Source organism: Bacillus sp. EKM202B, assembly GCF_011066025.1.
GTDB lineage: Bacteria > Bacillota > Bacilli > Bacillales > Bacillaceae_G > Bacillus_A > Bacillus_A toyonensis.
Genome location: NZ_JAAMNK010000017.1, coordinates 1 through 57,671 on the forward strand (window position 1 = coordinate 1; position 57,671 = coordinate 57,671).

At 32.9% G+C, this 57,671-nt stretch carries 47 protein-coding genes, 7 pseudogenes and 1 riboswitch (1 of these 55 running past the window's edge); of the genes and pseudogenes, 11 read left to right on the forward strand and 43 right to left on the reverse strand.

The genetic code is table 11. From position 1 onward, the window contains the following. The 10 genes and pseudogenes from G9F74_RS19180 to G9F74_RS19225 form a co-directional block, all read right to left on the reverse strand. Positions 1-152: pseudogene (locus G9F74_RS19180) on the reverse strand (zinc dependent phospholipase C family protein); the annotation flags it as partial. A 232-nt stretch (positions 153-384) separates the two neighbouring features. Beyond that, a complete protein-coding gene (locus tag G9F74_RS19185; protein ID WP_000333841.1) occupies positions 385-759 on the reverse strand; it encodes a recombinase family protein in 375 nt (124 codons plus the stop codon). 261 nt (positions 760-1,020) lie between these two features. Then, positions 1,021-1,680: a protein kinase family protein gene (locus tag G9F74_RS19190; protein ID WP_000026521.1), complete on the reverse strand. Its 660-nt coding sequence runs from the start codon at positions 1,678-1,680 to the stop codon at positions 1,021-1,023. Positions 1,681-1,919: 239 nt separating this feature from the next. Beyond that, entirely contained in the window at positions 1,920-2,066 is a 147-nt protein-coding gene (locus G9F74_RS30130; RefSeq protein ID WP_229181202.1) for a hypothetical protein, read from the reverse strand. Between the two features lie 39 nt (positions 2,067-2,105). Continuing rightward, complete coding sequence (locus G9F74_RS30135) at positions 2,106-2,357, reverse strand: WYL domain-containing protein (protein WP_224992858.1); 252 nt, start codon at positions 2,355-2,357, stop codon at positions 2,106-2,108. Positions 2,358-2,899: 542 nt separating this feature from the next. After that, positions 2,900-3,922, reverse strand: a complete 1,023-nt coding sequence (locus tag G9F74_RS19200) for a sensor histidine kinase (protein WP_016108182.1) — start codon at positions 3,920-3,922, stop codon at positions 2,900-2,902. Then, positions 3,919-4,590 (reverse strand): response regulator transcription factor, encoded by a 672-nt coding sequence (locus G9F74_RS19205; RefSeq protein WP_000720530.1) that lies wholly within the window; start codon positions 4,588-4,590, stop codon positions 3,919-3,921. The genes G9F74_RS19200 and G9F74_RS19205 overlap by 4 nt, the downstream gene beginning before the upstream one ends. 81 nt (positions 4,591-4,671) lie before the next feature. Then, positions 4,672-6,654: an FtsX-like permease family protein gene (locus G9F74_RS19210; protein ID WP_016108181.1), complete on the reverse strand. Its 1,983-nt coding sequence runs from the start codon at positions 6,652-6,654 to the stop codon at positions 4,672-4,674. Continuing rightward, on the reverse strand, positions 6,644-7,411 hold the full coding sequence (locus G9F74_RS19215) for an ABC transporter ATP-binding protein (RefSeq protein ID WP_016108180.1): 768 nt from the start codon (positions 7,409-7,411) through the stop codon (positions 6,644-6,646). The genes G9F74_RS19210 and G9F74_RS19215 overlap by 11 nt, the downstream gene beginning before the upstream one ends. Before the next feature lie 392 nt (positions 7,412-7,803). Next, positions 7,804-8,026 (reverse strand): annotated as a pseudogene (locus tag G9F74_RS19225) (YxeA family protein); the annotation flags it as partial. A 519-nt stretch (positions 8,027-8,545) separates the two neighbouring features. On the opposite strand from G9F74_RS19225, the pseudogene G9F74_RS30575 reads away from it, so the two are divergent. Beyond that, positions 8,546-8,656 (forward strand): annotated as a pseudogene (locus G9F74_RS30575) (IS6 family transposase); the annotation flags it as partial. Positions 8,657-8,727: 71 nt separating this feature from the next. Here the strand turns inward: G9F74_RS30575 and G9F74_RS19230 are convergent. From G9F74_RS19230 to G9F74_RS19270, 10 genes and pseudogenes are all read right to left on the reverse strand, one after another. Then, positions 8,728-10,050 (reverse strand): aromatic amino acid transport family protein, encoded by a 1,323-nt coding sequence (locus G9F74_RS19230; RefSeq protein ID WP_001014214.1) that lies wholly within the window; start codon positions 10,048-10,050, stop codon positions 8,728-8,730. A 293-nt stretch (positions 10,051-10,343) separates the two neighbouring features. Then, positions 10,344-11,234: an L-serine ammonia-lyase, iron-sulfur-dependent, subunit alpha gene (sdaAA, locus tag G9F74_RS19235; RefSeq protein WP_000282015.1), complete on the reverse strand. Its 891-nt coding sequence runs from the start codon at positions 11,232-11,234 to the stop codon at positions 10,344-10,346. Positions 11,235-11,255: 21 nt separating this feature from the next. Continuing rightward, the gene (sdaAB, locus tag G9F74_RS19240) at positions 11,256-11,948 is read right to left on the reverse strand and encodes an L-serine ammonia-lyase, iron-sulfur-dependent subunit beta (protein ID WP_016108179.1); all 693 of its coding nucleotides are present in this window, start codon (positions 11,946-11,948) and stop codon (positions 11,256-11,258) included. Positions 11,949-12,922: 974 nt separating this feature from the next. Beyond that, positions 12,923-13,127: pseudogene (locus tag G9F74_RS30440) on the reverse strand (hypothetical protein); the annotation flags it as partial. Between the two features lie 371 nt (positions 13,128-13,498). Then, complete coding sequence (locus tag G9F74_RS19250) at positions 13,499-14,947, reverse strand: transglutaminase domain-containing protein (protein ID WP_000812373.1); 1,449 nt, start codon at positions 14,945-14,947, stop codon at positions 13,499-13,501. A gap of 864 nt (positions 14,948-15,811) precedes the next feature. Further along, positions 15,812-15,998, reverse strand: a pseudogene (locus G9F74_RS29905) (hypothetical protein). Between the two features lie 656 nt (positions 15,999-16,654). Next, positions 16,655-17,137 carry a hypothetical protein gene (locus G9F74_RS19255; protein WP_000287105.1) on the reverse strand — a complete coding sequence of 161 codons (483 nt, stop codon included), beginning with the start codon at positions 17,135-17,137 and terminating at the stop codon, positions 16,655-16,657. Between the two features lie 343 nt (positions 17,138-17,480). Next, a complete protein-coding gene (locus G9F74_RS19260) occupies positions 17,481-18,944 on the reverse strand; it encodes a hypothetical protein (protein ID WP_016108177.1) in 1,464 nt (487 codons plus the stop codon). A gap of 371 nt (positions 18,945-19,315) precedes the next feature. Then, on the reverse strand, positions 19,316-20,014 hold the full coding sequence (locus G9F74_RS19265) for a YrrS family protein (RefSeq protein WP_000532009.1): 699 nt from the start codon (positions 20,012-20,014) through the stop codon (positions 19,316-19,318). A 236-nt stretch (positions 20,015-20,250) separates the two neighbouring features. Further along, positions 20,251-20,685: a hypothetical protein gene (locus tag G9F74_RS19270; RefSeq protein ID WP_002038451.1), complete on the reverse strand. Its 435-nt coding sequence runs from the start codon at positions 20,683-20,685 to the stop codon at positions 20,251-20,253. A gap of 871 nt (positions 20,686-21,556) precedes the next feature. Here G9F74_RS19270 and G9F74_RS19280 point away from each other — a divergent pair. Further along, positions 21,557-22,102 carry a hypothetical protein gene (locus G9F74_RS19280; protein ID WP_165406236.1) on the forward strand — a complete coding sequence of 182 codons (546 nt, stop codon included), beginning with the start codon at positions 21,557-21,559 and terminating at the stop codon, positions 22,100-22,102. 212 nt (positions 22,103-22,314) lie between these two features. Here the strand turns inward: G9F74_RS19280 and G9F74_RS19285 are convergent, their stop codons facing one another. The 3 genes from G9F74_RS19285 to G9F74_RS19295 all read right to left on the reverse strand — a co-directional run bounded on the left by G9F74_RS19285 (position 22,315) and on the right by G9F74_RS19295 (position 27,651). Then, the gene (locus G9F74_RS19285; protein WP_016108176.1) at positions 22,315-23,994 is read right to left on the reverse strand and encodes an SH3 domain-containing protein; all 1,680 of its coding nucleotides are present in this window, start codon (positions 23,992-23,994) and stop codon (positions 22,315-22,317) included. A 614-nt stretch (positions 23,995-24,608) separates the two neighbouring features. Continuing rightward, positions 24,609-26,249 carry a multicopper oxidase family protein gene (locus G9F74_RS19290; RefSeq protein WP_016108175.1) on the reverse strand — a complete coding sequence of 547 codons (1,641 nt, stop codon included), beginning with the start codon at positions 26,247-26,249 and terminating at the stop codon, positions 24,609-24,611. A gap of 118 nt (positions 26,250-26,367) precedes the next feature. Continuing rightward, a complete protein-coding gene (locus G9F74_RS19295) occupies positions 26,368-27,651 on the reverse strand; it encodes an aminopeptidase P family protein (protein WP_000842955.1) in 1,284 nt (427 codons plus the stop codon). A gap of 204 nt (positions 27,652-27,855) precedes the next feature. Here G9F74_RS19295 and G9F74_RS19300 point away from each other — a divergent pair, with 204 nt between their 5' ends. Further along, positions 27,856-28,833 (forward strand): F510_1955 family glycosylhydrolase, encoded by a 978-nt coding sequence (locus G9F74_RS19300; RefSeq protein WP_000683855.1) that lies wholly within the window; start codon positions 27,856-27,858, stop codon positions 28,831-28,833. Between the two features lie 15 nt (positions 28,834-28,848). After that, positions 28,849-29,577: an urease accessory protein UreH domain-containing protein gene (locus G9F74_RS19305; RefSeq protein ID WP_000493105.1), complete on the forward strand. Its 729-nt coding sequence runs from the start codon at positions 28,849-28,851 to the stop codon at positions 29,575-29,577. A 50-nt stretch (positions 29,578-29,627) separates the two neighbouring features. Here the strand turns inward: G9F74_RS19305 and G9F74_RS19310 are convergent, their stop codons facing one another. After that, positions 29,628-30,503: a LysR family transcriptional regulator gene (locus tag G9F74_RS19310; protein WP_001100321.1), complete on the reverse strand. Its 876-nt coding sequence runs from the start codon at positions 30,501-30,503 to the stop codon at positions 29,628-29,630. Positions 30,504-30,646: 143 nt separating this feature from the next. Between G9F74_RS19310 and G9F74_RS19315 the strand changes: the two genes are divergently transcribed. Next, positions 30,647-31,354 carry an alpha/beta fold hydrolase gene (locus G9F74_RS19315; protein ID WP_000109313.1) on the forward strand — a complete coding sequence of 236 codons (708 nt, stop codon included), beginning with the start codon at positions 30,647-30,649 and terminating at the stop codon, positions 31,352-31,354. Positions 31,355-31,425: 71 nt separating this feature from the next. Here G9F74_RS19315 and G9F74_RS19320 read toward each other — a convergent pair whose 3' ends face one another. Then, positions 31,426-32,340, reverse strand: coding sequence for a hypothetical protein (locus G9F74_RS19320; RefSeq protein ID WP_016108174.1), 915 nt, complete (start codon positions 32,338-32,340; stop codon positions 31,426-31,428). 244 nt (positions 32,341-32,584) lie between these two features. Here G9F74_RS19320 and G9F74_RS19325 point away from each other — a divergent pair, with 244 nt between their 5' ends. Next, positions 32,585-32,815, forward strand: coding sequence for a DUF896 domain-containing protein (locus G9F74_RS19325; RefSeq protein ID WP_000789785.1), 231 nt, complete (start codon positions 32,585-32,587; stop codon positions 32,813-32,815). Positions 32,816-32,864: 49 nt separating this feature from the next. Here the strand turns inward: G9F74_RS19325 and G9F74_RS19330 are convergent. From G9F74_RS19330 to G9F74_RS19365, 8 genes and pseudogenes are all read right to left on the reverse strand, one after another. Then, positions 32,865-33,358: pseudogene (locus G9F74_RS19330) on the reverse strand (CcdC family protein). Positions 33,359-33,373: 15 nt separating this feature from the next. Then, positions 33,374-33,769 carry a DUF2871 domain-containing protein gene (locus G9F74_RS19335; protein ID WP_000737869.1) on the reverse strand — a complete coding sequence of 132 codons (396 nt, stop codon included), beginning with the start codon at positions 33,767-33,769 and terminating at the stop codon, positions 33,374-33,376. Between the two features lie 147 nt (positions 33,770-33,916). Continuing rightward, on the reverse strand, positions 33,917-34,312 hold the full coding sequence (locus G9F74_RS19340) for a cytidine deaminase (RefSeq protein ID WP_000358537.1): 396 nt from the start codon (positions 34,310-34,312) through the stop codon (positions 33,917-33,919). Between the two features lie 33 nt (positions 34,313-34,345). Next, positions 34,346-35,647 (reverse strand): pyrimidine-nucleoside phosphorylase, encoded by a 1,302-nt coding sequence (locus G9F74_RS19345; protein WP_002093789.1) that lies wholly within the window; start codon positions 35,645-35,647, stop codon positions 34,346-34,348. Between the two features lie 36 nt (positions 35,648-35,683). Next, positions 35,684-36,865, reverse strand: coding sequence for a NupC/NupG family nucleoside CNT transporter (locus G9F74_RS19350; protein WP_000876190.1), 1,182 nt, complete (start codon positions 36,863-36,865; stop codon positions 35,684-35,686). Positions 36,866-36,966: 101 nt separating this feature from the next. Next, positions 36,967-37,638: a deoxyribose-phosphate aldolase gene (gene deoC, locus G9F74_RS19355; RefSeq protein ID WP_001017434.1), complete on the reverse strand. Its 672-nt coding sequence runs from the start codon at positions 37,636-37,638 to the stop codon at positions 36,967-36,969. Between the two features lie 307 nt (positions 37,639-37,945). Then, positions 37,946-38,893: a DNA-binding transcriptional repressor DeoR gene (locus G9F74_RS19360; protein ID WP_000409788.1), complete on the reverse strand. Its 948-nt coding sequence runs from the start codon at positions 38,891-38,893 to the stop codon at positions 37,946-37,948. A gap of 369 nt (positions 38,894-39,262) precedes the next feature. Continuing rightward, positions 39,263-39,853 carry a TetR/AcrR family transcriptional regulator gene (locus G9F74_RS19365; protein WP_016108173.1) on the reverse strand — a complete coding sequence of 197 codons (591 nt, stop codon included), beginning with the start codon at positions 39,851-39,853 and terminating at the stop codon, positions 39,263-39,265. Positions 39,854-40,474: 621 nt separating this feature from the next. Here G9F74_RS19365 and G9F74_RS19370 point away from each other — a divergent pair. After that, a complete protein-coding gene (locus tag G9F74_RS19370; RefSeq protein WP_001009315.1) occupies positions 40,475-41,140 on the forward strand; it encodes a CPBP family intramembrane glutamic endopeptidase in 666 nt (221 codons plus the stop codon). Positions 41,141-41,476: 336 nt separating this feature from the next. Here G9F74_RS19370 and G9F74_RS19375 read toward each other — a convergent pair whose 3' ends face one another. From G9F74_RS19375 to G9F74_RS19395, 5 genes are all read right to left on the reverse strand, one after another. Further along, positions 41,477-42,103: a LysE family translocator gene (locus G9F74_RS19375; protein WP_000432984.1), complete on the reverse strand. Its 627-nt coding sequence runs from the start codon at positions 42,101-42,103 to the stop codon at positions 41,477-41,479. Between the two features lie 234 nt (positions 42,104-42,337). Continuing rightward, positions 42,338-43,417, reverse strand: a complete 1,080-nt coding sequence (gene nheC, locus G9F74_RS19380; protein WP_001244617.1) for a non-hemolytic enterotoxin subunit C — start codon at positions 43,415-43,417, stop codon at positions 42,338-42,340. Between the two features lie 134 nt (positions 43,418-43,551). Continuing rightward, a complete protein-coding gene (gene nheB, locus G9F74_RS19385; RefSeq protein WP_000162968.1) occupies positions 43,552-44,760 on the reverse strand; it encodes a non-hemolytic enterotoxin NHE subunit B in 1,209 nt (402 codons plus the stop codon). 37 nt (positions 44,761-44,797) lie between these two features. Beyond that, complete coding sequence (nheA, locus tag G9F74_RS19390) at positions 44,798-45,958, reverse strand: non-hemolytic enterotoxin NHE subunit A (RefSeq protein WP_000751860.1); 1,161 nt, start codon at positions 45,956-45,958, stop codon at positions 44,798-44,800. 601 nt (positions 45,959-46,559) lie between these two features. Next, complete coding sequence (locus G9F74_RS19395) at positions 46,560-48,386, reverse strand: APC family permease (protein WP_000254863.1); 1,827 nt, start codon at positions 48,384-48,386, stop codon at positions 46,560-46,562. A 144-nt stretch (positions 48,387-48,530) separates the two neighbouring features. After that, a riboswitch (cyclic di-AMP (ydaO/yuaA leader) is annotated at positions 48,531-48,678 on the reverse strand. Between the two features lie 140 nt (positions 48,679-48,818). On the opposite strand from G9F74_RS19395, the gene G9F74_RS30145 reads away from it, so the two are divergent. After that, a complete protein-coding gene (locus G9F74_RS30145) occupies positions 48,819-48,947 on the forward strand; it encodes a hypothetical protein (protein WP_000038255.1) in 129 nt (42 codons plus the stop codon). Between the two features lie 62 nt (positions 48,948-49,009). Here the strand turns inward: G9F74_RS30145 and panE are convergent, their stop codons facing one another. Then, on the reverse strand, positions 49,010-49,954 hold the full coding sequence (panE, locus tag G9F74_RS19400) for a 2-dehydropantoate 2-reductase (RefSeq protein WP_016108172.1): 945 nt from the start codon (positions 49,952-49,954) through the stop codon (positions 49,010-49,012). Positions 49,955-50,128: 174 nt separating this feature from the next. On the opposite strand from panE, the gene G9F74_RS19405 reads away from it, so the two are divergent. Further along, the gene (locus G9F74_RS19405; protein ID WP_016108171.1) at positions 50,129-51,604 is read left to right on the forward strand and encodes a hypothetical protein; all 1,476 of its coding nucleotides are present in this window, start codon (positions 50,129-50,131) and stop codon (positions 51,602-51,604) included. A 218-nt stretch (positions 51,605-51,822) separates the two neighbouring features. Here the strand turns inward: G9F74_RS19405 and trhO are convergent, their stop codons facing one another. Beyond that, positions 51,823-52,782, reverse strand: coding sequence for an oxygen-dependent tRNA uridine(34) hydroxylase TrhO (gene trhO, locus G9F74_RS19410; RefSeq protein ID WP_000246236.1), 960 nt, complete (start codon positions 52,780-52,782; stop codon positions 51,823-51,825). Between the two features lie 495 nt (positions 52,783-53,277). Here trhO and G9F74_RS19415 point away from each other — a divergent pair, with 495 nt between their 5' ends. Next, entirely contained in the window at positions 53,278-54,573 is a 1,296-nt protein-coding gene (locus G9F74_RS19415) for an Nramp family divalent metal transporter (protein WP_001030658.1), read from the forward strand. A gap of 57 nt (positions 54,574-54,630) precedes the next feature. Here the strand turns inward: G9F74_RS19415 and G9F74_RS19420 are convergent. The 3 genes and pseudogenes from G9F74_RS19420 to G9F74_RS19430 all read right to left on the reverse strand — a co-directional run bounded on the left by G9F74_RS19420 (position 54,631) and on the right by G9F74_RS19430 (position 57,311). Then, positions 54,631-55,475: pseudogene (locus tag G9F74_RS19420) on the reverse strand (M23 family metallopeptidase). Positions 55,476-55,546: 71 nt separating this feature from the next. Next, positions 55,547-56,647, reverse strand: coding sequence for a sensor histidine kinase (locus G9F74_RS19425; RefSeq protein WP_016108168.1), 1,101 nt, complete (start codon positions 56,645-56,647; stop codon positions 55,547-55,549). Further along, a complete protein-coding gene (locus G9F74_RS19430; RefSeq protein WP_000414522.1) occupies positions 56,613-57,311 on the reverse strand; it encodes a response regulator transcription factor in 699 nt (232 codons plus the stop codon). Before G9F74_RS19430 ends, G9F74_RS19425 begins: the two co-directional genes overlap by 35 nt. 144 nt (positions 57,312-57,455) lie before the next feature. On the opposite strand from G9F74_RS19430, the gene G9F74_RS19435 reads away from it, so the two are divergent. Next, positions 57,456-57,671, forward strand: partial view of a GNAT family N-acetyltransferase gene (locus G9F74_RS19435; protein WP_000483987.1) — the beginning only. The gene runs 315 nt beyond the window's last position; the window shows 216 of its 531 coding nt (coding positions 1-216); its start codon is at positions 57,456-57,458; its stop codon lies beyond the right edge, outside the window.

The following is a 57,671-nucleotide window of genomic DNA, read 5'->3' on the forward strand; positions in this document are numbered from 1 at the left end:
TGATACGGAGCTTCTGCAGACCATCTTGCAGTAATAGGATCATTCTCATTTAAATCAATTTGATCGAGATGAGCATAGCTACTTTGAGGACATACTCCTAAAATAGTTAAAGTCACTCCAGCTATACATAGTGTTGATACGATTTTTTTCATTTTATATTCCTTTCTAAATATAAAGATTCTTATGCGGATATTCATCTTAATAACCACAGTTAAATAGCTCTAATAAAAGAACAATGAGCAAAGGCTAACTGCTTAATTTTTGTCTTAAAGGAATACCACCACACATCGATCAAATTAAAAGTTTTAAATTGATCCTAAACAATAATTTTCCTTTTCTACCTCTAGTTATATATAAAAGCACGTCTTATTTAAACATATTTTTTTATGTAATTTTGCATATCCAAATATAGGGGATGAAATAACCTTCCATATATAAATGGATAGCATGTTCCATCCCTTCATGTTTCTTCCCACACTTACGAGGACAACCCCGCTGTCCCCCTTTTTTAACAATGTCTAATCCGACTCTTTGCTTTTCTTTCAATAACTCTCGTTCCCATTCAGCAACACCTTCAATAATATGAAGGAGCATTTTTCCAGTTGCTATTCTTGTATCAAAATTATAATCCAGACTAACTATATGAACATTTCGCTTTTCCAAGTTTTGAGCGAGTTCTAACATGTGTTTTAAATTTTTAGCTAATCGATTCATCCGAGCTTCAACAACTATATCTCCTTCTTGAGTTCCACCACACACCTATCAAGCTAAGAAAATATAACTACTCCCAGAACTAGATTTTGTCCTAATATGTAATAAAAAGCTCTTTTTTCATTTTGGGGTTGATTTGTTTTCTTAAGTTAATGGGCATGGAGTATCGCTACATGCCCATCGACCTAAGATTTTAAAGTACCTCTAGAACGAAAATTTTATGCACCGTTGACTACTAATCTAAAATGTACATCCCTTTTGTTTACTAGTGGTTCACTTATCTAACCTAAAGATAAGTATGTGGTCCTTTTACAATTTGAATTTCTTTTTAAGCTTCTTATATTTTCTATATGAACGTCTAACAATGTTTAACATGAAATACGGTATTTTAACAGGGAGAGGCAATTTATAAATGAAAGGCAAGTAAAATGTAAAATATGCCTTTTCTAGATCTCTCCACTTACTATCTTCTTTTGTTTTTAAGAAATCAGATACATCGACTACATATCCCCTTCCGTTTTCCATCATCACATTTTTCCCGTGAACATCACAAGGAGTTAATCCTTGTTCTCTTGCATACTCTAAAGCTTCATTGATATCGAGGATTACCTGCTTAGGAATTTTAATCCCCTTATGAATAGCATCGTATAAGGTAATTTCTTTTAAACGTTTCAATACTATGAAATTTTCTCCTTTATATATAAGCCTCGAATAAGAAGGATGATTTCCGATTCTTCGGTATACTTCTGACTCTTTTTCAATTCCTTCTCCTTTTCGCGCATAAACTTTCACTACCCAACCTTTGTGTTCTTTGTGCATAAATACTGCAGCATAATTACCTGTCCCTAAACACTTCCAAAGTCTAGGAATATCTTTAACTACTACAGGCTCGAATTCATCCTCACTTCTTATGCTTACCTCTTTTAATAATTCGTCCTTTATCAATCCCACAAAACTATTTATACTCATCATTTCCACTCCGTTTTTGCTAAAAGGGGTCCCACCCCATCGCTATTAAGCTAAGAAAATACAACTACTCCAGAACGAGATTTTGTCCTAACTTGTAATAAAAATAAATCCTATTGCTATAAAAGACAACAATTTTTCGTTCTTGGAACATCATAAATATTAACTTTATAACAGTGGGCTAGTTTAAAATTGCATCAAAAACCTAATTGAAATTAAATCAGGAATGTTATTTTAACCTGCTAATTTGCAGATGAACTATTTTTTATTTCATAACAATCCACCAATATTTCTTTTAAATATTCCTTATATTTGGGGCGTAGCATTTCCGGAGGAATTATTTTAATTTCTTTATCGAAAGACAAAAAATACTGAACCAGAAAATCCATCTCCTTTTCTCCAAAAGTCACAATAATGTATTTGTTTTGTTATTCTTCTTGAAGAGACATGTTATCGTAAATGCGTTTATAGAATTGTTCAACCCCTTTCTCACTAACTTTAAAAGAAAAAGGTCGTTGTGTATTGAATTGTTTTCTATATAACGAACTAATTGTCTCTTCAGTAAAAGGAATGCTTTCCTCATCTTCATACTTTGTATATTGAATATAGTCACAACGGAAATTTCGAAATTCTTTTTTGTCTAAATCCCAACTAAAGCAATACCAATTTCTATTTGTAATTAATAATCTTAAGTGTTAAATGATTCAATGATTGTTACCATAGCTACAATCATTGATTTCTATTACCTTTTTATTCAGTATTGCAGAGAAGAGTTCTCCTAAAAAGTGCGATTCCTTTTTTTGATTTATTCCTACAAATTGGATAACTTGATCTGCCTCATGAACTATCTCTTTTTGCCTCTTTGGGGTCCCATATCAAAAAAAGAAAATTGTACGTTTGGACACAATTTAGACACAAAACATCCGATTCCTTGTACGGTAGGGGATCGGATGTTTATTTTACTGTTTTATATCGTGTACAATTTCTCGCTTACGAGGTCTGTGTAGCAACCGAACCAAATCTTACTTTAAGTATTAGTGGATATCAAAAATAGTAATGACTAATCCAGATTAACATCCATCCGATTCACAATTACATATACCAATATGTTAAATGGCTAAATAATACAAACGGTATGAAGTGAATTTCTACTCTTTTCATACCGTTTTACATTTGTTTATAAGTTTCATACGAAATTCGTGGAAAGATGGCAGCATCCCTTTTATAACCAGGGCTCAAAAGTTACCATACCTGACAAGGGAAATATTAATGTAACGCTAGTTCCTCTATTCACTTCAGATTCAATGCCAATTTTCAATCCTAATTTTGAACACAGTTTTTCGCATAGATACAAGCCCATTCCTGTACTTTTGCTGAATCTTCTTCCATTCTCTCCAGTAAATCCTTTCTCAAAAACTCTATTTATATCTTTAGTTACTATCCCTACTCCATTATCCTCTATAGTTAGTATTACTGAGTTAGTTTTCTTAATTGAGTATATACGTATCATTTGTTCTTTGTTATTTGAGTACTTTATAGAATTTCCTATTATTTGATTAATAATAAATTCAACCCATTTTCCATCACTATATACGATTTCATCAATATCCTGTATATCTAATTTTATTCTCTTATGAATAAAATCCCTATAGTTTCTTTTAATTACATTCCTTACTACATTATCAAGGTTGATTGGCTTGATAATATAGTCTTTATTAACGTTATTGCTTCGAGAATAATACAGAACCCGTTCTACAAACCCCTCGATTCGATCCATTTGAGAGTCAATTTTATTCGTTACTTCATTTTGATTATTTTCAATTATAAGCTTTGTAGAAGCTATTGGTGTCTTAATTTCATGCACCCATGTCTCTATATATTCTCTGTAATCCAACTGTATGTCTCTATAATACTTTACATTTTCATGCATATCTCTACTTACTTCTTTCAGTATAGCGTTAAGCTTTTCCCCATGTATAAAGTTTGCTTCCTTTACTACCTCTGGTAGTAGGTATCTTTTCTCCAAGTTTTCTAAAATGCCATTAATCTCATTATAATAATTTTTACATTTTATAAATTCTATAATCATATATGAAATCAATGGAAAAAACCAAATACAAAAGACAAAGAATATTATAATAAACTGAACACTCGCAGTCAGCAATATACCTGCTAGTATAATAAATACAAGTACATTAAATAGTATTACTACCATTTTATCTTTAGTAAATTCACCTATATTCATGGCATTATATACCCTAAGCTTCTTCTTGTTGCAATTGGATTTTCTATACCTATCTCTTCAAGCTTTTTTCTTAATCTATTTATATTAACAGTTAAGGTGCTATCATCCACAAAATAATCAGATTTCCATAAAGTTTCTATGAGTGAATCTCTTCTTACAATATTCCCGCGATTATTTATTAAGCATGAGAGTATTTTAACTTCATTTTTAGTTAATTCTACAGACTTGTCTTGATAAGTAACTGTTGCATTTGAAAGATTTAAATTAAAATCCCTATAAATTAAGATATGATTCATCTTGAAATCTCCAGATGTTCTTCTTAAAATGTTTGTTACTCTTGCTAATAGTATTTCTGTATTATAAGGCTTTGTTATAAAATCATCTGCTCCTAAATTCATACTTATTAGTTCATCTACATCACTATCTCTACTTGTAACCATGAAGATTGGAACATCTGAAGTTTTACGTATTTCTCTGCATATATAATAGCCATCGAACACAGGAAGATTTATGTCTAGTAATATAAGGTCTGCATTCTCACTTTCTATATATTTGATAATATGATTAAAATCTGTGGGAGCCTTTACTTCATATCCATATTTTATAAAAAAATTTTGTAATTCTTCTCTGATGATTTCGTCATCTTCAATCAGAATGATTTTTTTCATGACTTTTCCCTCCCTATACAGAATATAAGGCTATTACATCTTGAGAAACAAGGTGTAATAGCCCTAATAAGCATTATAAAATCAAGTATTACTTTTTACAATATTTTTATACCCGACATATGTCGTGTAGAAATATATTACATAAACTATAAGGAATACTAAGCCAGTCATCAATGCTGGTAAGATAATGTCTGTTTGTTGAAATGTGTTAATATACTTATTGACTACATAAATTCCAACAATAGAATGAATTATGGCAAGAATAACTGGAAGACTGAAGTATACGAAAGTTTGAATAAAAATCGTTTTGTCGATCATTGTTCCATTTGAACCAATTCTCTTCAAAGATTTATATCGATCTATGCTATCACTGGCTTCTGATAATTGTTGAAGAGCTAATACAGCCATACTCGTTATTAAAAATACAATCCCTATATATATCCCAATAAATAGTACGATAGTTTTCATTCCCTTACTTTCTGCACAAACTTCATCCTTTGATTTGCCTGCTATACGATTAATATTTAATTTCGGACCATTTTCGTCATAAAAGCCCCGTGCAACGCTATCATATTTTTTATTATATTCTTCTCTATTTCCATCTAAATAATTTACATTAAGTACGGACTCAGTAATTTTGTAGCCTGATAAAAACTCATCATTTATAACGATTGTGAAGTAATTAGTTCGCACATCATAAGTGTAAAGATTCTCTTGTATAACCTTAGCGTTTTTTATCAGATATTCTTTTTCTTTAATATTCACCTTATTGCTATTTTTTAATCTTTCATTTGTCGAATTAACCAACCGGCTATCATTTGATAAAAGTAAAATTTCATTGTTATTTAAAGTGATTTCCTTTTCACCTTTAAGATTTAAAATTTTATTATAATCAGATACTTTAATGAAATCTATACTGTAATTATAATCTTTAAGTTCTGGTACAAAGTCCACAACTTTCATCCCTGTTTGAAATACATTATAAGATACATATTTTTCGTTATTACTTATTTTAAAATTAAATTTATTTAATACGTCTTCTATAGTGTAACTTTCATCCTTATTCTCCAACGTAATACTGGCATCAAATGGTGTTATTTCTTTCGTTGTTTCGTCCATCATTCTGTTAAAGCTGATTCCTGTAGATAAAGCCACCATTGTAATGAATAACATTAAACAGATTACAGACATGGATATAAAATTTGTATTAACCTTACTATTTATTTGTTTGATGATAAATATATTTAACCCTTTAAAATAGACTTTTTTATTCTTCTTTACAACATATAATATAAATCCAGATAAACTAAAGAAAAACAGCAATGTACCTAATATGCCAATAATGATTGATACCATGAGCATAGGGTTATTATAATTCAATCCGATTTTTAGTACAGTCACATATGCATATCCAAGTGATGCTACACACATAATAAATGCGATTACATAGATAAGAGGATTTCTAAATTTTACATCTTCGTTTTTTCTACCTGCTGTTAACATATCAATTATTTTATATTTTGAAACAACATATACATTAAATAACATAACAAGCAAAAACATGATTCCAAAGTATACTACGCTTTTACCTATAGCGCCCGTTGAAATTGCAAATTTATATTTACTGATGGGCAAGTCAAATAACTTTAATGCAAATGTAGATAATCCCTGTGATATTCCAATACCTATTATAAGCCCACTCACTAAAGAGATAACACCAACTAGAAATGTCTCTGTTACTAATATTCTAGATATGTTTCTTCTTCCCATACCTAAAGTCATGTATATTCCTAATTCTTTTTTACGTTTTTTGATTAAGAAATTATTTGCATACAATATTAAACCACCTAATATTACGGATATAAATACTGACACATCTGAGATAGCGTTCATTATTGCAGGCACATACTTCCTATCTGAAGCGTTAATTTCCATAAATGCCTTTTGTGATTCTATGGAGTTAAAGCTATAAAATATACAAACAGCCAGTGTTAGTGTTAAGAAATATATTGCATAATCTTTAAGACTTTTCTTTACATTCCCAATAGCAAGCTTAGAGTACATTATTATCGTCACCTCCAAGAAGGGTTATAACTTCGATAATTTTAGTAAAGAATTCTTTTCTGGAATCATTCCCTCTTACCAACTCGGTAAATATTTTTCCATCTTTAATAAAAAGAATTCTACGAGCATAGCTTGCTGTAAATGCATCATGAGTAACCATAAGTATTGTAGCTTTTAAATCCTTATTTAGACTTTCAAATCTTTCGAGTAATAATCTAGCTGATTTAGAATCTAACGAACCTGTTGGTTCATCTGCAAGTACTAAAGATGGATCTGTTACGATAGCTCTTGCCGAACCAACCCTTTGTTTTTGTCCGCCTGACATTTGATAAGGGTATTTACTTAATACTTGTTCAATGTCTAAATACTTTGCAACTGCTTGTATTTTCCCATCAATTTTTGAACTCTTCTCACCTTTTATTGTTAACGCTAGGGAAATATTTTCATAAGCAGTAAGGGTATCTAATAAATTAAAGTCCTGAAATATAAACCCTAATTCATTTTGTCTAAACTTATCTAGTGACTTTGATTTTAACCGAGTAATGTCACTACTATTTATCATTATTTTTCCCGTAGTAACATGATCAATCGTTGATATACAGTTAAGTAATGTAGTTTTACCACTTCCTGAAGGCCCCATTATCCCAACAAATTCTCCCTCATCTACCTTAAAACTAATATTATCTATAGCCTTTGTTACATTACCTTTATTACCATAATATTTTTCAATCTTTTCTACACTTAATATATTTCGCATTAATACTTCTCCTTTTTGATTATAAAAATTCTTTAACTCCCAGTCATTTATGTTATTCATTTTATATAATTTCATTTATAGTATCGATGGAATTACATTTCATTAACATTACATTTTTGTTATATTGAGTGATATCTCTACATGTAAGTTATCAGAAATCGGGATAGTATAAGTAAGGATTATTCGATGACTTAGCAAAGAGGCAGATAAATATAGGGGTATCTGTTCTGATGCAAAAAACGATAAGACTTATGTAATTAGCGGAAATACACAAACTGGTTACGGCGTAACAACAGCTCTATTTAAAAGACATGGATTCACAGTCATTTCAGAAAAAGATTTTGAAAACAGAAAAGGATTTGACCTTTAAGGCCAAACCCTTTTTATTTTTATTATTTCGCAGCTAGTTTTTCTTTCACTTTCGCAGGAATCTCGTCCTGCTTCACTTCTTCCCAACCTGATACATCTTCTTCAACTTTTTTATCAGAGTAGTAGACGCGTAGGAATGCTTCTTTACGAAGGTTTTTTTGAGTATTGAATTCTAATTCTTTTTTCTTTACCGTCTTTATCAAATACAATTAAATTATAATTAAAACGTTTTGATATTTCTCCGTTACCAATCAAAATACGTACAGATTTTAAATTCGGATGGTTTGCTAGCGTTTCGTTAAAGTGTTGGTCGTACGCTTTATAGGAAAAGCCCTAATTTACTTCTTCATATTCCTTCATATTTTTATAAAAGGTGTTTTTCTTTAGTTCTAACATTTCCATAAATATAACAACAGTTATTTCTCTATTCTTCCATTTTGAATGAGTTTCCTCTATGTATGTATAATTATATGTTTTATATCACTTTAAAGGATATTTCTACATTTCTATTAAAAAATCTTTAATGGGCGCCAAACTTTAAAATAAAAGTCATAATTAATCCAAAAATAAAGGAAGACATACAAGAGGTACCGCCCATGCATATCAACTTAAGAAATTGATTGTTCCCCAAAACAAAAAAACACTACATTCTCATAAATCACTGTTGTAGTGATTTGAATTTTTCGTTTTGGGATACTTTAAAATATTAGCTTGATAGGTATGGGACAGCAGTCTAATATGCTTGAATTATAATCAGTGTAAGCAGCTAAAAAAGTAATTGCTGGAATAGAAGTTAAGCATATGATCAAAAAAGGACAAACTCTCCAAGGTGAGAAATTTGTCCAAAACCATAATCTATTTGATTTCACAATATAAAATTCAATTCCGCTAGCAATCTTTCTTTTTTCATATCTCACGATTTTCACATGAGAACCCAAAATAGTGGATTAGAATAATGATTTAATACTTGCTAGTACAGTAAGGATACCTATAATAATGACAAATACATTGCTCGCTTTCCCTTTGTATTTAGCTAGTACCGGTACTTTATAGATTGCATACATCGGTAATAGACATAAGATAGCAGCTACTAACGGACCGCTAAGAGCATCAATAAGTCCAAGAATACTTGGATTTGCATAAGCAACATACCAGCATGTTAATACGACAAAAGTAAGGATGATTGTCTTAACTGTTTTTTCTCCTATATCTTTCCCGCGTGTTTGACTGGACTTGATAATCATGTCACGCATTACTTCATATGCTCCTATATAGTGTCCAAGGAAAGACTTTGTTATGGCCGTAAAAGCAATGATAGGAGCTGCAATAGTAATTACAGGCGAATTAAGCTCATTAGCAAGATATGATAGGATTGATAAGTTCTGTTCTTTTGCCATCATGAGATCATTTGGAGTCAAACTTAAGGTACTGCTCCAAACAAAGAACATAACAACAGAGAATGTCATAATATAACAAACCTTTTGTATTTGAGCACACTTGGCATCAGTAGCTTCTATTCCATAGGTAGCTCTTTGTTTCATAACAAATGATGAAATCATTGGAGAATGATTAAACGAAAATACAATGATTGGTAGAATCATCAATATCGTTCCAAAATATCCTGTTCCTGTTGAAGCAGTAGAAACATTTGAAAAACTAAGCATTGACGTATTCCACTGTGGAATCAAAGATATTGCGATAAAAAGTAAAGAAGCTATGAAAGGATATACGAGCATGCTCATTATTTTCACAGTGATATCTTGACCAAAATTTAGTATAGCGATAAGACCAAGTACTAATACGAGCGATAAAATGGCTCTTGGAGGCTCTGGCATATGCAATTGATGCACGATAAAACTACTTGCAGTATTTGTAAGTGCAACCGAATACATCAGCACGATCGTATAAATTGAAACAAAATATACTATGTTAAAAATAATACTTGCCTTATTTCCGAAATACTCTCTTATTGTCCCTGTAATCCCCTCATCAGCAGAATTAGAAGCGTAAATCATTTTAGCAAGCGCCCTGTGTGAGTAATACATTACGGGATATGCCAGTATGGTAATTAGTAGTAATGATAATAAACCACCTGAACCTGCATTAATAGGTAAAAAGAGTACTCCTGCTCCAATTGCTGTTCCAAAAAGGCTCAATGCCCAGGTAGTATCCTGCTTATTCCACTTTTTAGGATCTGGATATTTATCATTTTTTACTGCTACAGTATTATCAGCTTGAAATTCTATGTTTTTTGCAGTATTCCCATTCATATAATACTTCCTCCTTGTGTCCTATTCTTACGTCTCTTTTTAGACTTAGGAATATAGATCGTTCTTGAAAAATGAATTACTTAAAAAGTGCGCCACATCGTTTATCCTTCTTCTCAGTTAATCGAAATCAAAAATTCCACTAGTCATCAACCTGATGGGTTTGTTACCACTTACAAAATGTTTCAATTATATAGTAGTATATTTTAGTGGTAATTCCCCCAATATACAGATATCCTTAGGCAAACAATAGAGAATAAATTTGTTACACTTTTCACAATATATCCGATAACTATTTATTGATTTGATTGTTTCTCTCCAAAGATTTTATTTTTAATGGAAATCCCTGTAGGTGTAGCGGCAATTCCGCCTAAACCTGTCTCTCTTAACTCGCGAGGCATCTGTCTTCCAACTCTATACATCGCTTCAATAACTTCGTCAGCATTGATGATATTGTTTACGCCGGCTAATGCGATATCCGCTGCTGCTAAAGCATTTGCCGTTCCAATGGCGTTTCTCTTTACACAAGGAATTTCTACCAAACCAGCGACCGGATCACACACTAAACCGAGTAAATTTTGTAATGCGGTTGAGAAAGCTTCAGAAGATTGTTGTGGTGTTCCTCCGGCAGCTTCTACCGCTGCTGCAGCCGCCATTGCTGAGGCACTGCCCACTTCAGCTTGACATCCTCCGTACGCTCCTGAAATACAAGCGTTGTTTGCGACTATCGTTCCAAATAACGCTGAAGTGAATAGAAAATGAATCATATCTTCATGACTTAACTGCAACGTATCTTTAATACTAAATAAGACTCCCGGGATTGTCCCACTCGCACCTGCTGTTGGAGTTGCACAAATAGCCCCTAATGCAGCATTTACTTCATTAACACCGATAGCACTTTGAATCCCTAACACCATCAAATCGCCAGAAAGTGTTTTCCTATTTTCTCGATAATTTTTAATCTTAACAGCATCACCTCCGGTTAAACCGGTTGGAGAAAATACCCCGTCGCCCTCGATACTTTTATTTATGGCATTTTCCATAGTCGCTAAATTTCGTTCCATTTTACTCCAAACTTCTTCATAAGAAGTTTTAGTTTGTTTGATTTCCTGTTCCATTGCTAATTCATAAATTGGCTTTTGGCTTTTATTAGCTGTATCCACAATTTCTTTTATGGTCATATACATTTTTTTCACTCCTTAATGGAACTAAAGAATAATAAGGTTAGCTATATTACTTAAATTTCCCAATTCCTTCTGCGCATTACCAGGCAATAGAGAATCCAAAGCGAATGCATATAAATATTTCTTGTTATCTTCTAAACTATGAAAGTTGTTAATTTCCACATCATATTGTTTAAAGATCCTTCGTAAGACAAATTCAAAGTCAGCTCTTTCAGAAATCGCAATAATAACTGGCAATGGCCCCTGCAGATCTAAGCTAAATCCGTCAATTTCAACATGTTTGACTTCAATCAATCCACCACCGACCGAAATACCCATCGTTCTAATACTTCGACTTTCATCCTCTAAATGTACATCTGCCGTATTTGGATGACCAGCAGGACTATCACCCGCTTTTTCAATAAAGGTAATGTCAATTCCTTTAGATTCTGCTATTTTAATAGCATCTGGCACTTTGCTGTCATCGGCAGCAAATCCCAATATCCCAGCAATAATTGCAAAATCAGTTCCGTGACCTTTATGGGTTTCAGCAAATGATTCATAATACTTTACCACAACTTTTTTTGGAAGACCTTGAAATAATTTATTGGCAACTGTTCCAATAGCCAAGGCACCTGCAGTATGTGAACTTGAAGGACCTATCATTATTGGCCCAATCACATCAAAACAACTTTTGTATTTAACAATCTTTTTTTCTTTAATAGATGCTACATTCATATAAACACCCCCATAATTTGTTATTTTTAATTGCAGTTGAATCTAAGTTATTAAAATGACTGATTCAAAACAAGACCTCATTGAATACGTTTTCATTCTCGTGTCAAATACACTTCCTTTTAATCACATACCTTTCTTAGAGTAATCATGTCAGTATGTCCAATTTTAAAAGATTACTTGCAATGTCATTAGAATTTTTGCAAAAAACTAGGTTTGATACTTTCTCTAAAGGTAATAAATTCTCTCTCGACGCCCTCATTATAGCTTGTATATTTATGAGCTCAATATTTTTTTATTTTTAGAAAGATTGAATAAACAGAATCTTGAATGAGTAATAGACTACACTTAGCATGTAGCAATTGTGTCCTTTGTTTGAAGCTGTATTAGTTACTAGAAAAGCAAAAATAACACAGAGTTCCTTTCATTAACACATTGATTATATTGGAAAGTCATTATAATGATACTTATATTGTCCTTTGTTAAAACATCTAATTTTGGAAATGAAAGCTGTTGCAATAAATAATAAATGTAGATGACAATGAATCCATTAATGAAACATAAAACCATTTATTGATATTAATAATTAATTTTGTATTAATATACATTTTCAGAAAAAAGAAACTTCTTTTTATACTCTTAACTTGAAGTACTACTTTGACAATATTCACTAATTTACACCATCGATATCTACAGTTATGGAAACCCTAATTAGATTTAAAAAGAGAGAAGAACATTTGTGAGCTCTTCTCTCTTTTTTATTTACTTAAGATTACTATTCAAATTGCTTATTGCAATTACTTTAGCCTGACTTTTATATTATAAATCTAATTTCCATACTACTTCACAAGCTGATAAAAGGAAAAAAGTATCGATTCCGTCAAAATTAAATTATAAAAGAGCTTTGTTTTCCTGTAACAAATTATTTATCCTGCTATTCATTGGCAATACACTTCCACACTTAATAAATGTTCACTTTATATCCGTTTGCAATATTTGCACATACCACGCCTCCGATAATAATAAGTATTTGTAGCGCCAAACAGAGCTAATCCCCAAATTGGCCATAATAGCTCTGGACCTTCCAATGCCCATCCCCTATGATCTAGCCCCCCTTTATTAATAAACCCCTCGGATGTACATCAAACCAGCTGAAGTAACCATTATGGAAACAAGTGAAGCACACAAAAAACAACTCCAAAATCCACTTTTATTGTATATTTTGGAGTTACTTGACGTTTACCTTACAAACACAAGTAGAACAGTTCAAATCAATTGAACTGTTCTACTAAGGTTATTTCATTTTTTTAACCTAATTCCATTTTGACAAATTAAATTGCAGCTTCAACAGCCACTGCTATCACAAAAACTAAATCACTATATATTTTATGTTTAACTAGTTTTATTGATTATAAGAATATTCATTTTGGTTTTGCAACACCCTCAACGTGAATACATGTACTTTTTCATACGGATATTACTTACCTCTGTAGGTTCATAATCTCTGTATGCCTAAGTAAGTGTTTTAAAGCAGTTACATCAAAACATTAATTTTAATGTTTAATGATTTTTGATATCTCCTGATATTCCCATGTTTTTGAGCTACCCGACTGGATTTTTTTTGCTAATTCATTAGCATAGTTTGTTGTTGCCGGCGCAAATTTATTACGATCCCACTGATGATTTCTAGCGATTTGTTCATCAGACAGATTATAATATGAATAAGTTACTCGTCCTTGCACATCTGGAATTGGATCATCAAAAGTTGTATCAAGATGGTACCATTTCCCTTCAATTTTCACTTGATTCCAAGCATGTGGTTGTCCATTTCCAGTTCCGGTTACAATATGAGTTTCTATTCCAGCCTCTTTTAACAATTGATACGTTAATAATGCATACCCTTGACAAACAGCAGAGCGGTTTGCTAAAGCTTCATATGCTGTATAAGCTTGGAAAGAAGTATCATAAGAAACATGCTTTACGACATAATCATGGATTACTTTTACTTTTTCGTGTTCATCCATACCAGCTTTGATAATGGAATTAATAATTGATTTCGCTTGCGCCTTTACATAGTCCGTTTGTCCTTTGGATTCACGATATGTAATCTTTACTGTAAACGTGTAATTTCCTGGAATACCACGAACGGAATATTGCGTATGCGAAATATTATGATTCAAATATTCGTTAGATTCGACTGCCTTGTCATATTCTTTAACAAGTGTATTTAGAACCTCATTAATATTAGAGTTTTGGGATTTATATGTCATCGTTATATTTTCTTTTTGATTATTAATATGAGTTTTTATTTCATTTTGAAATGCGTCTAATAGTTTCCCGTCAGGTCGTGAATTATTATTTGCAGATGTAGTATTTGGATTCCAAACACCATTACTTTCAAGGTAGTACTGTTTACCATTATCTTGGATCCAGCCTGTTTGCATCGCCCCACTTCCATTGAAGTAGTACCATGCTCCATTTACCTGCTGCCAATTTGTTTGCATCGCTCCGCTTCCATTGAAGTAATACCATACTCCGTTTACCTGCTGCCAATTTGTTTGCATCGCTCCGCTTCCGTTGAAGTAATACCATACTCCGTTTACCTGCTGCCAACCTGTTTGCATCGCTCCGCTTCCGTTGAAGTAATACCATACTCCGTTTACCTGCTGCCAACCTGTTTGCATCGCTCCACTTCCGTTGAAGTAATACCATACTCCGTTTACCTGCTGCCAACCTGTTTGCATCGCTCCGCTTCCGTTGAAGTAATACCATGCTCCGTTTACCTGTTGCCAACCTGTTTGCATCGCTCCGCTTCCGTTAAAGTAATACCATGCTCCGTTTACCTGCTGCCAACCTGTTTGCTTCACACCGTTTACATTATAGTAATTCCATACTGATCCAGTTTGTTTCCAACCTGTATCAGCACTTGTATAAGTAGCTACTGTTGATCCCATCACTGTGAGACCGACTGCCATAGCTAAAACTTTTATATTCTGTTTCATAAATCTAATATTCCCCTTCTCTCGAGCTATTTATCTATCAAACATTAACAATGAGGGCGTTGCAAAACTAAAATAAATACTCAATATTATAAAGTGACACTTTCATTAGTAGATATTACTCTCCTCACTGATTGTTAGTTGATTCAATCGGGATTTTACGAGCAGTTAATGTGGGATAAATTAGACCAACTAGCCAAAAGATGACGATGCAACTCTTTGTCTTTCCGCTTATGAAACACATAATACATAGCCTCTTTGTTATAAGAGTTATCTTAGTCAATATTAGCGATTAAAGCAAGATTTTGCATTTATTTATCTATATAAACATATTAAACATATGGCACGTGAAATTTTTTTAACGGCGCATTATGGGGAAATTCAGGTCAAATGTTATGTTAATTATACGGAATTCAGATTTATTAACCATTTTGTTGTCACTTCTGTATACTGAGTACCTGTTATAATAAGAGGTTCTTTACATTCGGGACGTTTGCTTTTTGCAATATTGACTTGATGATCTATGTCTTTCAAACAGCTTTTAATATTTAGGATTTTTTGAGAATCATATTGTTAGCGATAATAGAATGTATGTAATTACGAACATTTATGTGTTGAAACAAAAATGAACGAATATTCAAAAATTAGCTTTCATATTTATAATAAATAAAGAGCACTTTTTAATGTTTTAAAAGTACTTTTAATTTGATGTTGATGTGACGTAACCTTAAGTATTTAGAAATTAAAAAAAGTCCCTTAATAATGTTAAAGGGACCTTACTCACACAAATAATCTGTAAATCAATTCATTTTTGATATACAGATCATTTGTATGATAATTTTTATAAATAATTGCTAAATAGTGAATTTACATAAATGCTTTTAGAAGTTCTTGAACTAATGGGATTGCTCCACCTATAAATTTTAAAACTGCCATTGCGATTTCCATATTATTCTCTCCTCTTTTTTCGTATTAAGATGTGGTTAATCTTTATACTCTCATTATAGTAAGCGCTTACAATTATAACAATACATTTCTGTATGCAATATTGCATATTTATACGTTTAGACAAAATTAGACCTCTATTAGTCATTCTTTAATGGTACCATAACGAGGTGAGAGTCTTTAAGGGTTCTCCTTAATAGGAGGAAATATGGAAAGAGTGCAAGAGATTGACAGTAATCTAAAATTTAAGGGTTGGGTTAAACAGGTATTAGCTGTAGGAGGAATGTTAGGGTTCTGCTACTTAGTCCTATATGTTTTCTGTTTCTTAGTTACTATGTAAATATTATACAACTAAACTAGTAGAGTCTTGCCTAGAGAGGTAAGGCTCTTTTGTTTTGTATGAGATGAGCAAACTACATACAATACCTCTCAGGTTTGTCAGATTACTCTGTATGGCGCCTTTTTTCTCTATGTTCTAGGAACATTAACTCCTATCATTGAAAGGTAAATAAACTTCTATTTAAAATTTTTTTATCTTTGAAAAGGACTTACATCTTATTAATAGATTTGAATCATTTTTGCATATTATATTTATATTACCATATAAATATAATATATTAAAAATAATTTAAATGCAAGAATACTAGTAAGGGTACCGCAAGTATTTTTCAAAATAACGTAAGCTATGCGGAAAAATAAAATAAGCTGCCCATATGGACAGCTCATTTACATAATTATCGTTATCGGAATTTAACCCTCTAATATTCATTCTAGAAAGTATCCTAGCCAAAAACGGATGTTTAGTCGCTTTGTTTGAATTATGATTTTAGTAAGGAGTTTTGCTTTATCGCATACAGACAAAGCATTATCTTTATTTTCAATCGGATTTTCCCTGTCTTTTGATAAATCATATAGGTAGTTTAATGTCTTAATAAATCCTTTTAATGAAGATGCTATTATCCTTGGATTCCATTCACCTTCGCCATGTTCCGCAGTATATATTGGTAAATATCTTCTACTCATATCTACAAAGATAGGGTTTCCATATTCCTCCTCGTGCCCTATGACAAACCAAGACTGTCTCCAATCTCCTTTATTATCTATGCTATACCCCAATTGTTCCTTTTCTAATGCACTATTACTATAAATTATTAATCCACTATATCCAATAGATAGTTCTTTTTCTTTAAATGTGTCTAATAAATTATATAATTCGTTAATTTGTAATTTCATCAGTAGCGAGTACAAGGAAGAATCCTAACCTCGCAAGGGAACCTCCTGTTTTGTTCCGAAATGCTGACGGTATAACATATATATATAAAGACACCCTAAGGTACCTTCCTTCGACTTAAACCATCTTAATTTTAATAATATGTATTGAACTCACACCAAATATTATTGTATCAAGCTGGTGTATAGCGATTATTGGTAAACCGTTTTGAAAATTTGCGTTTTGTTGTTACTATCCCATGCCCATCAAGCTAATATTTTGAAGTATCCCCAAAACGAAAATTTTCTTCGTTTTGGGGAACTACCAATTTCTTAAGTTGATGGGCATGTATGGTGACCCCTATTAGAGAAATTTACTAGGTTATGGCTTTGACTCGGTTTTTCTAAAGAATACATCAGGATTATTCTGTCCGTTCAAAATATTTCGATTGTCACCCCAAGCATGGAGCAATGAATGGCCTGGACCTGTAATAACTTGATTGTATTCACCCATATAACAAGAAAATACTCTTGGATCAAAATTCACGAAAACCCCGCCGCTTGGTATATGATTATTAGGCACTTGAGAAAATGCAGTGCTAACCATACTTTCTTTACCTACTTTACCAACACCCTTATGAAAAGAGAAAGTTTTCATAAACACACCAAACGTTCCATTACCTATGCCGCCAACATTATTAGGATCATTAAAGCGGTTATATTGAACATGAGCTCCCTCTTTATTGACAGCTACTGATGGAAAGAATGAATGGGGCAAATTATTGGAGATATTCACTTGAGTCCAGTTATTTCCTCCGTTTTGACTATAGGCTAAAAAGACATCGATAAAGATTGTACCTCCAATATTTCTACGTTGATTCCATACTACATAAATCGTACCATCTGGTCCTATACCCGCTTGAGGGATCTCAAACATCCTAATCACCCGTTGCTGCTCTGTTAATATAACAGGACGGAGTTCATTGGCTGGTCCGCATGGTACAACATCCGTAGCCGCTGCTGCAAATAGGCCAGCAGAGACTTGTACATTTATTGGGAAGGTATTTCCTCCATCGATTGACTTAGCCATACGAATGGAACGGTTCGCAGTATTTAGCTGAGCAAATGTGCCTGGCAAACGACTTTCATAAAAAACATATATATTCCCCGCTTTATCCACTACCGGAAAGGCTCCAAACACTACATTAGCCCCAGCGACAATCGTTTGACTTGGAATAATAGGAGTTAATGTTACACCTGTTCCAAATTTTGAAAAACGAATTTTTGTACCTACATTAGGAGGGCCAAAGTCAGTCCATACAACATATAAAGCCTCATTTCCTGGATTATCAGCATCAGGACCTACTGTAATCCACGCTTTATCTTGATTTCCTGGATCACTAGCAGCTGGAGTCTGCCCTCGTCCAACAACTTGAGGAAGGTTCATAGTTATTGTTTTGTTTGGACTGATCGTTCCGGTTGAAACAGTGATTACACCTTCTTGCCTGCCTCCAATCAATTCATCCCCAATTTGTGAATAATAAAATACTCCATTTCTATCAACTGCTAAAGATGGATCACCAAAATTTTGACCTCCAGGATTGGCTGGTATTGACCCACCATCGGTCCAATTTTTACCTAAATCTTTTGAAAAGGAAAACCCTGAATAACTTGATGCCCCAGCTACCCCTGTGGCATTATTGGTATCATTAAATCCACACAAAATAAAATCTTTAAAACGCGCAAGGCTTGTCTCGCTTTGAGTTATATTTGGAAAACTAGCGATATCAACAGCAGGGTTATTCACTTGAACTTCTTTATCATTTGGTTTTGGTTTTGGCGGCATTTGATCACCCTTTCTATTATTTTTTTCAATATATAATATGAAAAAAACGAAAGAGTGCTTAGACTATTTAATAGATTTAAGTTTTTTTTGGAAGAGTCATTTAATCAATTAATTAGTCTTTAAACAAACCGAAAAAACCTTGCTGCTTTTGTTTCTGTACATCTCTAATGTTTTCAAGCAGGAGTGTTGGTCATATAAACATTGGTACCACTAAGTCGTTTACTACGAGGAGAATATTTCATTCCTTTCTTTTTTTCTCGTACAACGTAATTAATGCTGTCAACATACCAAAAAGAGTCCTGATTGATAAGGACTCTTTTTTGAACTTTTACAAAAGTAAACTTTTAAACACCTAATTAAAATTCTATTATCTATTTTACCACTTGGACAGATACTGGCTTCCAACCCTGATTCTCTACCCAATCAATATCAACCTTATATTTTTTATTACTTTGTTTATCTCGTATATTACCGTAAGCTTTATTATTACCATTATTCCCAATAAAATCGAAAATCAATTGGCTCTCTGGAACATCAACAGCATAAGAAATTGCTTCTTTCATCTCACTCCAATCTACTGTTCCTTCTTTAAATTTCATTTCAGGTTTTGTTCCTTGCTTTGTACCAATTGGCTTCCAAGAAGGATTAGTTTGAGAACCCTTTTCTTGAGATACCGATTTTTCTGCTTTTTGTTTCTCTTCTAACAGTGCTGCTTCTTTCTCTTCATTTTTCTTCTCTTCTAACAGTGCTGCTTCTCTCTCTTCACGTTTCTTCTCTTCTAACAGTGCCGCTTCTCTCTCCTCACGTTCCTTCTCTTCTAACTGCGCTGCTTCTTTCTCTTCACGTTTCTTCTCTTCTAACTGCGTTGCTTCTTTCTCTTTACGTTTCTTCTCTTCTATCTTTGTTGCTTTCTTTTCTTGAGCAATTGCTTTCTTTGATGTATCAGAAGGGGAAAACAACTGGTATGTCACTACACCAACTGTCACTAATACCAAAGTAAATGCAATATTAAAAATCACCTTTTTACGACGATTTTGTTGTTTTTCTTGAAACCTGCTTACTTGTCCCATTTTTTAAACCTCCGAGTTTATTTTCTCTTCTAATCTTTATGCATTTCTTATAATTCTTAATATTTTTATTAAACGATGGAAATGAATTACAATTCCCATACAAGATTTCATATCATAATAAAATTTGTGTTTTTTCAAGCATCTGACATATGTTATTCAAAAATATTTTAATACATTAAAAATTGATAAGCATCTGTTCGTAAGAAACCTTCAATTTTATTCAAAGGTGATTCCAATTACGTCCACATTAGATCTCCTGTAGAAATCTTTTTAACAATTAAGCCTCTTCTTCCCTTATTTATAATTTTCAAATTAAACTGCCCTCTATGGTACAATAAAGATGTGTTGTTTTCTACTGGGGTATGTCGTAAAATCAAAAGGGATTTTATCTCTTTTACCTTTCTCTCAGAGTAACTTTCACCACTAGGAAACTCTATTATTCCTAATGTAATCTTTAATTCGCTTTCATCAAAAATCCAATCCTTATTAAGTTCCCTTATCTTTTGTATAAAGCTTCTTTTGGTTTTTCCTATATAGATTAATGTTTCATTCTTAGCATATACTCTAGAGATTGCAAATATTCCCTTCTTAAAAGCTTCTTCTCTATTATAAAAATCATTTAAACTATACAATCCATACCACTTAATATGTACTGTTTCTATTAACCTCACCTCATTTTTAGATAATATTATAATTTCTGAATGTTCAAATTATTATGGATACATAGCCTTGATTACTTGAATTATAAATAGTGCTTTTCAATAATACATTTTATTATTACTAATTTCAATAATGAATATGTATATATCATCATGAATTTCCTATCATTTGTTTCGTCAAGTAGGGGTAGCGTCAGGAAAATGCGCATTTACAACGTTAAGGAAATCCCCATATTAAAAAGCCCCATTTATCAACATTTATATTGAGGAATTAGGTTCTTTTCATTATTCCGTTAAAGCGCTCCTTTAATTGAATAACCAAAATCTCACCTCACTCATAATATCACTTAATTCTTATTAAACTAACGCACCTCGTTAGTTTAAATGTAATTCTTCACAAATTCTTAGCAGGTTTAGTTAAAAATCTTTTTTATATAAACAAAAGAACTGAGCGAAAAATAACGCTCAGTTCTTTTACAAACATCCCATTTCATAAATGTGCGATCATATTATTTTCGTACAGCTTCAAATGTAATGAGTTGGCTATCTGTTGATGGTTGCTTTTTGAAAGTATAATCGGCAGAACAAGTAATATCAGTTTTACATGAATCATTGAATCAGTAGCTTTACATAGAGATTTTTTAGATTCCACTGATGATCCTTGCAGTTATCACACTAAAACAGTTTCTTCAGTATATTCTATAAAATTTTAAATACAACAATTCCTTATGAAGCATCATCTACTAAGATAACCATCATTTTTTGAGAATTATATTGAACTTACCTTTTTAAATTGTGCAGATAATTTGCAGATATATATTAGCATAAGTACTCTCCATTCGAACATATGATGAAGTGAATGATAGGACAGGGAGGTATCATGATGTTTGCTTATACGTTAACTGCCTTAACACTTTGTTGTATCTCAATTATTATTACATCATATATTTTTAAACGTAAGGGTACCCTAATGGAGTATATGGTATTTATTATGTCTTTTAGTATGAGTATCGGTTTAAGTATAGGTTTTTATTTAGGTATTCTCTTTAAAGGGGAATTACTATATTCTACTTTGCTTGCTATTTTGATTAGTGGTTGTATCGGTCTTTTAGTCGGTCTACGTTTTCACCTATATACTGCCTTAGAAGGAATGTTCTCTGGATTAATGGCAAGTATGATGGGAGCAATGATTACAGAAATGCTAAATGCGCAACAAGCTCATAGTATACTATTCATTAGCCTTTTACTTTCTATAACGATAACTATGTCATGTATAATTCAGCTTTTATCAGAAACCTTTACTACTTATATCCATCGTCGGTTTCTATTATTACTCTCCATTGGCGTAGTAATTATCCTGACTGTATTCATAACGTTCCCAGAGCATGTCCCGCCAACCTCTTCCACAGAAGAACAACATAAACATTAGCAGCTATAATCGATTCCCTCTAATATTTCATTATATTAGAGGGGATCGATTTCATTAATTTTATTTCTTAACAGATGAAGATTAAAAACACTTTGAATCGCTAGTCCAAAATTTCTACATCTATATAATTGATAACACATTAATTTCATAGATATTCAATTCTCTTTGCTTGAGAAGGTATACCATTCCATCTTGAAATAATAAATTTTAACTTAACCAATATATGTTTTTGGATCCATAGCATTGCTCTTCTGTGCATTCCATTCACCTTTATGGATTTCAAAATGTAAGTGCTGTCCTTCAGATTGTCCTGTATTCCCCATTATGCCAAGTTGTTGTCCTCGCTTCACTTTTTGACCAGCAGAAACAGAACGACTCTTTAAATGAGCATATACAGTCGTATATGTTTGTCCGTTAATATTGTGAGAAATAAACACAACATTACCATAGCTTGTAGAATAATAAGAGCGAGTGACTACACCTTCTGCGGCGGCAACAACCGGCACTATTCCTGAAGCAGCAATATCTAATCCGTGATGCATTTGCCCACCACGTTTCTCAAATCCAGAAGTATATCTTCCTACAGCTGGTTGAATAAATTCATTTGTTGTATTTATCTCTTGGGATTGTCGCTGCTCCTCTGCATCAGTCTCACTTGTTTTTGATAGGAATTTACTTGATACATAACCGTTTTTACCGTTGTAATTAATTTTTTTCCATCCATTTTGTTCAAATAGAACTTGTACTTTTATTCCTTTTAATAAAGCACCGATTACACCATGATTTGTACCAGCACCGCTTCTTACATTTAACACGCTTACGTTAACATAGTAGTCATCAACTGTTGCTCCAGTAGATGGATTACTTGTTTCAGGTTTTGGTGGTGTACCTCTTTTAACAAATTTTACATATTCACTGCTTACATAACCAGTTCTTCCATTATGATTAATTTTCAACCAGCCATTTTCAACGCCAGTTACTTGCAATGTTCGTCCGTTTAATACACCACCAATTACACTATGGTATGTAGCAGGACCTGTACGCACACGTAAAGATGTAGCGTCTACAATGTATATACCGTCAGCCTGAACCGTAACATTATTTTGTTGTTCATTTGCATTAGAGCCACTCTTTGAAATGTAATCTTTACTAATATAGGCGTCTTGTCCTTTATAGTTAATTTTGAACCAATTTTGTACTTCACCAGTCACTCGAACTACTTGTCCTTTATACATAGAGCCTAAAATCGTATGGGAAGTACTTGGACCTGTACGAACGCGGAGGGAGGATACGTTAACTTTGTAATCCCCACTCGCTACTTGAAATTTCCCATTGTTATTGTCGCTTCCATTTGAGCCACTGTCTTTCACAAATTGACTGCTTACATAACCCACTTTTCCATTATGGTTAATTTTCAACCAGCCGTTATCTTCTCCAATAACTTGTAAAACTTTCTCTTCATACACGCGCCCCATTATTGCACTAGATGTATTTGGCTGTGTGCGAACACGTAATACATTAGCAGTTACAATTTTACTACGACTCTTACCTATATTCGTCTTTGCTAGTACGCCATTTTTCGAAATAAATTCACTACTGACGTAGCCAATTTTTCCGTTATGATTGACTTTCAACCAACTGTTTTCTTCTCCAATAACTTGTAAAACTTCCCCTTCATACACGCGTCCCATAATTGCACTAGACGTATTTGGCTGTGTGCGGACACGTAGAACATTCGTATTTACTGTTACTTGATTTTCATATTTTACTACATCAATAGTTTGCTCATGCTTCGTGTCTTTTTGTATAACAGTATTTTTCGCTTGAGCAGTACTAATAAATACACTTCCTGTAACAGAAGCTACTGCTACACTAGCTAAAATTTTTTTCATAAGTATAAAACACCTTCCTACAAACATATTCAAGTATCATTATGTTTTTATGTTAACTTCCATTTCTTTTCATTCTAACTATTCAGGAAAAGTATCCTTTTATTATCCACCATCTATACCTAGTAATAAAAGAAACTTAAATCCATTACACTTTGAAAATTCTCTCATTGCTTCAATCTAACACTACACAATGTAGTTTTAATTTCCAAAAAAAATAGCTACTAATAATCACCTATAATTAATACTACAAAAATAAAAAAATCATAATTTAGGCCTTCTTCATTTAACTTATACTTTTGCTTAAATATACCTGCTCCCCTTTCACACTACGAATTGTAGTATAAAATAAAAGAAAGGTCAAATATAAGTATTTAGCCTTTTGTAACTACAATACATTACATTTATCCATTTCTAATCTAATCATAAATAATTATGTTTTTTAATCTCTAAATAACCAAAAAACATTTTCACCTTGTAAACTCTTCCTACAGGATAGCTCTCTTATTGTCTAAACTTTTATAAAAATAATATTCCCAATTCACAACATGACATATAAAAGCAGCAATCTACTAAGATAACTGCTTTACATTATGATAAACTACATGAATTTCACATTATTCCGGCTTATTAGGAATATTAGGGTTTGGAACATAATCAGATGTGTAATCTGTATATTTTACTTCCGTTACCATCCCTGCTGAAGCATGGTGTAGATCGTGACAGTGGAACATCCACTCACCCGGATTGTCTGCTACAAAGGCTACTTCATATTCTTCTCCTAGTTTCAGATTTAATGTGTCTTTAACAATTGGAGAACCTTCAATCGGTTTTCCATCTTTACTTAATACTTGGAAGAAATGACCGTGCAAATGCATCGGGTGATCGTCTCTTTTAGAGCGATTTACTAATTTCACTTTTACTAAGTCACCCTTTTTCACTAGAATTGGATCAATATCTGGAAATACTTTTCCGTTAATTGTATAAACCATTTCATTTCCATTCATTTTCGTATTCAAGTCCATATTATATGTGGCAGTATACTGCTGCTCTAGTGTGAAATTACCTAATTTTTTCTCACCATATTTCGTCATATCTAATTTCGGTAGTTTTTCTTTTTCATTTGCTCTGTCTTTCATCTCTTTACTACCTTCATATTCAATAATGGTTTTCATTCCTTTTGCACTTTTATTTGCTGAATGGTCTTCAACATACCATTTCCCAGGATTGTTAGCAGTAAATTCAACATCATAACGTTCACCCGGTGCGATTGAAATTACCTTATCCTTTATAGCTTTTGGATCGTTTATTGGTTGACCATCTGTCGCAACTACTTTTATATCATGACCGTGAACGTGTATATCATGTGATAGATAACCAGCATCAACGAGTCGAAGACGAACTTTATCACCCTTTTTCACTTTTAACGGCTCTACTAAATCACCGCTTTTACCATTGATTGTGAATAAGTTATACATACCCATATCATGACCTTCCATCTTCATATTTCCATGGTCCATTCCTGCCAGATTACCAGAGTCTTTTTTATCACTACCCATGTTCATACCTGAATGATCCATGCCTTTCATATCATCATTCTTTTTTGCATTTTCATTATCCTTAGATTTATTACCTTTTTGCGCTTTTGTCATTTCTTTTAACTGCTTATTAATTTCTTCTTTATCTGTTATCCATTCATCTAACATTAACGTGTAATCTTTATCATACTTTTCATTTGTATCCTCTACAATAAGAGCACCATATAAGCCTCTATCTAGTTGATTTACAGAATCTTGATGTGAATGATACCAATACGTTCCTGGTACGTTCGCTTCAAATTCATAGGTGAAACTTTTTCCTGATTCAACCGCATCTTGTGTCACGCCTGGAATTCCATCCATGTTATTTGGGACAGGATACCCATGCCAATGAATAGATACTGGTGCAGGTAATTCATTTTTTAATGTCACTTTAACCTTTTCACCTTTTTTCACCCTAATTTCCGGACTCGGGGATGAACCATTAAATGTCCAGACTGGAACAATAACACCGCTACTTAGCTTTTGTTTTTCTTCTTTCGCTACTAAAGTAACTTCTGGCCCTTTTACAACTTTCAATGGCTTTGTAGCCGTTTCAGTCTGTGTTGTTTTTTTATCATTCATATTTTTATGATCATTTGTTTTATTTGTGGTCGCAGAACATGCAGCAATTAAAGATATTACGGAGACTGTAACTGCTGTTAATACAAATCCCTTCATAGAAAATCCCTCCTTTTTCTTTTTCAAGATTATTATAGAAGATAATTTTCAAGAAAATATGGAGATATAAAATGAGCAAAATAAAAAGGCACCCAAAATTGAGCGCCTCTTCTAACTATTATTTTGTAACAACTTCATCTTCTTTTACATTTACATTATTGTTACTCATAAACCCTTCAATCTCTTCAACTGTTCTAATGATATCTTTTGACAAATTTTCATAGCCATCTTTTGTTACAAGGATATCATCTTCAATACGAATACCAATTGATTCTTCTTCAATATATAGACCTGGTTCAATCGTAATAACCATACCTTCTTCTAATACTCTTTCTTTGTATGTTCCAACATCGTGAGTATCTAAACCAAGAAAGTGACTGACACCATGATAATAATATTTAGATAGTTCCTCATCTTCTTGAATTAAACCAATAGCTTTACACTCTTCTGCTAGTACCTTTTTTGTATGCTCATTTAATGCAGCAAAATTTAAGCCTGGCTTAATAATCTCTGTTGTTTCTTTCAATGCTTTTAATACAATATTATAGATTTGTTTTTGGCGACTAGAGAATGTTCCATTTGCCGGGAAAGTATAACTAATATCAGCGTTATAATAGTCTTTTTGAGCGCCTAAATCTAGCAGTACTAAATCACCATTTTGAATTTGTGCATCATTATCTTCATAATGAAGAACTGTTGCATTTTTCCCACTTGCCAAAATTGTATTGAACGCATGATGCTTAATCCCAGATGACTTCAGTGTGAAATCAAACTGAGCTTCTAATTCATATTCCATCATGTCTGCTTTTGCATGCTTTAACACATTGTAAATACCGTCTTTCGTTACAGCAATTGCTTCTTTAATGATTTCAATTTCTTCCTCTGTTTTAAACACTCGTAATTCACAAATTTCCGGGTATACATTACCAATTGTTATGTGTGGGTACTGTTCTCTTACATGTTTAGCAAACGCTAACGTTTTCGTCTCAGTACCCTTCCACTCACGACGCTCTAAATCTAAATACACATGTTGCGCATTTTCTGCGAAAAGTGTATGTGCCATTGTCTTCTCAAAGCTTTCTATATATACAACTTTTTGTATGCCTGAAATTCGTTCTGCATCTTCTTTAGAAACTGTTTTACCGACCCATTTTTCCATTACTGGATCTGATTTTTCAATGAAAAGAGTTTCTTCCACACTATTTCCAAACTTTTTCAACATGAAAATAACATTGGGCTCATCGATTCCCGTTAAATAGTAAAAATTTCGATTCGGCACAAATTTATAATGGGCATCTGCTGACATATGAGGTGCTTGTCCAGCAAATAAAATCGTAATCGATTCATCATGTAATGTTTTCGCTAATCGTTCTCTATTTTGAGCAAAAAATGTTGATTTCATAATAATCCCCCTAGCGTTCTATGTATAATTTTGAAACTGATTATCCAATATAATTCATTCTATTATTGTTATAATTTTTCGTCAATTAATAATGTTTATATAGAAGATAAACTTTCATTACTAGGCATCTAATCACTCCACAATTTCTTGACATTTATTCCATATACTTAATATCTCATATATATAAGAAAGGAGCCTACAAACGTGAAACATTACGTAGGACTAGCCATTACTTCATTATTTATCATTACAGGATGCTCTAATAACGTAGAAACACCACCAGTAAAAAAAGAAACAGTTCAATCTCAGCCCCAAAATAAAGATAACGCAAATACGATTCCGCAAAACTTCTATAAAGAAATTACATCTGGAAAAATAGCGCACATTCACGGAATTGGCTATGCAGGAAATATGCCTGGTATTTCTATCGCAACTCATAGTGGTATAAAAGTTTATCAAAATGGAAAATGGTTTGAAACTGCTACACAGTTACACGATTATATGGGCTTTCAGGCAACTAAAAATGGATTTTTTGCTAGTGGGCACCCAGAACCAGGTGCAAATTTAAAAAATCCTTTAGGATTAATGAAAAGTTCTGATGGCGGCAATAACCTTGAAAAGCTAGCATTCTATGGAGAATCTGATTTTCATAACCTTGCTGTCGGATATAATACAGAAACGATTTATTTATATAACGAGCGTCCAAATTCTAAATTACAACAAGGTTTTTATTTCAGTACAAACAACGGACAAGAATGGAAAAATAGTAAGTTAAAAGGCCTTTCAAGTACAATCCATACATTTTCAGTACATCCGGATCAAGCGAGTGTAGTCGCAGTAAGTGCTAAAGATGGTGTTTATTTATCTACAGATTACGGGAATACATTTGAACTATTCTCTACATCACTTGAATCGACAGCAGTTACATTAAGTAATGAAGATGTTTTTTACGCCCCTATCAATAAGCAAATGATAACGAAGAAATCAATTGCTACAAATGAAGAAACAAACTTACAGATTCCATCTTTAGATTCTAAAGATACAATTATGTATATATCACAAAACCCTCAAAATTCATCTGAAATAGTATTTGCTACAATGCAAGCAAATGTATTCCTTTCCACAGATGACGGTAAAACGTGGAAACAGATTACAAAAAATGGCTTATTACAATTTAATTAGAAAGGTGAATATAACGTGTTTTCAACAATTAGCGAGTGGAGTTATCAACTCATGTCTCCTTTAATGGATGTCACGAATGCTACGAAATCAATTCCTCTTTTATTTGCGTTTTTATTAGGCATAGTAGGTACCCTTGCTCCATGCCAATTAACAGGAAACATTAGCGCCATTACAATCTATGGCAATCAATCTTTACAAAAGGGACATATCTGGAAACATATATTGTTATTCATTTTAGGAAAAATAATAGCTTTTACGACGCTTGGACTATTAGTATGGGTGTTAGGAAAAGAAATTCAGCAAATATTAACTTTGTATTTCCCATGGTTACGTAAACTGATCGGACCTTTATTAATAATAATGGGGTTAATATTATCAGGTATTATAAAAGGTAGAAACTTCTTCTCTACCATCTTCCCTATCACATCTATACGAAAACAAAATGAAGTCAGCTCATTTTTGCTTGGGTTTTTCTTTTCGTTAGCTTTCTGCCCTACTATGTTTGTGCTATTTTTCGGAACATTAATACCACTCTCTTTAACATCTAATTACGGGTATTTATTTCCTACCTTTTTCTCTATAGGAACTGCTCTACCTGTCGTTGTATTACTGTCCATTATCTCCTACCTAGGCTTAAATGGAACACTACTTAAAAAGAGCCGAAAAATAGGGGGAAATATTCAGCGTATAGCTGGTGTACTTCTCGTTTTAATCGGACTTTATGATACCGCCCTATATTGGTAATACATACAAAAGGTAAGCTTCAGTGAAATGAGCTTACCTTTTGTATCATTTTATTCATTTTTCTTTTGTTGTAATTGTGTTAACAAATTCGTAACAAACGCGAGAAACAATGGATCTTTCTCTTTTTTAGGCGACCACTGCATAATTAGTTGCCGCGGGATTTCAATGTCTATCGGTTGCACGATAAAGTCATGAATAATTTGTTTATGAAGTCCTGATAACGGAACGATCGTTATACCGTTAACTTGTAAAGTAAGTGCTAATGCCGAGCTAATTGACTCTGACTCCATCACTTTATTCACTGTTATTTCGTTTTTCATTAAGTATGGTTCAAGTACTTCTTTACAACCAGAAAGTGGCATAATAAAAGGATAATTTTTCAATTCTTTACTAGTAAGATTAGGTGGAATATTCTTTGAAGAAACGATAACATAAGGATCTTCACCAATAACTTCATAGTGAAATCCTGGTATTAGATTTTCTTTTATAGAAATAGAAAAATCAGCACTTCCAGCAGACAGCCAATTTAAAACTTCTTGATAGCTTCCCTCTCTAACTGCAAGCACGTACTGACTTTGATCAATATTACCTAATTGGATACACTCTGCCAAACAATATACAGTAACGGAAGGATACGTAGCTAATACAATCTTATACAAACTTTTATTCTTCAAGTGTAAAGCTGTTTCTTCAAGATTTTCATACTCCATTAGAAGTCGTTCTACACAAACTAAAAATTCTTTTCCATTTTCAGTTAACATCGTTCCTTGTCTAGAGCGCTCAAATAAAGTTAAAGCATATCGTTTCTCTAGTTTGTTTATAATATGCGTTATTGCTGGCTGTGTCATATGTAATTCCTTAGCTGCTAAACTAATGCTGTTCAACCGAGCCACATATTTAAAAACTTTAAAATCAAAGACGTTCATTCTGTTCTCCTTATATAAAAGATATTTATATCATCTATAAATAACCTTCATTATATTTATCAAACTACTTCCTATACACTAAGTATACACTATCAATTTTACAAAAAAATAAAGCATATAAACATTAGAGGAGTGTTGATTAAATGAGTACTTACGTTTTAGTACATGGAGCATGGCAAGGTGAATGGGCATGGGAATTAGTAAAACCTCAACTAGAGGCTTTAGGTCACACTGTTATTACACTAGACTTACCTGGAAGCGGGAAAGATACAACTCCTTCACAAAATATAACGTTAGATTCCTATGTTGATGCAGTAACAGCTACTATAAATCAACAAACTGAAAAAGTTATTGTTGTTGGACATAGTATGGGTGGAATTGTGATCACTCAAACCGCTGAACTTATACCGAATAAAATCGATAAATTAGTATATCTTTGTGCATTCTTACCACAAAACGGAGAAAGCCTTGGCAGTAAATTAGATGGTGAAGCTGGTCCACAATTTTCAATAAATGAGAACGACATGACAGCTGAACTTATACCTAATCTAATTGAAAAAACATTTTTAAATGCTACCGAAAATGAAGAGATTAAAGAAGCATCTTCCAAAAAAATGTGTCCTCAGCCACTAGGACCATTTCAACAACAGCTAAAAATTTCTGAAGAAAACTTCGGAACTGTAGATCGCATTTATATTGAAACAACTCTAGATAGAGCGATTCCAATTGATTTTCAGCGCCGAATGAATACAGAAACTCCATGCTCGAAGATTATTACTTTAGAAGCTGATCATTCTCCCTTCTTTTCAAAAGCAACAGAACTTGTGAATTGTTTACATGCGTTAAGCTAAATTTCATTTAATGAAAATAGACACCCGCGGGTGTCTATTTATTATGCTAACTAAGGATTGTATGTTCTTCTCTACATTTGCATTCCCTTTTGCTTCATCTCCCACTTTTTATACAGTAATACTGCACCAAATAAGAATACCCCCGCAACAAATGAACCTACTGGTAACATCTTTATCATTTCATCTAGAAATACGAGCGGCAGTAATGGAAATGCATATGCTGCTGGAATACGTACACCAACTATTTTTAATAAAATAAGCATTAAAATCATATTTAATAAAGTGACTATAATCCATGAGTCGATTGCAAAGTACAATAAAGTTCCAACAGTTGCAGATGTAGTTAATACTACTATTTGTTTACATACCATTTTTTCATTGTACATCGGTTTTTGAAGTGATTCATACACAACAACTAATATTGGCGGAATAACCGCTAATTGTTCATGACCAGTGATCCAGCATATACTTATCCAAATGAAATTTAGTATTAGAAATACAGCCATATATTTATATTGGATGTTAACTTTTCTCTCAATACCGCTATTCAATTTAAAAACAAGGACACCAAGCATTAAAATAAATGTTAAAACGAAGACTGAGATAACAAATGACCATTCAGTCGCATTTGTCACTAAAGGTAATAAACCTGTCGCAATAGATGGTGCTAAATTTGATTGTATAATACGTAAAAACAGCATCATGAATATAAGTGTTACGCTTACTTTTGCTATATAAACTAAATCCATTTGATTCACGATAAAACCAATACCAGCTGTTATTGACGGTGCAATAAAGATTTTTTCTGGCTGCCTTAACCAACCTGGCTCACGATACGCCCATAAAGCAATTGCCATCGCTGCTATTTCCGGCAAAATGACTTCCGGATCATTTAATAACACACCCGCTGTAACCATAGCTAAAATAAAGAAAATAGCAATCGTATATGAGATGATTGTTTCTTTTTTTGAAATTACTGCATTCATTATTACATACTCCCTTTACTTACTACTCTCACAATGTAAAACAAAATTTAATATACCCTACTAAGGTATTGTATATTAATATCTTTTCCATTTCAAGTATTCGTAATTTTTCCATTTTTCATCACCCATTACACTTACAAAAAAAGGATTTTTATAGGCGTTGACAATCATTGAAAGATAGGTTAAAATAACTATACATTAGTAAGTAACTAATGTAATTAAATCTAACTTGAGGTGAAAACAAATGAAAAACATTTTATTCCGTATTAACGAATTATCAAAAAAAGAAAAAACATCTGGATTAACAGTTGATGAAAAACAAGAACAACAAATGTTACGTCAAAACTATACAAAAACATTTCGTGGAAGTTTAGATTCCATTTTATTAAACACAAAAATTGTCGATTCAAATGGTTTTAATGTTACACCAGTTGCATTACAAGATGCTCAAATTCGTTTGAAATTAAGCAAATGAAATTAAAGCTAAAGAAACAATTGTATAAAACATAAAAGAGCTGGACTTTTCATAATGAAATTCCAGCTCTTTTTCTACTTAATATTGTTGTTTTTGCAATGTAACATACGAGCGATACATCGCAATTCTCCACGACACAATCATCGCAAATGCGAGTAAGAAAAACATCCCGCTTAATTGCGCCAAATCAAGTGTTTGGCTTAAATATGATTTTAATGCGACTCGTACAGCTAATAAACCAATTAAAATAAATATAAATGCTTTTGACGGTTTCATATATATATGTTCGCCTCTTACTTCGAACTTAGTTGTTTTAATAAGAAATATAGAGAAAATAAGTCCTGCGATAATTGCCTCTACTATTTCTAACGATGTTAATCGGAATTCCGGTAAGAAGAACATCATGGCGCCAGTACTCATAAAAATTGGCGGCAAAATAATTTTCTTTTTCGTAACCGGCTTTTTCGCTGACTTAAAGCGAAGAAACATAACACCAACGGCCATACAAACTGCTACGATACTTGATAAAAGTGCTACACTCATACTCTCCACTCCTATCTATTTAATAGACTTTTTGAGTAAAATCATAAACCAAACGAAACCGATACTTATAATAACATGACCTAATCCAGCCATATGGCTTAAACCGTTAAAGTCAGTTCCATTTACTTGTAGAAGACCTCTACATACCATTGTTACGATAGTAATAATTAATCCTGTATTATATACAACAAACCAGGCATGAAAACTTTTTGTTTCTTGTATTTGAAATACTTTAACTAAAGCAACAGCGACTAAAAAGAATATGAATCCAAGCACTAGTACGTGTGTATGTACTAATTGCAACATAGTGGAACCTTTAATTCCTTGTGCTTTCGTATACTCTCGCGCAAATACTCCTGATAATAAACCAATAATTAAGTAAATGAATGCTGCATTATATAATTTCTTCATTCTATTCCTCCTGCTGTAAACTTTCCATATTCGCTGCAATCATTTTACGCAAAGTTTATGAACGGAATATGAACAAAATATTACATTCTATTTTTAAAGAACAAAAAAGCCATTCCACAATTATTAATTGCGGAATGGCTTTTCAACTTATTTTAAATCATCAATTGTGAAAGCACCAGGCAGTAACTGCTCAACAGTCACTTCTTTTTCGTCACCTTTTACATTCGTTAGTAAAACTCGCATTTTCGGATCACAAAATTCAGCAATCACTTGTCTACAAGCACCACATGGTGAAATAGGTCCGTCAGTTTCTCCTGTAATGACTAAGTAACTAAAGTCGCGCTCCCCTTCTGATACTGCTTTGAATATTGCTGTTCTTTCTGCACAGTTACATAAACCGTAAGAAGCATTTTCTATATTACAACCAGTATAGATTTTACCTTCTTTTGTAACTAATGCAGCACCAACCGGAAATTTTGAATACGGAATATACGCTTTCGATAACATCTTATTTGCTTCTTCAATATATTTTTTCTTATCCATATTATTTCCTCCTCAAAGTAAATGTAATGTTGATTAGTCAGTAATAACAGTATGAACTAATTTAGGAGCCACTGCTGTTTCAGCGATAGAAATATTTTCATAAATTTTTGCTTTTACATCTTCTACATTTTCACGATTTGCGTAGATCGTTACGAATGGCTCGCCTTCTTTTACTGCATCGCCAACTTTTTTACGTAACATTAAACCTACAGCTAAATCGATTTCATCTTCTTTCGTTGCACGGCCTGCACCAAGTAACATTGCAGCGATACCGATTTCATCTGCAACAATGTTTGAAATCACGCCTGAAGTTTTAGCAGGTACATCAATTATATACTTCGCTTGTGGCATTTTTTCTGGATTGTCTACAATTGAGCTATCTCCACCTTGATTGCTTAAGAACTCTTTAAATTTCTCAGTTGCTTTTCCGTTTTTCATAACTTCAATTAACATTTCACGAGCTTCTTCTAACGTATTTGCTTTTTTCGCAAGTACGACCATTTGACTTCCTAATACAAGTACTAATTCTGTTAAATCTTCTGGCCCTTCACCTTTTAACGTATCAATTGCTTCTTTCACTTCTAGGGCATTACCAATCGCAAAGCCAAGAGGTTGTGACATATCTGAAATAACAGCCATCGTTTGACGTCCTACATTATTTCCGATGCGTACCATTGCATGTGCTAATTCTTTTGCATCTTCTTCCGTTTTCATAAATGCACCTGCACCGGTTTTTACATCAAGTACGATTGCGTCAGCACCAGCTGCAATTTTTTTACTCATAATTGAACTTGCGATTAGAGGAATTGAATTTACTGTTCCTGTTACATCACGTAATGCATAAATCTTTTTATCAGCAGGTGTTAAGTTTCCTGTTTGTCCGATAACAGCTACTTTGTCACGGTTTACAATATCAATGAACTGCTCTTTCGTAATTTCAACGTGGAATCCTTCCACTGCTTCTAATTTGTCAATTGTTCCGCCCGTATGTCCTAAACCACGACCTGACATTTTTGCTACTGGTACATCTAAAGCAGCAACTAATGGTCCTAATACTAATGTAGTTGTATCACCAACACCGCCAGTTGAATGCTTATCTACTTTAATGCCTTCAATTGCTGATAAGTCGATCGTTTCTCCAGACTCCACCATTGCCATCGTTAAATCTGCACGTTCACGATCTGTCATATCTTTAAAGAAGATTGCCATTGCAAGTGCACTCACTTGATAATCAGGAATACTTCCGTCTGTATATCCATTAATAAAGAATTTGATTTCTTCAGTCGTTAATTCTTTGCCGTCACGTTTTTTTGCAATAATATCTACCATTCTCATTACAATCACCATTCCTTTTTATATGATATGAATCTATTAAAATAATAAGCCAACGATTGTTGCTGATAAGAAACTTACTAGCGTTGCACCGAAAAGTAATTTCAAACCAAATCTTGCGACTACATTCCCCTGCTTTTCATTTAAGCTCTTAACTGCCCCTGCAATAATTCCAATTGAAGAGAAGTTTGCAAATGAAACTAAGAATACAGATATAATCGCTGTCGTTCTGTCTGAGAAATTAAAGTTCCCTTGCGCTAAATCTGTCATAGCGACAAATTCATTCGATACAAGTTTTGTTGCCATAATATTACCGGCATTAACTGCTTCATGCCATGGAACACCCATAATAAATGCAAATGGTGCAAATACATAACCAAGAATTTCTTGGAATGAAATACCGATTACACCTTTAAATACTGCATTAATGAATGCGATAAGAGCAACGAAACCAACTAACATAGCTGCTACTGTAATCGCAACTTTAAATCCATCGATAATGTATTCCCCTAATACTTCAAAGAAAGTCTTCTTCTCTTCTTCTTGCACTTCTAACATATCTTCTTCTTCAGTAACTTCATACGGGTTAATGATAGAAGCAATGATAAAGCCACCGAATAAGTTAAGCACTAAAGCGGTTACAACATATTGCGGTTTTAATAACACCATGTATGATCCAACGATAGACATAGAAACTGTAGACATTGCAGATGCACATAATGTGTACATTCTTTTCTCTGGCAATAATCCTAGTTGTTTCTTAACTGAAATAAACACTTCAGACTGTCCTAAAATCGCAGAAGCTACCGCGTTATATGATTCTAGTTTACCCATTCCATTTACTTTACTTAATGCTAGACCGATAGATTTCACAATAATAGGTAATACTTTAATATGTTGCAAAATACCTATTAAAGCTGATATAAATACGATTGGCATTAATACACTTAAAAAGAATGAAAACTCTTTTTGATTTACTAATCCACCAAATACGAAATTCACACCATCAGCGGCATATTTTAATAATTCCCCAAAACCATCTGCTATTCCGCTAATTAATATATTCCCTACACTTGTATTTAATAGTAAAAACCCCAAAATGAATTGTAATATAACCATCGTTATGATTGGACGATATTTGACTTTCTTTCTATCATTACTAGCAAGCCAAGCGATACCTAAAATCAATACGAGGCCAAAAACACCGATTAAGTATTTCATAAGCCGTCTCCTCCCATTCGTATCCGCTTACATTCTTTTCAATTGTTAAAGCAATAGATACACTATACTTTGTGTATCTATCGCTTTTCACACTTTATTAATTAGTAGTTATCTGTAGCACCTTTTGCATCGTTTAATACGATTGCAACACTAGCGCTTGCTCCAACACGAGAAGCTCCAGCAGCTACCATTTTATCTGCATCTTCACGTGTACGAACTCCGCCAGATGCTTTTACACCAACGTTTGGTCCTACCGTTTTACGCATTAATGCGATATCTTCAGCAGTTGCTCCGCCAGTTGAGAATCCAGTTGAAGTTTTTACGAAATCAGCGCCAGCTTTTACTGATAATTCACAAGCACGAACTTTTTCTTCGTCTGTTAGAAGGCAAGTTTCAATGATTACTTTTACAAGAGCTTTTCCTTTTGCTGCTTGTACTACTTCATAAATATCTTTTTCAACGAACTCATTGTCGCCATCTTTTAAAGCACCTACGTTGATTACCATATCAACTTCAGTTGCACCTTTTGCGATAGCATCTTTTGTTTCGAATGCTTTTGTTTCAGTAGTGCTTGCTCCTAATGGGAAACCGATTACAGTACAAACGTCTACATCATGTCCAGCTAATTCTTCAGCAGCTAGCTTTACCCATGTAGGATTAATACAAACAGAAGCGAATTTATATTCCTTTGCTTCCTCGATTACTTTCATAACATCTTCTTTTGTAGAATTAGCTTTTAAAATTGTATGGTCAATTAACTTTGCAATATTCATTATTATCACTCCTCATATCTTTTAACAACTTCATTCTAACTCTTAGTTGAACAAATGTAAATACACTTTTGAAATTTTGTTCATTCTTTTTTAAAAGGAATTTTCTTGTAGTAAATAAAGCGCATTCTAACTAAGAAACAATTCACATTTAAAATCAAAACTTTTATATTAACAATGGTAGTATGTATCTCAATATCCATAATTATTTTTAAAAAGGCAATTTGTATTCAAAAAACACTCCCATAATTCATACATAACAAAATAAAAGGCTTTCTCAAAATTAACATCTTGAGAAAGCCTTTTATTTCTAACCTTTTTGATAATGTAACAGTTCTTTTGCTGTATGCTGATCAATAATTAATACATTTGCATACCCGCCACGTAACGCACCATCAATTGCTTGTATTTTTCTATTACCACCTGCAACTAAAATAGAACGTTTCTTTAATTTAAGTTCCTCTAACTCAATTCCAATGGTACGCTTATTAATTTCTTCACTACTAATATTTCCGTCTCCGTCAAAGAAACGTGAACAAATGTCACCGACAGCTTGTTTTTTCAGAATGTTCGTTTCATCCTTATCTAAATATCCTAATCGGAATAATAACGCTTCATCACGCACTGTTCCGACAGTGAAAACTGCAATATTTGCTTGTTTCCCCATTTCAATAATGTGATGAATATGTCGATCCTGCTCTACTAATTCTTTTGTCACCGCATTATCAAATATAACTGGGAGCGGTAAATTTCTTGGTGTCGTTTGAAAAGCCTCTGCAAATAAAGCAATGGTCTCATTCGCATATGTATTTACACTCGAATGACTAATACCACCTTTTAGCTGGACAACTTCTACACCTTTCACATGTTGTGGTACGATTTTCCTAGCGATTTCATACATCGTCATTCCCCAGCTTACACCGACGATATCACCGTTTTTCACTGTCTTTTCCATGTACTCAGCCGCATATTTACTAATATACTCAGTAATCGTTGCATATTCTGGCACTGGAGAAAATACTACATGCGCCTCTAACAAGTTGTACTTTTCTTTCAATAAATTCCCAACGTTATCTAAATCAGCAAATGGATCGGCTATACTAATTTGAACAAATCCTTTTTCTTTCGCGTACTTTAATAATCTAGAAATCGTCGGTCTTGAAATATTTAATTTGTTAGCAATTTCTTGCTGACTATAATCGGATTGATAATATAATCTTGCAACTTCAACGCTTAATTGTTGTTTATCTTTTTCCATAATAACTTATTACAAACCCTTTCCTGTATTTCCCTTTCGTTACAAGCATTATACAGCTTTATGCAAAAAAATTCGACTACCGAATTTTTACTAACTGAACTTCTACTTCACTTAGTATATACAATGAAACCTTTTTGTGTAGATTTACAAACTCAATATAGATACACTTGAAACATATAAATCGATTTATATGTAATTCATTCTTTTTTCTTTTTCTGTAGTAACGATAACAAAGCCGTTCAATAAGAAACATGAAACATCGTCTAAAAACTATTCAAATACCCCTCATAAACTGAAGATACTGTTTATGAGGGGTATTCATTCAATTTAAGTCTATAAAAATTGGATGGAAACAATGCAAGTTCTCACTTATTTAGAATAAGAGAAAAGATGATGTTTTATTTGTTCAATAAAATAATGATGGTGTATATTATCGTTAGATACTCGACTTGCCATAATAGCTCCCTCCATTGAAGATGCAAGAAAAGAAGCGAGCGATATAATATCTAAATCTTCTTTAAGTTCTTGTTTCTCTATTCCTTCCTTTATGAGAGAGGCCATTAACATTACTGTATCATCATAACCTTTTGCTGCTGCTTTTTGTAATTCTGGAAATACTCCAGTACTTTCAATTGCGCTATTAAGTAATGGACAGCCTCCAGCAATAGGGGGGTTATTAGCTGCATCTTGATATACAAGGAATATTGCAAGGATTTTATCGATTGCTGTCTTTTTATTTTCCATCGCTTTATGAAAATGGTTCCGCATAATCTCACCACTTTTGTCGTAGGCAGCAAGGACAATTTCTTCTTTATTTTTGAATCTACGATAAATAGCTCCTTTAGATAGTTCAGTAGCTGTCATTATATCCTGAATGGATGTATAAGTTATTCCATTAGTATTAAATAAATATAAAGATGTTTCAATAATCTTTTCTTTTACCTTATCAACTTTAGTCATGCTTTGTGGTCCTCCTAATAAAACGAACTTAATATTCAAGGTGATTTTTACTATGATTTTTTTGAATTTTTATTGTAAGTATAAATAAGTTTGAAGCAAAAATATCTTATCAATCCCTATCTTATAGGAACCTAAAACAATACAGTTTGAGGTTCATTAAATTATGTTATCTATAACATTCGAATGAATTTTCTGTTAATAATAATGTGAACAATCGGTTAATTCAGTCATATTATACAACTAATTCTATTTAAAACCATAGAAGAAGTAAAAATATATAGTTAATTTTAATGTTTAGACATATAACTATTATATATAATTTTTATTAATATGTTTAGCTAAAGGGATGAGCTACTCCCACTTTCATTTCATTCTATAAAAGGGTAATCATTAATGATTGCTGTAATTTGATTGTAAATAAACAACCGATATATAAATATACTCGGTTTTTACTATTTTGATTTTGTTAATAATTTGTAAAATGGGTTTAAAAAACTAGAAACTTATAGTATCATTAGATTCCGAACCGAACGGTTCGGAATCTTGTATAAATTAGAAGGAGAACCTTATGCAGAAAGAAAAATCAAAGATTCTAAGTAATTTAATTATGGAGGTAATAAGGTGAACTTTATTAAAATGAATCAAAAAGAACTTATTATGCTACTAGTTTATCCAATGTTTACACTATTTCAAATTGGCTTGTTCATATTATTTGGCATATCACTTTTAACTAATGTCAATTTAGTTGAATCAGAATTTGCTCTTGGTGCCATGAGCTTGACTATACCTACTATTCTAGGAGTAATGTTCTTTAGGAAAGAAATTATTCAAAGTTTTACTTATTTTAAAGAGAAGAAAATTTTGAAAATAGTAAGTATTCCTATAGTGGTTTTATTTATGGTAATTGTGGAAAATTCTATTATGCATTTTCTAAATACAGGTCAGCCAGAGAACCAAGAACAGGTCCTTACACAAGGGGCAGAGATTCCTATTATATTCACATTGCTCCTATTTGGAATTATGGGTCCAGTAATTGAAGAAATTATGTTTCGCCATATATTATTAAATCGTTTTTCGCATTATGTTGGTACTGCTATTGCATCTATCATTTCAATTATAATTTTTACAGTACTTCATACGAACCAGCTTTCGGATATTGCTATTTATTTACCTGGATCGGTAATTCTTACTGCGGCTTATCTTATTTCTAACAGATCCATTGCATATGTTATGGCGATACATGTATTAAATAATTCTATTGCTTTCATTCAAATGTACATGTCATAGTGAGACATATGTTAAACAATGGCATTACTTTCATTCTAAACTAGACTTGTTTCTGTTGCAGAGTTAAAAAATAGAAATAGATATTAATAAATGGGGAGTGCAATTTAGATAGTGACTAATGATTTGTGTAATTCCTTGCACGTCAAAAAACCACAGTTTGGATGTAAACTGTGGTTTTTATATAGGGGACCCACATCACAATTAAACTAAGAAAAGCAAATATCCTGAGCTAAGAAAATTGGTATGAAGGTGTGAAATCAATTATAAAATGGTAGCTTTAGAATAAATGAAACGAGAAATAACCGTCATTGTTTATTTCTCATTTCATTTACATATTTATTTTTGGAAAAATAACCTAACTCCAAATACTAATAATACTGTGCCAGTAATACCCTCTATTGTACGGTTCACTTTTTCTTTTCTTAAAAAAGTTCTTAATTGACGTATTAGCGTGATATAAAGCAAATACCATATTGCTGTCAAAGTCGTAAATGTGAGTCCTAACAAAAGAAATTGGAAGAAATGACTTTGATTGCTCACAATAAATTGGGGTAAAAAACTTAGGAAAAATACAGCAGTTTTTGGGTTTAAAATTGCCGTAGTAAATCCTTGTCTAAAACTTTTAATTGCTCCAATATCTTTATAGTCCATTTCTACTGAACCTGACATATCTTCTTTTCTAGAAAAAGCACTTTTAATTGACTTCACAGCTAAGTACATTAAATAAAAAGCCCCAGCATATTTTATAAATGTAAATAACATAGCAAATTTCATTAGAATGGCAGAGAGTCCTAGCGTAGCCATTATTGTATGAATCATCATTCCAGATATCGTCCCTAAGACGGTCTTTATCCCACCATTTTTACCATGCGAGATAGTATTTTTTGTAACTAAGGCAAAACCAGGACCAGGCATAATTATGATTAGCATTGCTGTAAGGATAAATAATAAATAATTTTCCATGTTCTAATATTTCCTTTCCAATTTTTAGTTTTGCTTACAGTATAACTTTTTTCATTAAAACATTACATATAAAAGGCTTGATCAGAAGTTTATCTGGGTTATTAGTATCAATTTGGCTAAACATTATCCTAAAGCCATATTGATAAAACACATGGCAAACTTATACATCAAACGACAAGTTCAACTCTCACAAAAAACAGGATGAAAAAATAAACAGCGGAACAAGTCCACTGTTTACTTCGTCACGCCTTCATGTAATTTTTCTGTATAATCTTTAACATCTTTCCAGCTATCTTTCGCTGTATTTAAATCTTCTTTTATAAACGTAAATTCTTCTGAACTTATTCCTTTTACGTTTTGTAGTAAGTTATTATATTTCGCACCTACTGTATACCATTGATTTGATATGTTTTGCAGTGCTGTAATTGCTGCATCAATTGTTTCTGTCATATTTGTTGTTTTATTTTTCACATCTGTCAAAATTGCGACTTCTGCTTGTGCGCCAGAAATTCTATCTTTTAAATTGGCTATTTCTCTTTCTGCATTTGCGATATCTTTTTTCGCAATCGCAATCATCGGTCCGCCAGCAAGACATGTTATTAACGCTACGCAAAGTACACCACCAGCAATAACCATATCATTACTCTTTTTAATCGAATCATTATATGTATTTATTTGTTGCTCTAATGCTGGAATACCAGCATTCGTACTCGCCAAAATCGAAGTTAATTGATTTGTATCTTCTTTAAAACTGTTTGTATCTTTCGCCATTCTATCGCGAAATGCTTTTAAATTCCCTAATAAAATATCTACTTCATTTTGATTTTTTAAAATGTCCGCATACAACTTTTCTAAATCCGCTTTTAATTTACCGCTATCCTTTTGATTAATCGCTACTAGCATGCTATTATAGTACGCTTGAAAAGTATTATTGTAATTAATAATATTTTGATCCGTTTTCATAATTTGAGGCTTCATATTATTTAACCAATACGCTGCATTAATTTTTGCATCTCTTTGGTGCTGAACCATATTTCCTTTAAACTCACTATTAATTGAACTTATTTTACTCAAATCAGTCTCTTGCTGATTTTGAATTAATTTTGCATATGAATCCATTGCAAATATGCTCGATGTCGTTTGCGCCATTACATCTTGGAAACCTGCTGGTCCAAGAGAATAATTTTTCGCATTTTCTTGCAATGTTTTTACGTTTTGTTCCGCTGCAAAAGGATGTAAAGGAAACGCGTTACTTGTTGCGAATCCAGCAATCATTATCGTTAAAAGACATTTTTTATAGAATTTATTACGCATAATTATCACCTATTCTTTTTATGAAGATATGAAACGTTAGAGGTAAAAAAAGCTCCTGCTCACTACTGAACAGGAGCTCTCTATTATTTAAAAATCATTTATCTGTACGTAATGCTGTAACAGTTCAATTACTATTATGCTTTTTTCGTATCTACTACTTTAATATCCTCAGCATAAATCTTTTCTGCATAGTCCTTAATGTTTTTCCAGCTATCTTTCGCAATGTTTAAATCTTCTTTAATGAAAACAAGATCGTTTGGACTAATTGAATCTACATTTTGAAGTAAAGAATTGTATTTTGATCCCATTGTGTACCATTGGTTTGAAATATTTTGTAACGCTGTAATTGCAGTATCAATTGTATTTGTTAAATACTCTGTTTGTGTTTTAATGTTCGTTAATCCTGCTACTTCTAATTGCGCAGTTGTAACTTGTCCTGTTATCTTTTGAATTTCTGCTTGTGCATTATCAAGCTCTTTCTTCGCTAAAACAATACCAGCTGTACCACCACCTACAGCTGCCGCACCACCTGCAATTAACGCGACTCCTAGCGGCGTTCCTGCACCGGTTGCAATAACTACTGCACCACCGATAATTGCAATTGGTCCTAACGCTGTAGCAACTGATGAACCGATAATAATTGCATTATATTTACTAATTGCTTCATTGTACGTTGTAATTTGATTTTGCAATAGCGGAATTCCAGCGTCTTGACTAGCTAAGATAGATGTAATTTGATTTGCATCTCCCTTGAAGTTTTGCGTATCTGACGTCATTTTATTGCGGAATTTCTTCAAGTCTTCTACTAATTGATCTACTTGTGCTTTATTTTCATTAATACTACTTGATAATCTAGTTAAGCCTTTCGTAAGAGTCGCTTTATCTTTTGCATCTACCGCAGCAACTAAAGTATCATAATAGTTTTGGAATTTCGTATTGTAATTAATGATATTTTGATTCGTTGAAATAAGCTGTGGCTTTAATACATCTAACCATTGCTTCGCATTTCCTCTAGCTGTATCTTGGTGCTGAATCACTTTCCCTTTTAAAGCCGCATCAACAGACGATACATTACCAAAGTTAACATTACCTTGTTTAATAATTGTTAAAGCGTACAGATCCATTACTAAAGCGTTTGAACCTGTTCTTTCCATTGCATCTTTTAGGCCTTCTGGTCCTAATGAGTATTCCTCATAGTCATTATAAGCTTTTGCTACAGCATGAACTGGAGCTTGTTTCACTGTACTTTCAGCTGCATACGTATGGGCCGGCATAATATTCCCTGCTGCAAATACTGCCATAAGTGCTGATAGAGCCATTACTTTATAAGGTTTTTTTGTCATTTTTCTTCTCTCCCTATATCGCTAATTATTTTTCTGTTTAATGTACTTCAACGTTTGTAACATAATCTTCAAATTGATTTGTTTGCTTATTCATTTCATCACTTACTTTTTTAAGTTGATTGAAATGTTTTTGAAGTAAACTACTGTCTGTATACGTGCCTTCTTCAATATTTGTTTGAATTTGGATCATATTATTATTGAAAACTTTCCAATCCGCTAATAACGTTTCTAAAGTTGCGATTTGGCGATCAATTAGTTCTGTAAAGCTACTTACTTGATCTTCAACGAATGTAATTTGAGTCGCCTCTGATTCAGTCTGTGATAACTTTTGAATAAGTGGTAATAGCTCTTTTTGCTTTTGTTGAATACGAAGAGCTGCTTCCCTCGTTTGACTATCTGCAGCATTTACAATTTCATTACTTAAAGTACCGATAGAAACAAAGTCGATTGTTTTCGTTTGTGCAGTTTGATTTGTAATTGTAAATACTTGTTTACCGATATTAATAGAACCTTTAATGATTTCTTGCGGTCTATTCAAAATAGTAGTTAGTTCAGCTTGAATTTCCCCTTGAATTCTTTTAATATCTTCTCTTAATTTCACAATATCCCCATTTGATCCTTGCAGTGTTTTTATTGCTTCATCAGCTTTAATCGATAAGTTATTGCTATCTTTGTCTAATACTGTTTTAAATCGATTTAACTCTAATAAATCTTGCTCCATACTCTCTTGGATGCTTTGTACTTGCAGTTGTAATTTTCCATATGCATTTGTAAAATCTGCTTTTGCTTGTTCATCTTCATTTACGTTTCCTGCTAGTTCATAGAGCTTACTATAATAACTATTAAATCTAGTACTATATCTCATCATCTCTTGATTTAAATCGATTAACTTCGGATTATATTCATCGATCCACTCTCTTACATTTGCCTTTGCAAACTTTTGATGATTCGTCAAACTACTCATCGCATTCACCTTAATGTCTGGCTGTTGTAAAATAACTAATCCGTATGCTTGTATAAGCGGTGACTGTGATCCTAACATTCTAATTGAATTGGATAATGTATTTGGAGCAATTACATTTTGTGCATATACTGCTTTCACTTCTGTTTGCCCCCCCTTAGCGTAAGCGCTTACAGGAATGAAGCAACTCGTAGATACTGCTGTAACCAATAACCCTGTAATTAAAGTCTTTTTCACTTTAACTCCTCCTATGTATTAGCAACTATTACTATCGCATTTTATTATTCTATTTTCTTGCAATTAATTTGAGATGGTTAAAATAGAGAACATTCTCACCGTGATTCGTGTACGAACCATCTCTCCTAACTTTTTTCTACAGTACTTACTTATTGTTATAAAACATTTCATACCTTTTCATATGTGCTTAGTATGAATAGATTTGTATAAAATTTCTATTCTATTGCAATTTTCACATTCATACAGTGAATATATTACATAAAAATATTATTCATTTTAAACTAATTCACGTATAAAAGTATGAAATTTCGTTTTGTTTTCAAGTAAGTTTTGTACTGTAAGGTCATTTAAACACAGCTATTTATATAACGTAAAGAAGTATTTTCATTCCCTTTATTTTCAAGCTCTCATGTCCTTATCCCAAAATAAAATTCGTTTCACTTTCCCGATTAAAATATCCATATATCACAACAGAAAACACTACTTACTCACAATGGATAAAATTATATTAATATAATTTTTAGTTAAATATGCAATAATGCATAGCGTATACACAAAAAGGATAGCTTCACTTTCGTGAAACTATCCTTAAAAAATCTTCTTACTTTTTCAAATGATATGGAACTGTCGTAATAACAACATTTCTCTTATAGAGTAAATACGCACGTATGAGTAAACTTGATTGATTATGAAGAATGTTATGCCAGCCTTTTTTCGGAATAAACTGTGGTATAACGACCGTAACTCGATAATTTGATTCACTCGCTTTATATTGCACTGTATCAATGAACTTAGTTAGCGGCTGAATAATACTTCTATAATGAGAATGCAATGTAACAAGCCTTACTTCAGGTTGCCACTTCTTCCATTTCTCTTCAAATTTCTTTTCCTCTTCTCTGTCAAAAGCAACATATACAGCGATAACTTGATCTGCAGAAAGAGCCTTCGCATAGTTCAATGAATTTTCTACTACATGAGTCATACCAGCTACAGGAACGAGAATTACATTCCCCTCAATCGGAATAAGAGGCTCACAAGTTTTTAAACTTAATTGATCACCGACTGCATCATAATGCTTCTTAATTCGATGGAACAAGAAGATAATAGCAGGTAAGAAAATAAGGATCGACCAAACTTGAGCGAATTTAGTTAAAAAGAACATGCTCATAACGATAAAACTAATGACTGCACCAATTAAATTAACCGTTAATCTTAAAGCCCATCCTTCAGGTTTTTCACGAAGCCATTTTAATACCATACCCGTTTGAGAAAGTGTAAATGGAATAAACACACCTACTGCATATAGCGGAATTAAATGTTCTGTTTGACCTTGGAAAGCTACAATTAAAATAATCGAAGCAATTCCAAGTATAATAATACCGTTTGAGTAACCAAGACGGTCTCCTCTAATCGTAAACATTCTCGGTATGAATTTATCTTTTGCAAGGTTAACTGCTAATAATGGAAATGCAGAATACCCTGTGTTAGCAGCAAGAATTAATATTAAAGCTGTTGTGCCTTGTATGAAATAGTACATGAAATTACGTCCAAATGTTTGTTCAGCAATTTGAGAAACAACAGTTACTTCTTTACTCGGTGTAATTCCGTAATAATAAGCTAAAAATACAATTCCTGAAAATAACACAGCAAGTAATGCGCCCATCGCAAGCAAAGTTTTTGCTGCATTGTTTGGTGCAGGATCTTTAAAATTTGGAATTGCGTTTGAAATCGCTTCAACACCTGTTAAAGCCGAACTACCTGATGCAAATGCTCTTAACAGTAAGAACAAACTAATTCCCGCAACCGGCGTTCCAATCGGCGTGTGTAAGGTCGGTGAAACGTGACCAGTTAAAATATTGTATATCCCTACACCAATTAATATAAATAGTGCTAAAACGAATAAATAAACAGGATATGCTAAAACGGAAGCTGACTCTGTTACACCTCTTAAATTTAATATGGTTATAAATATAACAAATATAATCGCAATGATTACATTATGTGCATGTAAGCTAGGAAAAGCAGATGTTAACGCATCTGTACCTGCTGATACACTTACTGCAACAGTTAAAATATAATCCACTAATAAAGACCCTCCAGCTATTAAGCCTGGATTCATCCCTAAGTTTTCTTTTGATACAACATATGCGCCCCCGCCATGTGGGTAGGCAAAAATAATTTGACGATAAGATAAAATAAGAGCTGTCAATAATACTAATACCCCAATAGCGATCGGAATGGAATACCAATACGCAATCGCTCCAAGACCTGCTAAAGCGATTAAAATTTGCTCTGGTCCGTATGCAACTGATGACAATGCGTCAGAAGATAGAATGGCTAGCGCCTTCGTTTTATTAAGCTTTTGCTCTCCTAACTCAGTTGATTTTAACGGCCTTCCAATTAAAAATCTTTTAATAGATGAAACCACAGCTGTCCACTCTCCAATAATTTTGTACGAACGATTCTGCTTGTTACAGCCAGCAAACTATTTCTTCAGAAAACAAAAAATGTCTACAAGCCATAGCGAAATAGACTTGTAGACATTATTTTTTTTGTCGCACAAGCTCCACCTTCCTTCTCAATATAACGCTTACGAGGTTAGCTGTCGGATTCGGGCCTATGAGTAGCCCTACCTTTTTTTAAGGATTCACCCCATCGGATTATGTACTAATCCGTAAGAACGGGTCCCCCGTACCATGCGGTTTCAGCGATTTAGAAAATTGAAACTGTGGATTATAATACTCCTTTATTTTCAAAATGTAAACAAAAATTTTTAAAAAGAAAAAATTTAAAATGATTGCGCATAATCCGCTGATAAATATACATAATGAATACTAAAAAACCCTTAAAGGAGACCCGTATGTCTAAAAAGAAGAAACCGCTTTTTTCCGATTCATATTTAGATGCAGTAGCAAATGAAATTAATCAGTTATATGGTAAACGTGAACAGGAAATAAACTTGACAGAAAGAATTAAAAGAAACAAATAATTTGTCATACGCAAATAAAAAAGATAGCAATACACTTATATATTGCTATCTTTTTTATTATTTCATACATCTAATTCTATTACGGGTTTGTTAAATGTCATTTCTTCATACACCTTCAAATTTTGATATACCACTCCTAGTAATGGTGCTTCTAAAGAAAATTGTTCTGCTACATCTAGTAAGTATCCTTGCAAATGCTTCCCTTCAATAAACGAACCTTTTTCCATATCACGCTGCATGGAGGACTTCATATCATAAGAAATTTTATCAATTGTTTTTATATGTTCCTGGGCAATATTATCTTTAACTGGAGCTCCTAATACCCTCATAATTTGCACAGATTCCTCAAATAAATTTCGGATAAATTCACGTCCACCTTCACTTTCACGAATTGGTCCTATCGGTGCACGCATTAATGTTGTAACGCCTGACATGACAGTAATAAATAAATATTTATGCCACATATCTTGCGTAATATTTTCACTTAAAACAAAGCTAGCTTTCGTACCTATAAATGCTTTCGTAATACGCTTTATTCTCTCTGAATCTTGAGGCTTAATTTCTCCAAATACAAGTCTGTTGGCAGCACTAGTTTGTACAATTTCTCCTTGATCGTTTAACGTCGTCTCAATAAAGCATAAACCGCCCATTACTTTTTCCCCGCCGAATTCTTTTTGTAATAGCGATAAATGAGCGATACCATTTAACAATGGAATGATTACAGTATTTTCGCCAACAAACGGCTTCAAATCTTGAATTGCCTCATTTAAGTGATACGCCTTTGTTGAAAATAAAATCACATCAAATGGAGAAGTTCTATCTTCTTTCGTTATCAATTTCGGTTGAAAGGAAAAATCTCCATTCACACTACGAATAACAAGTCCTTTTTCCTCTAATTGTTGTTTTCTTTTGCTGCGAACGAGAAATGTAACATCTTCTCCCTTTTCTACTAATCGGCCACCAAAAAATCCACCGACGCCACCAGCTCCTAATACTAAAATGCGCATACAACATCCCCTTTTCCTCACACAATTATACTAGTTTTAGTATACATAACATTATACATGTCCCTTGTTAAATTAGCTGAATTTTCATTCTTAATCTATTGAAAAAACAAGGTTATTTTCAAGAAAAATTGGGCATGTTGTTTCTATAGCTTATACGGAAAGGAAACAATGTAAATGGAGGCAATACAAACAATCGAAGAAAAAGATGTAACAACAGCTATATTTCAATTTATATTCCCGTTTTCGTTTAAAACTGGATATGAACAAAATATGTTCCCTTTCTTACAAAAAAATAATTTCCGTCCTTTTCGACTTGATCATCTTGAAGATGAAAATACATATTACGGGCAGTTTCAAGTTTCACATCAAAATATGGAAGCATACTATCTTTCATTTACGAATAAAATTCTTTTTCCTCATTCAGAACATCAAAAGGGACTACAGCGCTATTCTAAAGACCTTAATTTACATGGACATTTAACAACAAATCTTATTTCCGTTCCATTCAAGATACATTCTATTGATGTAACCCTTTGTCCTTATGAGCTTGGCTTCTTAACAATTCGAACAGAAGTCAAAACCGCTCCAAACATGACATTATCAGAAGCCATCGAATTTGCTTCTCGCTTCCGTGTGCTTGAAACTAGAAATGATACAACCGAGACCATTTGTATTGAATGTGATGGGAAAAAATATTCACAAGTAGAAAAACTTATATTCGGCGATTTATATCATGGCTTAACAGACTTCTTTGAGAATAAGAGGTTGCGGAGTTCATACTTTCAAACATTCCCCTTCTTTGAAGACCAACGAATGTATGTACAAACCTTATTATCTATTAACAAAAAGTCAGACCTTCATGTAGTTGATGTATATCGAGCCTCCAGTCTTTCCGGATTAACAGACGATGGTAAGCCGTATATTAGTGCAAATAATGTTCCTTATATTCACGATTATTTAACAAAGCATTCTTATCAAAGATGGGCTCCTAACCGTTATTTTATTATGGAAGAACATATTTTCACATGTATAACAAATGAAGGTGAACAAGAAGTCACTAAACTTGCTAGTCAAATGTACGGAGAATTTTATTACGCTTTATTATTAAACCTATTTCATAAAGTTGTTTTATTAAAGATGGCGAATGCTTATGCTGAGCTAAATATTGAACAAGATACAAATGAAATAGAGAAATTAATTTATTTAATCAATTCGTTTACAGCGAATTATTTTTCTTTAGAATTAGTATCTCAATCACAAAGTGAAGATATTTTCTTCCGCTTAAGAAAACTTTTTAACATTGAAATTTTATACTCGAACGCGAAACAAAATCTTGATAGTTTGTTTAAATATCAAGAAAATGTCGCCGCTAAAAAAGATAGCCTTTTATTATTAATTTTAACGCTCTACTCTGTAGTAGGCCAAATGATAGGTTTTACTATGATTGACCTTTTAAGAAATACAGATTCAAACAAAATATCATCTCCTCTTGAATTTTTTGCACTGTTAATAGCAATTAGCGGTATAGTCATTTCCTTTATTTTAGGTGCACAAAGTTTATACCAATGGGGTATACAGCATCGAAGAAGACAAGCGTGGGTAAAACAAACTGTACTTTCTGCTGTGAAAGAAAAAGAGGATAAAAATTAAAGACGATTCTTTTTAAATTACAAATACATGATGCGTTTCAGTAAATGAAATTTTTATCAGCGATTTTTCGAATATATCGGCGCAACTCGGAATATATCAGCGATTTTTCAGATATATCGACTTACCGACAAAAATCGACAAAAGAAAGAACCTGACAATATAAAAAGGGTGCACCAAAATAAAGTTTGGAGTACCCTTTTTTATTACACGAATTCAGCTTACTTACCTGCTTCGATTTTCTCTAATGCAGCAGCTACTTGTTCTTCCGTTAATTCATGTTGTATTACGTAGCGGTTACGTGGGCTTACACGACATTCATGAGAACATGCACGTAAATGTTTTGCTTCGTTTTCTTCAGAACATAAAATTTTCTTGTTACATTCTGGATTTGAACAGTTTACATAGCGCTCACAAGGTTCACCTGTAAAGTGGTCTTTACCAACAATAACATGTTCTTTTTGGTTTACTGGTACAGCAATACGCTCATCAAATACGTAACATTGTCCATCCCATAGCTCGCCTTGTACTTCTGGATCTTTTCCGTACGTTACAATTCCGCCGTGAAGCTGACTTACATCTTCATAGCCTTCACGAACTAACCAACCAGAAAACTTCTCACATCGAATTCCGCCTGTACAGTAAGTTAAAATCTTTTTACCCTCAAGTGTTTCTTTGTTTTCTCTAATCCAATCTGGTAATTCACGGAATGATTCAATATCTGGTTTAATTGCACCTTTAAAATGCCCTAAATCGAACTCATAATCATTTCGTGCATCAATAATAACTGTATCTTCTTGTTTCATCGCCTCATAAAAATCTTTTGGCTCTAAATATTTTCCAGTTATTTCTTTTGGATTAATATCGTCTTCTAGACGAAGTGTAACTAATTCTGGACGCGGACGTACGTGCATTTTCTTGAATGCATGGCCTTCTTCTTCATCTATTTTAAACACGATTCCATCAAAACGTGGATCATTGTTCATTGCTTCCATGTATTTCTCTGTTTGTTCTACAGTTCCAGAACAAGTTCCGTTAATACCTTCTTTTGCTACAAGGATTCTACCTTTTAATTCAAGTGAATTACAAAATTCTAAATGCTCTGCAGCGAATTCTTCAGGGTTTTCAATTGTTGTGTACATGTAATAAAGTAATACTCTATATGGTTTTGTAGTTGCCAATGTATTTCTACCACCTATCTAATTTTTAAAATCATGTATAAGTTAACGTTCATATCAAAACATATATAATAAGAAAATGTATCCAAAGTTTTATGCATCCCATTTTCTTCTCTTTATACTATTTTCTATAAGTTAACAAAAATAAAAAACAAGATTACACACCAAAACACTATGGTTATGTTGCAATCCCAATATATTATATATCATACAAATCCATTTCCATCAATTAATATGCTGTATGATAGGCTTTTTGTTCACATAAATTTCAAAAATAGCCCTTTAATTTATTATCTTCTCCTTTATTCAACGCCCATAAACTTCCAAAACATTTTTGTATTTCCACACCATTAATTGCACAAAGTCATATAATTTGCATTGAGGAAACTTTTATGTTCAAATAAAATCATCACATAACATATATAAATGTATTGAAATAATGAGTAAGAATAAATACAATAATTTCATCAAGTTAAGATTTCAAAGGGGAACACTACTATGAATAAAGATATATCAAAAGACGAACAAATCCCTTCTCCAAGTACAACTGTTCAATCAGCACATTTAGCGCTAAGCGGACAAACGAAAGGCTTAAAAAGACTATTACCATTCTTAGGGCCTGCTTTCATCGCTTCAGTCGCTTATATTGATCCTGGGAATTTCGCAACGAATATTGCTGCTGGTTCACAATATGGTTATTTATTACTTTGGGTAATTCTCGCTTCTAATTTAATGGCTGTATTAATTCAAACTTTATCAGCTAAATTAGGAATTGCTACTGGGAGCAACCTTCCTGAGATAGCTCGTGAAAATTTCCCGAGACCTGTTTCCATCGGTTTATGGATTCAAGGTGAACTTGTTATTATGGCAACTGATTTAGCTGAATTTATTGGGGCAGCACTCGGATTGTACTTGTTATTCGGAATTCCAATGTTACCAGCAGCTTTAATTACAGCAGCTGGATCGTTTATTATTCTTGAATTTCAACGCAGAGGCTTTCGTCCATTAGAAGCAATCATAACAGGGATGATTTTTATCGTTGTTATCGCTTTTGGTGTCCAGGTCTTTTATGCAAAGCCGGAATTAAGCCCTCTTCTTTCAGGACTATTTATCCCAAAATTCCAAGGCGTGGATAGTATTCTTTTAGCAGCTGGTATTTTAGGTGCGACAGTTATGCCACACGCAATATATTTACATTCCGCCTTAACACAGCGCCGTGTAGTCGGAACAAATGATGAACAAAAGAAAAAGATTTTCCGTTTCGAATTCATTGATATCATTATTGCAATGGTTATCGCTGGAGCCATTAATGCGAGTATGTTAATTGTAGCAGCTGCTTTATTCTTTAAAAACGGCTTGCACGTTGAAGACCTTGACGTCGCTTTCAACCAATTCAGTAATTTAGTCGGTCCTGCATCCGCTGCTTTATTTGGAATCGGACTTTTATCAGCGGGATTATCTAGCTCGTCTGTCGGTACAATGTCTGGTGACATTATTATGCAAGGATTCATTCGCATGCATATTCCGTTATATTTACGCCGATTTATAACAATGATTCCACCTCTAGTTATAATTGCTTTAGGTGTAAACCCAACTTATGCTCTCGTTATGAGCCAAGTTGTCTTATCGTTTGGTATTGCCTTTGCATTAGTACCGCTTATTATGTTTACAAGTAGTAAAAAGATTATGGGGGCACTCGTTAACCACCGTATAACAACTTTCATCGCTTGGATAATTGCTGCACTCGTTATCGTTTTAAATATTTTCTTACTGTATCAAACATTTATAGGGTAATGAAAAAGGGTATTCCAATCAAAAATGGAATACCCTTTTTAGTAAAATAATTCTCTTCTAATTACCTTTTACGTATGTACCTCTTTCCGGCATCAGCGCACCTTTTTTAGTTCGAAAATAAAGTGGCAAGCCTTCCGTACAAAACATACTCACCTCGGATGGATTCTCTCTTTGATGATGGATGTGTAAATGCGGCTCACTTGAACTTCCAGAGTTACCAACTTGGGCAAGAACGAAGCCTTCGTTTACATGTTGTCCTTCTTTAACTTTAATTGACCCTTTCTTTAAGTGAGCGAGAATCAAAAATGTCCCTGTTTCATCTAACCGTAAATAAATATGATTCCCAGCCATTGACTGAAAATCATCTGATCCTGGAACTAAATCTTTTTCATCATTATTAACTGATACAACTGTTCCAGAAGCTGGCGCCATTACTGTCACTCCGTATATTCCATAATCCTCTAACTTACTACTTTTCACTTCAGCAGGTGGAATGAGAATATCATATGCCCATCTTTCATTTGGTTTTATCACATGATAATTCTTCTCTAGGCGATCAACGCCCGCTCATTCAAAGGAAAACGAACGACTATTTTAGGACTCGTAGACTGTACATCTGCTGGGTATGCAATTCTCCCAATGTTAGCGAACCACCCGACAGGCCAAGCTCCAATGATAGAGAACAGAACTATTAAAAGTAGCATTCTATCTATTCGCTTTCTAAAGATGCCTTTCCAAGCAAACATTACTATTGAGCCTATCAAAACAAAAATCGAAACTACGCTAAATGCTTGTATCCACCACCAAACAACGACTGATATAATACCATGAGCTAAATAAACTACACTCCAACTTATAATTAAAAAAGAAACTATAATTGCTAACAAACTTTTCTTCCACATGCTGTATCCCTACTCTCATATCTTTGTTCTCAATGATACGAAGTAAAAATTACGGCATATGAAAGAAATACTTACGACTTTCTTACTTTTTTATACTGTGGTAATTTCACAGTGACAATTGTTTCTTTATCGTTACTACATACAGTTATATCTCCTTTATGGAGCTGAGCTATACTTCTCGAAATTGCAAGTCCCATTCCTTTCCCACCCGTATGAGAGCTACGTGATTTTTCACCACGATAAAACTTCTCAAAAACGTAAGGAAGACTCTTTGTCGGAATACATTGTCCAAAATTTTCAATTTCTACTTCAACATTCCTTTCTCTTTGGGAAATTTGAATTGAAATTTCTTTTCCATCTTTCCCGTACATAATGCTATTACTAATTATATTTTCAAATAGTCTCACTATAAGCGCTACATCAACTTTTACATATAGCTCTTCATTACTTTTAATATAAAAACTCATATTGGCATCATCTAACTGTGGTAAAAAATCAATCATGACCTGTTCAATTAATGCTTTCATATCTACTACATTTTTATGTAATTCAATCTCTCTATAGTTTATTTGACAGTATTCTAATAAATCTTCAACTTGATTTTTTAATTCATAACTTTTTCGCTTTAATATGCTTACATATTGTCCACATTCTTCTCCATGTGAATGAAGCTTATTTCCTAGTAAGTCCGCATAACCAATTAGAGATGTTACAGGCGTTCGTAAGTCATGTGAAATATTACTAATCATTTCATTTTTCATTTCCTGTGATTTTTTTTCATTTTCAATAGACTCTTTTAAACTTTTGGCCATTCTATTGACATTCGTCGCTAACTCACCAATCTCATCGCTTTTCGAAATAGGTATATGTATTTCCAAATTACCATTGCTTATTTCCTTCACATTCTTATTGATCTCATTCAATCTTTTTATAGTTGTTTTTGTCAGTAATGCAAAATATATAGTGGTTAACAGCAGAAAAAACATAAAATAAAAAAACGAATATTTTTCTTCTAGCGCGACAACGTCACTATATATACTTCCAAATAAAATTTGAACTAATATGATACTTACCGTAGCTAACAGAATGCTACATATAAATGCAAAAAAGAATTTAGCTCTAATTCCTTGTAATGATTTAATCTCCAATTTTATACCCGACTCCCCAAACATTTTGTATAAACCTCGGTTCTTTTGGATTCTCTTCAATTTTATTTCTTAATCTCGCAATATGAACCATTACCGTATTATTACTTTCATAGGCCCTTTCATTCCAAACACTTTCATATATTTCTTCAATCGTAAACACACGGTTCTTTGCAGCTGCCATTAAGTGCAAAATATCATATTCAGTTTTTGTAACATTAATTGTTTGTCCATATATCTTTACTACTCTAGAAATTTCATCTATTTCTAAACCTTTAATGTTTATTTTCTTTTCCATTACTTGGACAGCAATTTGATTAAAATATGTATACCTTCTTAATTGAGCTTTCACTCTTGCTATAAATTCAATTGTACTAAACGGCTTCACAATATAATCATCTGCCCCAGTACTAAATCCAATTACTTTATCTACATCCGATGATTTTGCGCTTAAAAACATAATTGGTAAACTATATTTCTCTCTAATCCTTCTACACAGTTCTATACCATCCATTTGAGGCATCATAATATCAAGAATAGCAAGTTGAATACTGTTATTATTTATTATCTCTAATGCCTCTTCTCCGTTATGAGCACTAAAAACAGTAAAACCTTCTTGCGTTAAATTCACATTAATAAATTGAACAATATCTAGATCATCATCTACAATTAATATTGAGTTTTTCTCCATTTCTAAACCTCTTTTTTGAAATATATTCCACATCCCATTTTAACATAAATCAAACCTACCCTTTCATCTTGAATAATCTTTATTTTCAGTTTAAATTATATAATAACAAATGCATTCTAGTTTCATAAGAAATGGAGTGAAAATATGTTTCCTATATTAAAAACTGACCGACTCATTTTGCGAGAACTTACGGAAAAAGATGCACCGGGTATACTACAATGCTTTTCTAATACTGATGTACTGCGCTATTATGGCCAAAAACCATTACAGAATGTAGATCAAGTAAAGCAAATTATTAATAATTTCAAGTTGAGTTACAATGCAAGAAACGGTATAAAATGGGGCATCGAATTAAAAGAT

Bases quoted from the DNA above. Each gene is read 5' to 3' on its own strand.
- G9F74_RS19285 (WP_016108176.1), bottom strand. From the start codon at position 23,994: ATGAAAAAAATTTTAGCTAGTGTAGCAGTAGCTTCTGTTACAGGAAGT.
- G9F74_RS19290 (WP_016108175.1), bottom strand. From the start codon at position 26,249: ATGAAGGGATTTGTATTAACAGCAGTTACAGTCTCCGTAATATCTTTA.
- G9F74_RS19320 (WP_016108174.1), bottom strand. From the start codon at position 32,340: ATGAATGCAGTAATTTCAAAAAAAGAAACAATCATCTCATATACGATT.
- G9F74_RS19325 (WP_000789785.1), top strand. From the start codon at position 32,585: ATGAAAAACATTTTATTCCGTATTAACGAATTATCAAAAAAAGAAAAA.
- G9F74_RS19415 (WP_001030658.1), top strand. From the start codon at position 53,278: ATGAATAAAGATATATCAAAAGACGAACAAATCCCTTCTCCAAGTACA.
- G9F74_RS19215 (WP_016108180.1), bottom strand. From the start codon at position 7,411: ATGCGAAATATATTAAGTGTAGAAAAGATTGAAAAATATTATGGTAAT.
- G9F74_RS19250 (WP_000812373.1), bottom strand. From the start codon at position 14,947: ATGAAACAGAATATAAAAGTTTTAGCTATGGCAGTCGGTCTCACAGTG.
- G9F74_RS19360 (WP_000409788.1), bottom strand. From the start codon at position 38,893: ATGGAAAAAGATAAACAACAATTAAGCGTTGAAGTTGCAAGATTATAT.
- G9F74_RS19375 (WP_000432984.1), bottom strand. From the start codon at position 42,103: ATGGAAAATTATTTATTATTTATCCTTACAGCAATGCTAATCATAATT.
- sdaAB (WP_016108179.1), bottom strand. From the start codon at position 11,948: ATGAATGTAGCATCTATTAAAGAAAAAAAGATTGTTAAATACAAAAGT.
- G9F74_RS19430 (WP_000414522.1), bottom strand. From the start codon at position 57,311: ATGGAGAAAAACTCAATATTAATTGTAGATGATGATCTAGATATTGTT.
- G9F74_RS19425 (WP_016108168.1), bottom strand. From the start codon at position 56,647: ATGTTTGGGGAGTCGGGTATAAAATTGGAGATTAAATCATTACAAGGA.
- G9F74_RS19340 (WP_000358537.1), bottom strand. From the start codon at position 34,312: ATGGATAAGAAAAAATATATTGAAGAAGCAAATAAGATGTTATCGAAA.
- G9F74_RS19280 (WP_165406236.1), top strand. From the start codon at position 21,557: ATGTTTGCTTATACGTTAACTGCCTTAACACTTTGTTGTATCTCAATT.
- G9F74_RS19295 (WP_000842955.1), bottom strand. From the start codon at position 27,651: ATGAAATCAACATTTTTTGCTCAAAATAGAGAACGATTAGCGAAAACA.
- G9F74_RS19230 (WP_001014214.1), bottom strand. From the start codon at position 10,050: ATGAATGGGAATACTGCAAAAAACATAGAATTTCAAGCTGATAATACT.
- G9F74_RS19310 (WP_001100321.1), bottom strand. From the start codon at position 30,503: ATGAACGTCTTTGATTTTAAAGTTTTTAAATATGTGGCTCGGTTGAAC.
- G9F74_RS19345 (WP_002093789.1), bottom strand. From the start codon at position 35,647: ATGAGAATGGTAGATATTATTGCAAAAAAACGTGACGGCAAAGAATTA.
- G9F74_RS19190 (WP_000026521.1), bottom strand. From the start codon at position 1,680: ATGAGTATAAATAGTTTTGTGGGATTGATAAAGGACGAATTATTAAAA.
- nheC (WP_001244617.1), bottom strand. From the start codon at position 43,417: ATGCGTAATAAATTCTATAAAAAATGTCTTTTAACGATAATGATTGCT.
- deoC (WP_001017434.1), bottom strand. From the start codon at position 37,638: ATGAATATTGCAAAGTTAATTGACCATACAATTTTAAAAGCTAATTCT.
- nheB (WP_000162968.1), bottom strand. From the start codon at position 44,760: ATGACAAAAAAACCTTATAAAGTAATGGCTCTATCAGCACTTATGGCA.
- G9F74_RS19365 (WP_016108173.1), bottom strand. From the start codon at position 39,853: ATGACTAAAGTTGATAAGGTAAAAGAAAAGATTATTGAAACATCTTTA.
- panE (WP_016108172.1), bottom strand. From the start codon at position 49,954: ATGCGCATTTTAGTATTAGGAGCTGGTGGCGTCGGTGGATTTTTTGGT.
- G9F74_RS19315 (WP_000109313.1), top strand. From the start codon at position 30,647: ATGAGTACTTACGTTTTAGTACATGGAGCATGGCAAGGTGAATGGGCA.
- G9F74_RS19350 (WP_000876190.1), bottom strand. From the start codon at position 36,865: ATGAAATACTTAATCGGTGTTTTTGGCCTCGTATTGATTTTAGGTATC.
- G9F74_RS19200 (WP_016108182.1), bottom strand. From the start codon at position 3,922: ATGAATATAGGTGAATTTACTAAAGATAAAATGGTAGTAATACTATTT.
- G9F74_RS19210 (WP_016108181.1), bottom strand. From the start codon at position 6,654: ATGTACTCTAAGCTTGCTATTGGGAATGTAAAGAAAAGTCTTAAAGAT.
- G9F74_RS19265 (WP_000532009.1), bottom strand. From the start codon at position 20,014: ATGGGACAAGTAAGCAGGTTTCAAGAAAAACAACAAAATCGTCGTAAA.
- G9F74_RS19335 (WP_000737869.1), bottom strand. From the start codon at position 33,769: ATGAAGAAATTATATAATGCAGCATTCATTTACTTAATTATTGGTTTA.
- sdaAA (WP_000282015.1), bottom strand. From the start codon at position 11,234: ATGTATATGACCATAAAAGAAATTGTGGATACAGCTAATAAAAGCCAA.
- G9F74_RS19205 (WP_000720530.1), bottom strand. From the start codon at position 4,590: ATGAAAAAAATCATTCTGATTGAAGATGACGAAATCATCAGAGAAGAA.
- G9F74_RS30130 (WP_229181202.1), bottom strand. From the start codon at position 2,066: ATGGATTTTCTGGTTCAGTATTTTTTGTCTTTCGATAAAGAAATTAAA.
- G9F74_RS30145 (WP_000038255.1), top strand. From the start codon at position 48,819: ATGTCTAAAAAGAAGAAACCGCTTTTTTCCGATTCATATTTAGATGCA.
- G9F74_RS19260 (WP_016108177.1), bottom strand. From the start codon at position 18,944: ATGCCGCCAAAACCAAAACCAAATGATAAAGAAGTTCAAGTGAATAAC.
- G9F74_RS19405 (WP_016108171.1), top strand. From the start codon at position 50,129: ATGGAGGCAATACAAACAATCGAAGAAAAAGATGTAACAACAGCTATA.